The following is a 56,818-nucleotide window of genomic DNA, read 5'->3' as shown; positions in this document are numbered from 1 at the left end:
CCTCGCAGGGCATCGACATCGTCGAGCGCGTACCGATCCCGCTGGAGCTGATCCCGGCCGATGCCCATGTCGAGATCGCCGCGAAGAAGGCCGCCGGTTACTACTCGACCGACATCGCGCCGGAGCAGGACGTGAACGGCGTGGTCGGGCGTTCGCTGGAAAAATACTGATCGCGCGATGGCGGACGCATTGGAACTACAGGCACGCTCGCTGCTCACCGCAAAGGCGGTGCGCGCGCGGGCGGGGCAGATGCTCGATCTCGGCCTTGCCGGCAAGCTCTCACATTTCACGATCGATCTCGACCGCATGGATGGGGTCGCGGAGGCGGTGCTTGCGGTCACGCGCAAGGCCTATCCGACGCTGGATGTCCCCTTCCACGCGCGGTGGCGGCATTTTGTGCTTGGCGGCGTCGACCGTTGGGAGCGGCTTGCCGATGCTGCGTCCTGGCCGGATCGCGCCGCGCGGGCGCGCGCGGAATTCGACCTCGCCATCGTCAGCGTGCTGCTCGATGCCGGCGCGGGCGCTGCGTGGCGATACCGCGACGCAGCGACGGGCGAAGCCATCGGCCGCTCCGAAGGGCTTGCGATCGCGAGTCTCGACATGTTCGCGAGCGGCCTCTTCTCGCGCGATGCGCGTGCGTCATTCAGGGCCGATGCGGATGTGCTCGCAATGCTGCCGCCCGCCGCACTCACATCCGCCTTTCAGGCGAGCGACGCCAATCCGCTGCTCGGCCTCGAAGGGCGCACCGATCTGCTGCGACGACTGGGCAAGCTGGTGACAGAGCGTGCGGACGTGTTCGGCTTGCACGACACGCCGCGGCCGGGCGGCCTGTTCGATCACATCGCGGCGCAGGCGGATGGCGGTGCCATCGCCGCGCCCGCAATCCTGTCGGCGGTGCTGAACCAGCTCGGACCGATCTGGCCGTCACGGCTCGAACTCGCCGGCATTCCGCTCGGCGATTGCTGGCGTCATCCCGCCATCACGGCGGACGACGCAACTGCGGGCCTCGTCCCCTTGCACAAGCTGTCGCAATGGCTGAGCTATTCGCTGATCGAGCCGCTCCAGCGCGCCGGCTTCGCGGTCACCGACATCGACGGCCTGACCGGGCTGGCCGAATATCGCAATGGCGGACTGTTCGTCGATCACGAGGTGCTGCGCCTGCGCGACGTCGCCGACGCCGAGCTTGCGCATGCGGTGGATTCGCTGCTCGTCGTGGAGTGGCGCGCGCTGACGGTCGCGCTGCTGGATCGGCTGGCCGACCTGGTTCGCGCCAAGCTTGGCCGCTCGCCGGAGACATTGCCGCTCGCCAGCGTCCTGGAAGGCGGCACCTGGGCCGCAGGCCGCACGATTGCCTTTTCGCGCCGTCCCGATGGTTCGCCGCCGCTCAAGGTGATCAGCGACGGTACCGTGTTCTAACCCTCTCCCCTTGTGGGAGAGGGTGGCTTCGCGAAAGCGAAGCCGGGTGAGGGGTTGTCTCCGCGGGCATATCTCTCGCTTGAGTTCGTGGAAGCAGACCCCTCATCCGGCGCTTCGCGCCACCTTCTCCCACAAGGGGAGAAGGGAAGAAGAGAGCATCCCATCATGGAAGGCGTCACGATCGTCGATCATCCGCTGGTGCAGCACAAGCTGACGCTGGTGCGGGACAAATCCATCTCGACCAAATCGTTTCGGGAGCTGATCAAGGAGATCGGCATGCTCCTGTGCTACGAGGTGACGCGCGACCTGCCGCTCGCCGACACCGTCATCGAGACGCCGCTGGCGACGATGCACTCGGCCAAGATCGCCGGCAAGAAGCTCGTGTTCGTGCCGATGCTGCGCGCCGGCACCACCTTCGTCGACGGCATGATGGATCTGGTGCCGACCGCGCGTGTCGCGCATATCGGGCTCTACCGCGAGCCGCACAGCTTTGCCGCGGTGGAGTACTTCTTCAAATCGCCGTCCGATCTCAGCGAGCGCCTGGCGATCGTGGTGACGCCGGTGGTCGCCACCGCCAACACCGCCGTCGCCGCCATCGACCGGCTGAAGGAGCGCGGCGCCAGGGACATCCGCCTCGCCTGCCTGATCGCCGCGCCGGAAGGCCTCGAACGGCTGCGTGGACTGCATCCGGACGTGCCGATCTGGACAGCGGCGGTGGACGAAGGTCTGGACGAGAACGGGTTCATCCTGCCGGGCCTCGGCGATGCCGGCGACCGCGCTTACGGGACGCGGTAAGCGCTGCACGCACCTATATTGTTCGAGCATGATCTTTCGGAAAGCCGCTGCACACTTTTCCGGGGCATGCCTTAGGAACAGCTTCCATCGCGCGATGTTCTCCTGCATTGCGATGGAGAACACGATGACCTATCAGGATGACGACCGCAGGGCCGACAGAGCACGCCGCAACAGCCCGGTTGGCTGGGCGGTCGGCGCGATCTTCGTGATCGCCGTGGTCGCGGCCGTCTTCTTCTACAATGGGCGCCAGGTGGGGCCACAGACCACGACCTCCGATCCGAATACGGCGCCGAACGTCACCACCGGATCGAATCCACCTGCTGCACCTGCGAAGTGATGCGCTGAGCGCGGGCCGTCACACCTTCCCGCTGCCGCAAATGCCCTTCAGCGCCTGCCACTCCCTGTCGGTCAGTAGCGGCGGGCCGCTGGCGGGACGATCCTCCTTCGTCATGCGCGCGAGGCGGTCCTCGGTCAGCGGGTGGCTGGCGAGGATCGTGGTGAGACCGGAACCGCCCTCCTTGCCGGTGATGCGGAACATCAATTCGGCCGCGGGTTTTGGCGAGCGGCCGAGCTTGTGCATGATCTCGATCGCGAAAGTGTCGGCGCCGGTCTCGGCTTCGCGCGAATAGGAGGCCTCGACCAGGCTGCGCGAAGCGAAGATCACGGCCGAGGAGCCGGTGACGTCGCCGAACAACAGGCCGATCAGGAACGAGGTGCCGCCATTGTAGATCAGGCCGCGCATGTTGTCGTGATGCTTGAGATGGCCGAGCTCGTGGGCGAGGATGCCGGCGAGCTCGTCGGGACTCTCGGCCTTGTCGAGCAGGCCCTTCAGCACGAACACCTTGCCGCCGGGCAGCGCGAAGGCATTCGGCACCGAGGTCGGCAGCACGCCCGCCGTCATGGTGTCGTCGAGGCCGGCCGCATCGCGCAAGCGGTTGACGAGCTTGGTGAAGGCGGCCTTGCCCGCGGGGTCTTCGCAGACGCTGCGGCCGAAGATGGTCTTCATCTGCACTTCGGCGGCATCGCCGATGCGCCGTTCGACCGGCTTCGGCACCAGCGGTGCGAGACGATCGGCGGCGAGCGGCACGCCGAACAAGACGACGCAGACGATGGAGACGGCGGCGGCCACCGACCAGCCCACGATCTTTGCTGTGCCGCGGCGCGTGGCCTGGTGCTCGTCGAGGTGCAGGCAGCGTGCGGTCACATCTGCCGCCACTGCCGCGTCGCGGATCTCGAGCCGCGCCAGGGGCGGAGCCGAAGTGCAGGCCAGACGCAAAACGCCGGCCGGGCCGTCGGCGCGGCGGATATCGGCATAGGCCCAGCGAACGGGCGCTTCGCCGTCCTCAGCGATTTCGAGCGCATCACCGAGCGTCAGCATCACCTGACGCCTGCGGCTCGAGACGCCGTCGAAGAAGATGGTCGGCTTTGAGGACCCGGCCGGGACCCCGGTGGACACGTCACTCACGGTTCAGAATCCTGCAACATCCAGTCCATCGGCAAACCCTTCGCCGAGCGCGCCGGCGAGTTCGCCGCGCCCCTGCACATTCGCCGCGACCGCGATGTCGTGCACCTCGACGGTCTCCAGCACCTTCGCCCAGAGATCGCGCTGGAGATAGACGCGCATGACGATGTTGATGGCCAGCGCTACGGCGAAATAGCCGATGATCATCATTGCCACCACCGGGATGCTGTTCGCGCCGTCGCCAGGCTCGAATACCTGGTCGACCGGCACGCCGGTGAGCTGGACGACGAGCAAGGTACCGCCGACCATGTAAGCACCGAACGCGGCCGAGAGCAGCGTCCACCAGCCGACCACTTTCCAGTAAAGGCCGTAGAAGGCGTCATGAGGCAGGTTCGAGGACAGGCTGACGCCGCCGATGCGAATGCCGTCGAGCCACCAGCGCCACTCGCGGGCCTTGAACTCGGCGTAGAAGAACGGCGCCAGCGGAAAGATCACGAGCGCGACCGGGCTGAGCAGCCACAGCCACCAGCCGCGCTTGAAGAAGGTCCAGCCGTCGCCTTCGAAGTCGCCGGAGAGCTCGCCATAATGGGTGTGCTGCATCTTGTAGCGCTCGAGCGCAGCTGCGCGCCACGGCAGCGCCAGGCCGAGCGTCAGGAACACGAGCAAGCCCCACAGCATGGCGCGGAGCGAATAGGCCCAGCCCGAGCCGTCCATCCAGAACCTCACGCCGCGCCAGACCGTGCGCGTCAGGCGGTAGCGCCGCGCGCGAAAGATCGCGAACTGGCCGAAAGCGTAGAAGCCGATGAACAGCGGCAAAGAGGCGAAGCCCTGCCAGCGTTCGAACTCGATACCGATCAGAAAATACGCGAGGTAGATCGGCACCAGGATCGCGAGCGCGACCAGGAAGCCGATCAGAAGCTCCTTGCCCCGCCCGGTATATTCGGCTGCATCGCCGTCGATCGCAGTGTTGGCCCAAAGATGGCGGCGAATGTCGGTGACCAGCCAGAACCGGTAGAAACCGAAGGTGACGAGCTCCAGCATGGCACCCCTGGTGACCATTCTACGGAACTCGGAGCGGTCGCCGGAGAAATCGACCCGCGTCGGCGGCAGCGGCGGCGGCAAGGGTTCGGAGCCAATGGGGCTCCATTGCATATCGTTCACGTCAGCAACCTCGGGGTGCGGATCTGTTGCGGTCAACTATAGATCAGAGGTTAGTCGATCCCCAAGCTGGGCGGGTTCGATTACCTCGATTCCCATAGGCTTCTTGCACGATTCTCCACCGCGCGGCGTGCGGGAGGTCACGTTCGCGTGGCGACGTGACGGCCGTCCGACGCTCTCGTGAAGGTTGGATGTGGCAAAACTCTCCCTTGCCCCGACGCAGACAACCGGCTGTAATTGCAAATCAAATACCGCAGCGCAGAATTCAACGAGAACGCGCGGTTCAGGTCAGGGAGAACGGTCATGCACGGGACCATCGAGAGCGCGACCAAGCTCGACGCACTTCGCGCGCGCGCCACGTCACTGCCGCTGGAGCAGTTCGATCCGGGCGACCCGGAGTTGTTCAGGACGGATACGTTCTGGCCCTATTTCGACCGGCTGCGCCGGGAAGATCCCGTGCATTACTGCAAGGACTCGATGTTCGGGCCGTATTGGTCGGTGACGCGCTACAACGACATCATGGAGATCGAGACCAACCATGCGGTGTTCTCCTCCGCCTCCGCGCTCGGCGGCATCACCATCCGCGACATCGATCCGGATTTGCGCCGCGAGAGCTTCATCTCGATGGACCCGCCGCGCCATGCGGCCCAGCGCAAGACCGTGGCGCCGATGTTCACGCCGACGCACCTCGACAATCTCGCGATCAACATCCGCAAGCGCTCGGCCGAGTGCCTGGACAACCTGCCCCGCGGCGAGGTGTTCGACTGGGTCGACCGCGTCTCGATCGAGCTGACGACGCAGATGCTGGCGGTGCTGTTCGACTTCCCCTGGGAGGACCGCCGCAAGCTGACGCGCTGGTCGGACATCGCCACCACCATTCCCGGCCCCGACGGCCTCGTCGCCACCGAGGACGAGCGGATGGCCGAGCTGACGGAATGCGCGGCCTATTTCTCCCGCCTCTGGAAGGAGTGCATCGAACAGCCGCCGAAGAGCGACCTCTTGTCGATGATGGCGCACAGTGCCGCCACGCGCGACATGGACGCCAGGAACTTCCTCGGCAATCTCATCCTTTTGATCGTCGGCGGCAACGACACCACCCGCAACACCATGTCGGGCTCGATCTATGCGCTGAGCCAGCATCCGGAGCAGTATCGCAAGCTGCGCGAGAACCCTGATCTGCTCGACAGCTTCGTGCCCGAGGTGATCCGCTGGCAGACGCCGCTCGCGCATATGCGGCGCACGGCGCTCTCCGACTTCGAATTCCGCGGCAAGCAGATCAAGAAGGGTGACAAGGTCGTGATGTGGTACGTCTCGGGCAACCGCGACGAGGAGGTGATCGATAAGCCCTATGATTTCATCATCGACCGCGCCCGCCCGCGCACGCATCTCTCCTTCGGCTTCGGCATCCACCGCTGCGTGGGCCTCAGGCTCGCTGAACTCCAGCTCAAGATTATTTGGGAAGAAATTCTCAAGCGGTTCGACCATATTGATGTGGTCGGCGAGCCCAGGCGGGTCTATTCGAGCTTCGTGAAGGGGCTCGAGACATTGCCGGTGAAGATTGCGGCGTAAATTCGCAGTAAGATGAACTTGAACTAGATCCACACGGAAGCTGCGCCCCGTCCCCCGCTTGCGGGGGAGGGTCGGGGAGAGGATGCCTCAACAACGAAGGCTCCCCAGGAAGAAAGAGCCCTCACCCGGCGCTATGCGCCGACCTCTCCCAGCGGGAGAGGTTAGAAACCAACACTGGAGCTAACACCATGAACATCCAAGCGCCGGTTAAAGTGGACAAGGCCGAACGCATGCGCAGGGCGCGCGAGGAGGCCTATGCGACGCCGCTTTCGCAATTCCACCCCGGCGCGCCCAGGCTGTTCCAGGACGACACGCTGTGGCCGTGGTTCGAGCGGCTGCGCAAGGAAGAGCCGGTGCACTACTGCACTAACGCGCCGATCGAGCCCTACTGGTCGGTGGTGAAGTACAACGACATCATGCATGTCGACACCAATCACGGCATCTTCTCTTCGGATTCGAAGCTCGGCGGCATCTCGATCCGCGACGTGCCGGAAGGCTACGACTATCCAAGCTTCATCGCGATGGACCAGCCCCGGCATTCGGCGCAGCGCAAGACGGTGTCGCCGATGTTCACCCCTCAGCATCTGGACGAGCTGGCGAGATTGATCCGCCAGCGCTCGCAGACCGTGCTGGACAATCTTCCGCGCAACGAGACCTTCAACTTCGTCGAGCGCGTCTCGATCGAGCTGACGACGCAGATGCTGGCGACGCTGTTCGACTTCCCCTGGGAAGAGCGGCGCAAGCTGACGCGCTGGTCGGACGTCTCGACCGCGCTGCCCAAAAGCGGCATCGTCGCATCGGCAGAGGAGCGCCGCCGCGAGATGGACGAATGCTATGCCTACATGTCGAAGCTGTGGAACGAGCGCGTCAACTCCGCGCCGCGCAACGACCTGCTGTCGCTGATGGCGCACAACGAGGCCACGCGCCACATGGACCCCGACAACCTCATGGGCAACATCATCCTGCTCATCGTCGGCGGCAACGACACCACGCGCAACACCATGACCGGCTCGGTGCTGGCACTGAACGAGAACCCGGAGCAGTACGACAAGCTCCGCGCCAATCCGGAGCTGATCGACTCCATGGTGCCGGAAGTGATCCGCTGGCAGACGCCGCTGGCGCATATGCGGCGCACCGCATTGCAGGACACCGAGATCGGCGGCAAGCACATCAGGAAGGGCGACCGCGTCGTGATGTGGTACGTCTCCGGCAATCGCGACGAGGAGATGTTCGAGAAGCCGAACGAGTTCATCATTGACCGCCCGCGCCCGCGCACCCACCTCTCCTTCGGCTTCGGCATCCACCGCTGCGTCGGCATGCGGCTTGCCGAATTGCAGCTGCGGATCGTCTGGGAGGAGATGCTGAAGCGGTTCGACCGCATCGAGGTGGTCGGCGAGCCGAAGCGGATCTATTCCAGCTTCATCAAGGGATACGAGTCGCTGCCGGTGAGGATTCCGGGGTAGGTGGAGTGCCTTGAGCCAAAGCGCCTCTCCAAACTCCGCTGTCATGCCCCGCGAAGGCGGGGCATCCAGTACGCCGCGGCTTCTCGGCTCTAGCCGTGCGGCCTCTGGAATACTGGATTGCCCGCCTTTGCGGGCAATGACACCGAGGGTGGGGCTGGGAGCACACCGCCCCTAACGCTCCGCTATCACACCTCAGTCCGGCTATAAAATTCCGGCATGACAGGTCGCGCCAGATGCGAAGGCAAGACGGCGCCTGACTGTTCTACGACACCAGCGCATCTAACTCAATTTGATGTCCCACACGCCTTCCTTGCGGCAGGCGGCGACTTCCTCGCGCAGGAGTGCGGTGATGGCGAGCGAGGCCGTCGAGGCCGGGCGATCGATCGGAGAGGCAAAGATGAGCTCGCGCGTCATCGGCCTGGATACGGGCGCGGTTTCGAGCCGCCCGTCCGCGACCTCGCCGTGGACCGACGAGGGCGGCAGCAGCGCGAAGCCGAGGCCCTCCTCGACCAGGCTGGTCAGCACGCGGAAGGAATCCGCCTCGAGCTGGACGTTGAGCTTGATCTTGCGCTGGGCCGCCGCATGCTCGATCAGCGCGCGGAGACCGTGGGAATGAGAGGGCAGCACCAGGCGCTGGCGCAGCAGCCAGCCGATGTCGACGCTCTTCTTGCGCGCCAGCCCGCAGCCGCGTGGGCCGACCGCGACGATATTGTCGCGCCCCAGGCTCTGCACATTGAGATGCAGATCGGCCGAGCGGCCGTAGAGGATGGCGAGATCCATCTCGCCGCGATGCAGCCATTCGACGAGATGGCCGCTGTAGCTCTCGACGATGCGCAGCGAGATGCCGGGAAACTTTTCGACGCAGCGCCGCGCGAAGCGCGCCGACAGAACGTAGCTCACGGTCGGAACCAGGCCGAGCACGACCTGGCCCGAGGGCGGCCCCTTGGCCGACTGGATGTCGTCGCGGATCTGGTCGATCTGCCGCACGATGCCGGAGGTGCGCGCGAGCAGAAGCCGGCCGGCCTCGGTCAGCACCATGCCGCGGCCGTTGCGGGTGAACAGATCGGTGCGCAGCTCGTGTTCCAGGAGCTTGATCTGCCGGCTGAGCGCCGGCTGCGCCACGCGCAGCGTGTCGGAAGCCTTGGAGAGGCTGCCGAGCTCCGCCACGCAACTGAAGGTCCTGAGCTGCCGGAAATCCATGCTTGCCAATCCTGGAAGGCTACTTCATACGCTATAGCAAATGAGCATAGGGGGCTGGCGTTGTTTTCACAACGCCAGGGGATTGGCCGGCGTTATCTTAACTGCCGCTAAGAATTGGAAACGCCATGAGTCAAGAACATCACACCGAAGATTACGCCGACATCCGCGAGGCCGTCGCCAAGCTGTGCGCGCAGTTTCCCGGCGAATACTGGCGCAAGCTCGATCGCGAGATGGCCTATCCCAAGGCGTTCGTCGATGCGCTGACCGAGGCCGGCTATCTCTCGGTGCTGATCCCCGAGGAATATGGCGGCGCGGGCCTGAAGCTTTCTGCGGCCGCCGCGATCCTCGAGGAGATCCAGCGCGCGGGCTGCAACGGCGGCGGCTGCCACGCCCAGATGTACACGATGGGCACGGTGCTGCGGCACGGCAATGCCGAGCAGAAGGCGAAGTACCTGCCGAAGATCGCGAGCGGCGAACTGCGCCTGCAGGCCTTCGGCGTGACCGAGCCGACCAGCGGCACCGACACCTCCTCGCTGAAGACCTTCGCACGCAAGGACGGCAACGACAGCTATGTCGTCAACGGCCAGAAGATCTGGACCAGCCGCGCCGAGCATTCCGATCTGATGATCCTGCTGGCACGCACCACGCCGAAGGATCAGGTCAAGAAGCGCACAGACGGCTTGTCGGTGTTCATCGTCGACATGCGCGAGGCCAAGAACAACGGCCTCGAGATTCGCCCGATCCGCACCATGATGAACCACGCCACTACCGAAGTGTTCTTCACCGACATGAAGGTGCCGGCCGAGAACCTGATCGGCGAGGAAGGCAAGGGCTTTCGCTACATCCTCTCCGGCATGAATGCCGAGCGCATCCTGATCGCGGCCGAATGCGTCGGCGACGCCAAATGGTTCATCGCCAAGGCCACGAACTACGCCAAGGAGCGCAGCGTTTTCGGCCGGCCGATCGGTCAGAACCAGGGCATCCAGTTCCCGATCGCCAAGGCCTACGCCTCGATGCGGGCGGCCGAGCTGATGGTGAAGGAAGCGACGCGCAAATACGAGGCCGGCCTCGACTGCGGCGCCGAGGCCAACATGGCCAAGATGCTGGCGGCCGATGCGTCGTGGGAAGCGGCCAATGCCTGCATCCAGACCCATGGCGGCTTCGGCTTCGCCGAGGAATACGACGTCGAGCGCAAGTTCCGCGAGACCCGGCTTTACCAGGTGGCGCCGATCTCGACCAACCTCGTGCTGTCCTTCGTCGCCGAGCATGTGCTCGGCATGCCCCGCTCGTACTGAGGCGGCCAGCATGGGAGCACTTGACGGGATCAGGGTGATTGCGGTCGAGCAGGCGGTCGCGGCGCCGTTCTGCTCCTCGCGCCTGGCCGATGCCGGCGCCGAGGTGATCAAGATCGAGCGGCCCGAGGGCGATTTCGCGCGGGGCTATGACGCGGCGGCCAAGGGCCAGAGCAGCTATTTCGTCTGGCTCAACCGCGGCAAGCAATCCGCGGTGGTTGATCTCACGACCAAGGAAGGCCGCGCCGAGCTGGAGAAGCTGATCGCCAGTGCCGACGTGCTGATCCAGAACCTCAAGCCCGGCTCGATGGACAAGCTCGGCTTCTCGCGCGAGCGCTTGCTCAGAGACTATCCGAAGCTGATCTCGTGCACCATCACCGGCTACGGCGACGAGGGCCCCTATGCGCATCGCAAGGCCTATGAACTCCTGATCCAGGCCGAGAGCGGGCTTGCCTCGATCACCGGCTATCCCGACGGCGCCTCGCGCGTCGGCATGTCGATCGTGGACGTGGCGACCGGCGCCACCGCCCATGCGGCGATCCTGGAAGCACTGATCGCGCGCGGGCGCACCGGCAACGGGGCCGATATCCGCATCTCCATGTTCGACGTGATGGCGGACTGGTGCACCGTGCCGCTGCTCAACTCCGAAGCCGGCAATCCGCCCAAGCGCATGGGCCTGCGCCATCCCTCGATCGCTCCGTACGGCGTGTTCACCTCCAAGGACGGCAAGGACATCCTGATCTCGATCCAGAGCGAGCGCGAGTGGAAGACGCTGTGCGCGAAGGTGCTGGACCAGCCCGATCTGCCCGCCGATCCGCGCGTTGCCAACATGGTCGAGCGCGTGCGCAACCGCGACTTCACCGACCAGACGGTCGCGGACATCTTCGGCAAGATGACGCGCGATGAGCTGCTGAAGCGGCTGTCGGATGCCGACATTGCCTTTGCCGAGGTCAACACCATGGCCGACCTCACCAACCATCCACATCTGCGCCGGATCGAGGTCGACACGCCGAACGGCCGCGTCAGCTATCCCGCGCCGGCGCCGATCATCGTCGGCGAGACGCGGAGCTACGGCGCCGTGCCCGCGATCGGCGAAAATCCAAAGTCCAAGAAGTAAGAGAGCGAGGCGTCATGACCGAGAAGCTCGACATCGATCATTTGCGGCAATGGATCGGCCGCAGCCAGGAGGCCACCGATACCGTCACCGCGCACCTCGTCATGGGTTTGCGCGCGACGCTGTTCCAGGATGTCGGCGAGCCCAAGACAGGTGACGCCGCGCCGTTCACGGTGCACTGGTGCCTGGCGCAGCCGGTGTTTCCGATGTCGATGCTCGGGCCCGACGGTCACCCGACCCGCGGCGGCTTCCTGCCGCCGGTGCCGCTGCCGCGCCGGATGTGGGCCGGCGGCGAGATCGAATTCCTGCAGCCGCTTCGCGTCGGCGACGAATCGACGCGAACCTCGCGCATTGCCGACGTGCAGGTGAAATCGGGCTCGACCGGCACGCTGTGCTTCGTCTCGGTCGAGCACAGCATTTCCTCGCCGCGCGGCACAGCCATCCGCGAGCGGCAGGACATCGTCTACCGCGAGATGACGAGCAGCGCGTCCGCTGGCGGCAAGGCCCCGCCTCCGCCGCCGAAGGCGCAGCACCGCGAGACCCATGTGTCGGATCCCGTGCTGCTGTTCCGCTACTCCGCGCTCACTTTCAACGGCCACCGCATCCATTACGATCGCGACTACGTCACCAAGGTCGAGGGTTATCCGGGCCTGATCTTCCACGGACCGCTGCAGGCGGCGCTCATCATCGAAATGGCCGCCAAGATTCGCGGCGGCAAGGCGCCGAAGAAGTTCACCTATCGCGGCCTGCAGCCGCTGTTCGAAGGCACGGAGTTCTCCATCAACGCCAATGAGACCGCTGATGGCATGGAGCTATGGACCGCGAACGCGGAGGGACAGCCGACGATGAAGGGCACGGCGGTGTGGTGACGCTGTCTCCTCGCATTGCGAGTGCCGCGGCGATGTGGGAAGTTCGACCCTCACCCTGAGGAGCGCGCCCCTTCGCGCGCGTCTCGAAGGGCGAGGCCACCAGCCGGGCCTTCATCCTTCGAGACGCGCGAAGACGCGCTCCTCAGGATGAGGAACTAAGAAGGGGACGGAAACCGATGGCCAAGAACGGCAAGACCGGCAGCAAGTCCGTCACCGTCAAGCAGGCGACGCTCGACCTCTTGCGCTCGTTCGGCATCGACCGGGTGTTCGGCAATCCCGGCTCGACCGAGCTGCCGTTCCTCAGCGACTGGCCCGACGACATCGACTACGTGCTGGCGCTGCAGGAGGCCTCCGCGGTCGGCATGGCCGACGGCTATGCGCAGGCGACACGCAATGCCGGCTTCGTCAATCTGCATTCGGCGGCCGGCGTCGGCAATGCGCTCGGCAATATCTACACCGCGCACCGCAACCAGACGCCGCTCGTGATCACTGCGGGCCAGCAGGCGCGCTCGATCCTGCCGCTGCAGGCGTTCCTTTATGCCGAGCGCGCGTCGGAGTTCCCGCGGCCTTACGTCAAATACAGCGTCGAGCCGGCGCGGCCCGAGGACGTGCCGGCCGCGATCGCGCGGGCCTATTACACCGCGATGCAGCCGCCATGCGGGCCGACCTTCGTGTCGATCCCGATCGACGACTGGGCACATGCGGCCGCTCCCGTCGAGGCGCGCAAGGTCAGCCGCGAGATTGGCCCCCAGCCTGACGCGATGCAGGCGCTGGCGAAGGCGCTCGGCTCCGCAAAACACCCGGCCCTCGTCGTCGGCCCCGGCGTCGATCGCGCCGGCGCGGTGGACCTGATGGTGCGCGTCGCCGAGAAGGCCAAGGCGAGCGTCTGGGTCAGCCCGTTCTCGGCGCGCTGCTCGTTCCCCGAGCGGCATCCGCAATTTGCGGGCTTCCTGCATGCATCGCCGGCACAGCTCTCCGATGCGCTGCGCGGGTACGATCTCGTCGTCGTCATCGGCGCGCCGGTATTCACCTTCCATGTCGAGGGCCATGCCGCGATCTTCGATGGCGGGGCGACCATTTTTCAGATCACCGATGATCCGGATGCCGCCGCGGTGACGCCGGTCGGCACCAGCATCGTCGCGACGATGAAGCCGGCGCTGACCATGCTGCTCGAGTTGCTGCCGGAGAGCAAGCGCGCAGCGCCGAAGGGCCGCACGCTGCCGCCGGCGCCGCAAGCCGCCGATCCTCTGCCGGTCGAATTCCTGCTGCACTCGCTGTCGCAAGCGATGCCGGACGGGGCGTCACTCGTCGAGGAAGTGCCCTCGCACCGGCCGGCGATGCAGAAGTTCATGCCGATGCGCGGCCAGGACAGTTTCTACACGATGTCGAGCGGCGGTCTCGGCTACTCCCTGCCCGCCGCCGTCGGCATGGCGCTCGGCAAGCCGAGCAGCCGCACCGTCTGCCTGATTGGCGACGGCTCGGCGATGTATTCAATCCAGGCGCTGTGGACCGCCGCACAGCGAAAACTGCCGCTGACCGTCGTCGTCATCAACAATTCCGGTTACGGCGCGATGCGTTCGTTCAGCCAGGTGATGCAGGTGCGCAACGTGCCCGGGCTGGAGCTGCCGGGGATCGATTTCGTGCGACTTGCGGAGGGCATGGGCTGCCACGCGGTGAGGGTGACGAAGGCTGCGGAGCTGGGCGAGGCGCTCAAGCGCGGCATGGCGTATGCGGGCACGAGCCTCGTCGAGGTCGTCGTGGATTCAGCGGTGCCGGTGTTGTACGGGCAGAAGCATTGAGGTGCCGTAGCCCGCAGTTACGACGCCAGAAATCCGCCGTCCGCCGCCAGCACATGTCCGACGATATAGGATGACGCGTCGGACGACAGCCACACCACGGCTTCCGCCACCTCCTCCGGGCTTCCCATCCGCCGCAGCGGCAGGCCGGCGCTGACGGTTGCGACGTCGCCTACGCCGGCACGCAGCATCATGTCCGTGACGACGCGGCCGGGGGCGATGGCGTTGATGCGGATGCCGCGCGGAGCGTTCTCCATCGCCGCCGACCGCGTCAGCGAGATCGCGGCGGCCTTCGACGCCGAGTAGAGGGAGAAGCCGGGATTGGGATTGCGCACGCCGCTGACGGAGGCGTTGACGACGATGCTGCCGCGGCCCTGCGCCAGCATTGCCGGCAGTTGGTGGCGCAGGCACAGGAACAGCGCGCGGACATTGGTATTGAACACGCTGTCGTAGATCTCCGTGCCCTGCTCCTCCAGCGGCGCGCGGCGCTCCTGGAATCCGGCATTGTTGAAGGCGACGTCGAGCCGGCCGCAGCGCTCGACCACCGCGCGCACCAGCCGTGCGACGTCGCCCTCCTCCGTGATATCGGTCTTGACCGGGACGGCCTCCGCACCGAGCTCGCGGCACGCCGAGGCGGCGGCGTCGATCTCGGCTTCGCGCCGGCCGGCGACGAAAATCGCTTCGGCTCCCTCGGCCGCCATTCTCAGCGCCGTGGCGCGGCCGATGCCGCTGCCGCCGCCCGTGACGAGGCAGACCTTGCCCCTCATCCGCATCCCGGTTGGCAAAGTTCCGCTCATCGTCCACTCCAAAACGCTTGCGCGCGGCGTTGCGCCCATTTAGTTGTATGGTACAACTATATGCCGGGAGTCAAGATGGCCGAGCTTTCGCTGATCGACGATATCCGCGCCGCGTCGCGCCTGATGGTGCGCGAGCTCGGCTTCATGGACGCGACGGTGGCGGCATCGGACTATCCGCCCTCGGCGGTCCACACCATCCTGGAGATCGGCATCCGCGGCCCGATGACGTCAGGGGAACTCGGTGATTTCCTGCGTCTGGAGAAATCGAGCGTCAGCCGCATGGTGCGCAAGCTGATCGACTGCGGCGAACTGCGGGAGACGCCGGACGAGCTTGATGCACGCAGCAAGCTCTTGTCGCTGACGGCGAAGGGCCGCCGCACGCTGGAAGCCCTGCACGCGTTCGGGCGGCAGCAGGTGCGTGGTGCGCTGGCGGCGTTGACGCCGGCCGAGCAGCGCATCGTGCGCGAGGGCATGATGCTCTATGCGCGGGCGCTGCGGCAGAGCCGGGAGGAGGACGAGGTGGAGTCAGCTGCTTGACCACCGCTGTCGTCCCCGCGAAGGCGGGGACCCATACCGCGTGATCTATCGGCTAGACACCGGTATCAGTACCGAACAACTGCCAATCTTCGCCAAACGTCTCCCTGTGGTTATGGGGTCCCCGCCTTCGCGGGGACGACAGCGAGTGTTTGGCGCAAATGTGCTTCAATCGCCCCGGGATGACCTAACGGTCACTTCCCGAACCCTTCCCGCATCTTCGCCTGGATCTTGGCCATGCCGCCGATCCAGCGGTCGTAGTTCTCGGTCTTCTTGCGCATATAGCCGAGCACCTGGGGGTGCGGCAGGATCAGGAACGTTTCCTGCTCGAGGCCGGCAAGCACGTCTTTCGCCACTTGCTCCGGCGTCAGGTCGCCGTCGCCGGATTGCGGACCCTTGGGGATCGAGCGCAGCATGTTGGTGTCGACGCCCTGCGGGCAGAGGATCGAGACCTTGATGTTGTGGGCCTTGTGCGAGATCGCGAGATTTTCGGCAAAGCCGACCGCGGCGTGCTTGGTCGTCGAATAAGCGGGGCTGCCGACCTGCGACAGCAGACCCGCGGCCGAGATGGTGTTGAGGAAATAGCCGCCGCCGCGCGCCCTCATGCGCGGGACGAGATGCCGCGCCGCGTAGACGTGCGCCATGACGTGGATCGCCCAGCTGCGCTGCCAGGGTTCATCCGAGGCGCCGCCGGCATTTTCCGACATCGGATCGAAACCGCCGCCGATGCCGGCATTGGAGCAGAACAGCTCGATCGGCCCGAACTGACGTTCGGTCTCCTCGATGACGTGAGCGATGTCCTTTTCCTGAGCGACATCGCATTTGAAGGCGGCGCCATCAACCATGGCCGCGACCGCCCGCGCATTGGCAGCATCCATGTCCGCGACCACGACCTTGGCTGCACCCGCATTGTGAAAGGCTTCGCACAGCGCCTTGCCGATGCCGTTTGCGCCGCCCGTGACGACCACGACCTTGCCGGTCACCTGCATGCGACGTCTCCTCTTGTCTTATACCGCTTCGCGGAAACTTGTTCAGCTCAACACGAGGTCGAGCACCGCGGTATAATGGCATGCCGCACCGGCCAAGACAAAGCCGTGCCAGATCGCATTCTGGAATCGCAGACGCCGCCAGGCGTGGAAGATCACGCCGAAGCTGTAGAGCAGGCCGCCCGCAACGATGAAGCCCAGCACCAGCGCGGGCAATGCCCTGACCACGGCGTCGTAGAGCATCATGCCGCTCCAGCCCATCGCGAGATAGATGCCGACCGAGACGCGGTCGAACCGGCCGGGATAGAGAAGCTTCAACACGATGCCGAGGATTGCCACGCACCAGACCCCGGCGAGCAGCACCAGCGCGAACACGCTGTCCTTCACCTCCAGGATGAACGGCGTGTAAGTCGCGGCGATCAGCAGATAGATCGCGGAATGATCGAACCGGCGCAGCAGCCATTTGGCCGGCGAGACCGGCCAGAGATTATAGGTCGCCGACAGCACCAGCATCGAGAGCAGGCCGGCGACGTAGATCGAGACGCCGACGATGTCGGTCGCATCGGCATAGATCGCCGTCAGCACCACCAGCACGGTCGCGGCGACGATACCGGCGAAGACGCCGATCGCGTGGATGACACCATCGGCGATCAGCTCGGCGCGGTCGTAATGCCAGCCGACCATGTCGGCTGCGGCGTGGACGGAGCTGGATGCGAACTCTTTCAATTGGAAGACGGTCATGGGCAATCCGCTAACGTGAGGCAATCGTCCTCTTGTATGGGTGTTTCGGGATCGGCGCGGCGTTCAAACGGCTGACTGGCCGACAAAGGCGGTGGAAGTATGGAGCTTGATTTTCCTTACGCAATTGCCACTTTTGTGAACGGCCGCACATTCCTCCCGCCCCGGATCCTCTAACGTTCATATGGCATTCAGTTTCCAGGATATGGTCGAAGAGGCGCGGCTGTCGGCAAGGGCGCTGATCGACTATGGCGAGCACTTCTTCAACCCGACGGTGCGGCTCGGCGTCACCGGGCTGTCACGGGCGGGTAAGACCGTATTCATCACCGCCCTGATCCACGGCCTGACGCGCGGCGGCCGGTTTCCGGTGTTCGAAGCCTATGCCTCCGGCCGGATCGCGCGGGCGCATCTGGCGCCACAGCCGGACGACGCCGTGCCGCGCTTTGCCTATGAGAACCACCTGCGCGCGCTGGTCGAGGAACGGCGCTGGCCGAACTCCACCGTCGACATCAGCGAGCTCAGGCTCGTCATCGAGTACCAGCGCCCGAACGGTGCGGACCGCAATTTGACGCTCGACATCGTCGACTATCCCGGCGAATGGCTGCTCGACCTGCCGCTGCTGCAGAAAAGCTATGAGCAATGGTCGGCGGAAAGCCTGGCGCTGTCGCGCGAGGCACCGCGGGCACATCTCGCGGCGGACTGGCACGCGCATCTCGCAACGCTCAAGCCCGAAGCGCGCGAGGACGAGCAGGCGACGCTGACGGCAGCAAAGCTCTTCACCGATTATCTGCGCGCGTGCCGCGAGGAGCGGTTCGCGATGAGCCTGTTGCCGCCAGGCCGCTTCCTGATGCCCGGCAATCTCGCAGGCTCCCCCGCGCTGACCTTTGCGCCGCTCGATCTGCCCGCTGGCGGACAGGCGCCCGACGGCTCGCTCTGGGCGATGATGGTGCGCCGCTTCGAGGCCTACAAGGACGTCGTGGTGCGGCCGTTCTTCCACGATCATTTTGCGCGGCTCGATCGCCAGATCGTGCTGGCGGACGCGCTCGCCGCATTCAACTCCGGTCCCGAGGCGCTGCACGATCTCGAAGCCGCGCTTGCCGGCATTCTCGGCTGCTTCAACATCGGCCGCAGCACCTTGCTCTCCAGCCTGTTTCGGCCGCGCATCGACCGCATCCTGTTTGCGGCGACCAAGGCGGACCATCTGCATCATTCCAGCCACGACCGGCTCGAGGCCGTGCTGCGCCGCGCCGTTGCGGGCGCCGTCGCGCGCGCGGAAAATACCGGTGCGGCGATCGACGTCGTTGCACTCGCCGCCGTCCGCGCCACGCGCGAGGCGCAGGTGTCCCGTGGCCGCGACAAATTGCCGTCGATCCTGGGAACTCCGGCCGCGGGCGAAAGCGCCGGCGGCGAGTTCTTCGACGGCAACACCGAGGTTGCGACCTTTCCGGGGGATCTGCCCGTCGATCCCGAGCCGCTGTTCAACGACACGGATGCATTCCGCGGGCTCTCGACGGAGGCGGCCGAGACAAGCGACTTCCGCTTCCTGCGCTTCCGCCCGCCCAAGCTCGAACGCGAGGGCAACGGCGAGCCGGCACTGCCACACATCCGCCTCGACCGTGCCCTGCAGTTCCTGATCGGAGACAAGCTGTCATGACCGAGCGATCCCAGCAGCGGCGGCCGGCGACGTTCCGGCTCGACGATCCCGGCGTCGTCGTCACCGAGGCCGACGAGACGGGACGGCTCGGTCGCGGCACCATTCAGATCACACCGGAGAGCGATCCATCGACGCTGCCGGTGCCGATTCAGGCCACACTGCCCGCGCGGCGCCGCTTTCCCTGGGGCGCGCTGTTCTGGCCCGGGCTCGCCGGGTTGACGCTGCTCGGGGTCGGGCTCGGCGTCGTCCATCTGATCGAGGATTTGTTCGCGCGCAGCGAGAGCTTCGGCTTCATCGGGCTTGCCTTCGCGCTCGTCACGGCGCTGGCGCTTGCCGTCGTGATCGGACGCGAGGCGTTTGGACTGGCGCGCCTCGCAACAATCGAGAAGCTGCATCAACGCGCCGCCGACGTGCTCGCCAGTGACGATCGCGCCGAGAGCCGCGTCATCGTGCAGGACCTGCTGAAGATCGCGCACCAGAACCCGCAGCTCGCGCGTGCCCGCGCCACGCTGGAGAGCCATGCCGGCGAGATCATCGACGGCGCCGACATGATCCGGCTCGCCGAGCGCGAACTGATGTCCCCGCTGGATGCGGAAGCGCGGCGGCTGGTGTCGTCAGCCGCGCAAAAGGTTTCGATCGTCACAGCGGTCTCGCCCCGCGCGGCGATCGACGTGCTGTTCGTGTTCGTCGCCGCACTGCGCCTGATCCGCCAGCTTGCCTATCTCTATGGCGGCCGCCCTGGCGCGCTCGGCATGATCCGCCTGCTCCGCCACGTCATCGCTCATCTCGCGATCACCGGCGGCATGGCCGCGAGCGACAGCCTGGTGCAGCAGATGCTCGGCCATGGCATCGCGGCGAAGCTGTCGCAGCGATTGGGCGAGGGCGTGCTCAATGGATTGCTGACGGCGCGACTGGGGCTAGCTGCGATCGACGTCACGCGGCCGCTGCCGTTCGCGGCACTGCCGCCGCCGAAACTGTCGGATCTGGCGACGGATCTGCTGCGGAAGAAGGATGAGGAGGAGTAGCGGCTCTTGCTTACCCTCCCCTGGAGGGGGAGGGTCGGCTCATATTGAGCGCAGCGAAATATGAGACGGGGTGGGGTGACAGTCTCTCCGCCTCGAACAGTGCCCGAGCGGAGAGATCACCCCACCCCGCTCGCGCTTCGCGCGATCGACCCTCCCCCTCCAGGGGAGGGTAAGAGAAGGCGCTAGGCGCGCTCCCGCTTTTCGAATTCCCCGGCCAACACCTTCCACTGGAACAGCGGCGAGTCCTTCGGCGGTGACAGCTCCGGGGTCCAGCCGGTGAGCTTTTCAAGCACATAGGTGTCCATCACGAGGCCGCGCCAGCGGCGCTCGACCTCGCCGAGCTGCTCGCGCCTGGCCGGGATGTTCTGCCACAGCGACGAACGATCGTCCGGCGCGCGCCCGACATAGATGCCCGCGTGTCCCCTGATCCTGTCCATGCCGGGATCGCGAAAATCCTGGAAGCGGCCGCGCTCGTTGATCTCGATCACGGGCACGCGGCCCCTGAACAGCCAGCGCATCATGGCGTAGGTGCGGTAGTCCGTCGTCGCGATCCAGGTCGCGCCGGTCTCGTCGAGCGCGGCCTGCGCGCGCGCGGCGACCTGCTCGTAACCGGCCTCGGCGCCGATCGGATCGCTCTTGCCGAGGAAATTCCAGGGCGCGGCGACGTAATAGAGAAACACGATGACGACGAAGGCGACGCCCGAGACGATTGCAGTCCTGGCCCAGAACAGTGACGATTTGAGCATTCGGGCCGACCATCCCTCTTTCGTCATCGTTGCGAGGTTCACCGCGGTGGCCGCGAAGCCGACCGGCCACATGAACATCGGCCAGGTGTCGCCGACCCGGAGCGTCATCGACTTCGCAAGGAAATAAAGAAACGGCACCAGCACGGCGGTCGACAGCAGGATTGCGACCGGCTCGCGCGTGCGATAGCCGCGCCACGCCGTCAGCACCAGGCCCGTCAGGACCACCGGCAGCATGACGAAGCCGACCAGGCCGAATTGCAGGCCGATGTAATCGCCGATCGTCCGCAGCGAGATGCCGTAATTGGCGGTGGCGCGCACGCCCTGGAAACGGAACGAGGCCCAGTCGTGCTGCGCATTCCAGATCAGCACCGGCGAGAACGCGGCGATCGCGACCAGAACGGCGAGGTAAGGGTAAGGGCTCCGCAGCCAGCGCCAGCGCCAATCCGGCACCAGCAGAAAGGCGGCAACCGCCGGCGCGAACATGATCGCGGTGAATTTCGACAGCATCGAAAGGCCTGCGAACAGGCCCGCCGCGAGCCACCAGCGGCCGTCGCCGCCCTGTGCGAGCCGCACCAGCGACCACATCATCGCGACCGCAAACGGGATCATCGCGACATCGGGCGCGACCTTGGCCATCAGCAGGCCGTAATAGAGCGCGGCCTCGGGCATCAGCACCGCGAACATGATCGCGCGCGCATCATGGGTGAGGCGGCGGACGATGTCGGCCAGCAGCAGCTGTGTCACCAGCATGGCGACGATGCCGCCGAAGCGGACGCCGAGCGCGGTGTCGCCGAGGATCGCGGTACTGAGGCGGATCATCCAGGCGATGCCGGGGGGATGATCGAGAAAGCTGAGCGCCGTTTCCTTCGACCAGGTCCAGTAATAGGCCTCGTCCGTGCGCAGTTCGATGGCGGAGGCGTAAACGATGCGCAGCACGGTCATCGCGGCGATGATCGCTGCGGCCATCACGAGCGGCCGGCGCGCGGCGCCGCGGAGGGGCACGGAGATGTCAGGGGCTGTCGTCACGGCCGCGCTTTTCGCCAACCTGAGAGGGGGTGTCAATGCGGGGGCCCCCATTCTCACTGTCGTCCCGGACAAGCGGGCGCCGACCCAAGACCATGGCCCCAGGGAGGTGTTTGGCGGAAACCCGTGGTTACCGGCTCGCGCCCAATCCGATCCTTTCGTTAGAGATCCCGGATCTGCACGCGCCTACGGGCGCGCTTGTCCGGGACGACGGCGGTGTGTGTGGCTCCTTGCCGCGCAAGTGATCCCGCAGCCTGTCCACGTCAGGAATTAAACGCTACGCTGGCTGTTCTCCTTGGTGAACTGATACAAACGAATCATGGCCACCGCTCCCGTACACATGCCCGAACTCGTCCGTGCCACCGGCGTGCGGCAGCTGCGGCTCATCTGCGGCATCATCCTGTTCGCCTATGTGGTCAGCCATTTCCTCAACCATGCGCTCGGCAACATCTCGGTGGATGCCATGGAGGTCGGGGTCTACTATCATACCCTGTTCTGGCAGTTCCTCCCCGTCGCGATCGTGTTCTACACGGCTGCACTCACCCATATGGGCCTCGGCATCTACGCCCTGTATCAGCGCCGGCAGTTCCGCTGGCGGACGATCGAGCCGCTCCAGCTGGTGCTGGGCCTGAGCATCCCCGTTCTGGTCATGGGGCACGTGGTCGGGGTGCGGCTCGGTTACACGCTGTACGATCATCAGAAGCTCTATCCGCAGGAGCTCTATCTGTTCTTCGTCGCAGCGCCGGGCCGGCTTTGGCAGATGACGATCCTGCTCCTCATTGCATGGGTGCACGGCTGCATCGGCATTTTCTTCTGGCTTCGCCTGAAGCCGTTCTTCACGCGCGCGGCGCCCTATCTGCTCGCGGCCGCCGTGCTGGTCCCGACGCTGTCGCTGCTCGGCATCTATCAGGGCGGCCGCAGCGTAGCCGTCGAGAGCGAAGATGGAGAGTGGCGTAGCCAGAACCTTACCCGCGGTCAGGTCGGCACGGTCGCTGAAGGCAATAGACTGGACCGCATCGCAGGCGGCCTCACCATCGGCTATTTCGGATTGCTCGCCTTGGCGCTGGCGGCACGCGGCGCGCGGGCCTTGCGCGAGCGGCGCGGTGGCATGATCGCGCTGTCCTACGGCAACGGCAAGACGGTGCGCGTGCCAAAAGGCCTCTCCGTGCTGGAAGCGAGCTTGCGCCACAACGTGCCGCATGCCAGCGTCTGCGGCGGCCGCGCCCGCTGCTCGACCTGCCGCATCCGCATCATCGGCGATCACGGCGCCCTGCCTGAGCCATCGCCGCGCGAGGCCTTCGTGCTGACCCGTGTCGGCACCACCGATCCGTCGATCCGGCTTGCGTGCCAGCTGCGTCCGGACTCCGATCTCTCCTTCTTCCAGCTCTTCACACCGCACACACTCTCCGCGAATGCGCAGGCTTCGACGCCCGCCAGCATCGGCCAGGAGCGCTATCTCGTCAGCCTGTTCGTGGACATGCGCGGCTCGACGCAGCTTGCCGAGAAGCGGCTGCCGTTCGACACGGTCTTCATCGTCAACCGCTTCCTCGGTGCAGTCTCGCAGGCCGTCATCGAGAATGGCGGCCTGCCGAACCAGTTCGTCGGCGACGGCATGCTGGCGCTGTTCGGGCTGTCGGCCGAGCCGCGAACCGCGTGCCGGCAGGCGCTGAAGGCTGCCGCCGGAATCGCCACGCATATCGACGAGCTCAACGAGCTCCTGAGCCACGATCTTCGCCAGCCGATCCGCTTCGGCATCGGCATCCACGGCGGCGAGGTCATCATTGGCGACATCGGCTATCGCGACCACATCGTCTTCACGGCGCTGGGCGATGCCGTCAACGTCGCCGCCCGCCTGCAGGACATGACCAAGACCCTGGCCTGCGAGGCGATCGTCTCGGAGGAAATCCTCCGCACCGCGGACCTCGCCGACGACGCCCTGCCGCAGCAGGAGGCCGCAATCCGCGGCCGCGACGAGCCGATGGCGGTGCGGGTGATTGCAGATGCGCGGGAGCTGGCAGCGCTGGTGGATCGAACCGAGCGCGTTGCAGCGTAAGGCAGCCACGGCGGCAGTGCGCTCCCTCTCCCGCTCGCGGGAGAGGGTTGGGGAGAGGGTATCTCCACAACGGGACAATCCCCTAGAGCATGATGTATTTACACGGAACCATAGCCTGAGTTTTTGAAGTAGTTGGTGCACTCCTCCTGGGAGAAGAGATCGAGGAGTTCACCAACCTTCCGCCAGGTTGCCTCCACGTCACGAGGTTCTGCGGATCGCATGAGGTGTTTGAGTTTGGCGAAGACCTGCTCGATCGGGTTGAGGTCAGGGCTGTAGGGCGGCAAGAAGATAAGGTGGGCTCCTCTGGCGCGGATAGCTTGGCGAGCCGCTTTGCCCTTGTGGCTGCCAAGATTGTCGAGAACGACGATCTCGCCCGGTGCGAGGGTGGGTGCCAACACCTTCTCGACGTACAGCGTGAAGAGTTCACCATTGATGGGACCATCAATCACCCAAGGCGCACTGATCCGATCATGACGCAGCGCCGCGATGAAGGTCATGGTCTTCCAATGGCCGAAAGGTGCAGATGCTTGGAGGCGCTGCCCACAAGGCCCCCAGCCGCGTAGCGGCGCCATATTGGTCTTGATCCACGTCTCGTCGATGAAAACCAACCGCGTGACGTCAATCCTGCCTTGATGCGCTTTCCATCGGGTCCGCTTACGGGCGACGTCTGGGCGATCCTGCTCGGCTGGTAGAAGCGTTTTTTTTGAAGCTGAGCCCCTCGGCGTGAACAAAAGTCCACACCGCCAGAGCTGGCCCCGCAAATTCGGACAGTAGCTTGAGTGGATTTTCTGCCTGACAGCGGCGAGGATTCTTGCTGCGAATCAGGAGCGAAGATGACGAAGAAGAGCCGCCGGACGCATTCTCCGGCATTCAAGGCGAAGGTTGCTTTGGCTGCGGTCAAAGGCGACAAGACACTGGCGGAGCTGGCGCAACTGTTTGATGTTCATCCGAACCAGATCACGATCTGGAAAAACCAGCTCCTGGAAGGCGCCGCCGGCGTGTTTGGGCATGACAAGACATCGGCCGAGACGCCGGTCGATTTGAAGGCGTTACATGCCAAGATCGGCGAGCTGGCGTTGGAAAACGATTTTTTGTCCGGCGCGCTCACCAAGGCGGGCCTGCTGAGCGCAAAGCGATGATCGACCGCGGTCATGATCTTTCTATCGTGCGCCAGGCGAAGGTCCTGAAGCTGGCTCGCAGCACGGTCTACTATGAACCTCGGCCAGTTTCGGCCGAGGACCTTGCCTTGATGCGTCGGCTCGATGAGCTGCATCTCGATTATCCCTTCGCGGGAGCGCGTATGCTGCGATCGTTGCTGCGGGCGGGAGGGCGTATACGCCGGTCGCCGCCACATCGCGACGCTGATGAAGCGCATGGGGATCGAGGCGGTCTATCGTCGCCCGAACACGAGCAAGCCGGCTCCGGGTCACAAGATCTACCCGTACCTGTTGCGCGGATTGAAGATCGAGCGGCCCGACCATGCGTGGGCAATGGACATCACCTAAATTCCGATGCGGCGTGGCTTCGTCTATCTCGCGGCGGTCGTCGATGTGTTCAGCCGACGGGTCCTGGCCCATCGCGTCTCGATCACAATGGAGGCGGCCTTCTGCGTCGAAGCGGTCCAGGAGGCGTTGGCGAAGCACGGCAGGCCCGAGATTTTCAACACGGATCAGGGCAGCCAGTTCACCAGCCTCGAGTTCACCGATGTGCTGCTGGACGCGAAGATCGCCATCAGCATGGACGGCAAGGGCGCCTGGCGCGACAACGTGTTTGTCGAGCGGCTCTGGCGCACGGTCAAATACGAAGAAGTATATCTCCGCGCCTACGACAGCGTGTCCGAGGCGCGAGCGTCAATTGCCAAGTATCTGGCCTTCTACAATCAGGGACGCCCTCACTCGAGCCTTGACGGGCGCACGCCCGACGAGGCTTACTTCGGCACGCAAGCTATGGTGATGGCCGCATGACCGTCGCCGACGGTTTTGTCGTCGCTCTGGTCGGGCTACGCCCTCCCGACGCAACGACAAAACCGTAAAGCCCCGCGTTCAGCATAACCCGGCAGGAATCCACTTAAATCCAGCGGGGCGCTGTCCAAACAACCGGGGCCAGCTCTGCCCGCACGTCTGTCTTGATCCCCCGTGCAGCCAGCTCCTGCGTCAGCTTGCGCAAGGTGAATGGCCCCGAGCGAATGCGTTTGCGCAGCCAGTCGGCGTTGGCATCCGACAGAACCCGCTTCTTGTGGCCGCCGATCTGGCCGGGCGCCAGGCCTCCGGTATCACGCCTTAGGTTCTTCCACTTCGTCACGCACGAGGGGCTGATCTGTAGCGCCTCTGCGATCGAACGAACCGTCTCGCCCGCGTCAGCGCGAGCCAAGGCGCGTTCACGGATGTCTTCCGAATAGGGGCGCGTCATCCATGCTGGCCTCCGCACTCCAGCATGGAGCTTGAATCAGAAATCGCCCGCTCTGGGAACCCCGATTCCAGTCAAAAACATCACGCTCTAGCCCGTCCTATTCGTGAGAGTGCGGCTTTTGGGCCCGATTGATGCGGCCGCACATCTTGTCTGACGAGGCGCACAGGATTGCCTTCGGCTTTTCGCCGCCTGACGACCGGTACTTTGCAACGCGCTTGAGGGATGGGTTGGGCGAACGGGGGCGGACGCCCCGCCGGTCAAGGACCGAGCGGCAGCAGCGCGCCGGGCAAGCCGCAGATCAGGTCGGCTTCGGGACATGCCGCGGCAAACGCAAGGCGAATGCGGCTCGTGGTCTCGACGACACGGGCGGCGATTTTCAAGAGCCGAAGACGCAGCGTCGCGAACTCGGCAGCGGCCAATTCCCGGGCTTTGGGAATGGCGTCGCGCACGGTCAGCATCAGCCAATAAGCGGCCGTATGGAGCACGAGACGGACCTGGTTGGCGAGCGCCGAACGGCAGCTGGTGCGATCGGAGGCGAGCTGCGTCTTATGCAGCTTGATCAGATTCTCGGCTTGGCCGCGCGCGCAATACAGGCTGTCGTAGATCCACTCGGCCGAGCCGACATCGAGGCTGGTGACGACGAAGCGGATGTCGAGGCCGAGCATCGTCGCCTCAATACGGGCGACAGTGCGCCGTTCGCGATCCCAGGACTTTGCCTTGTGGCGCGTCTCGGTATAGCCACGCAGAACCGGCAGGTTCTCGATGGCGCGTCGCGTGCGGATGTCGTCGGCGACCTCGTCGACTTTTCTGGCGAGAGGCTTGGTGCCGGACAGACCGAAGATGTAGTCGATGCCGTTGGTCTCGCACCACGCCATTGCCTCCGGCCGGGCATAGTGCCCGTCGCCACGGAACGTAATTTGCGTGTTGTGCCATCGCGTCCGGATATGCCGTACCAGGCGGCGCAGATGGGCACGCACCTCGACGCCGCCCGGCGTCTTGCCGGGCCGCAGCACGACGGCCACGGGCCGGCTCTTCTCCGTGTCGTAGACGTGGATCGGCAGGAAGCAGCGTTCGTCATAATGAGCGTTGAACAGCGAGAGCTGCTGATGGCCGTGGACGACGTCGCAGGTATCATCGATGTCGAGCGTGACGGATGCCGGCTCGCGCGGGTAGCTATCCATCCATGCGTCGACCAAAGTGTAGGTCAGCCGGATCACGTCGCGCAGGCGCGGAGCATTCTCCAGCCGCGACAGCGTCGGCTGGGAACACAAATCCCGGCCCGTGTCCGGTAGGCGACCGCAGGCCAGTTTGAATGCCGGATCGGACCTCAGATGATCGAGGTCGTCGGCGTCCTCGTAGCCGCAGCAGATCGCGAACATGCGAGCGCGGAACATATCGACCAGGCTGTGCACGACCCGCGTCGGATCGCGCCGATCCGGGAACACCCGGGCCAGATTGTTGGCCAAACCGAGACGCCGCTCGGCCATCGCCAGAAGCATCACGCCCCCGTTCGAGGTTAGGCGCCCACCATCGAAGGCAGCTGTGACTTTCTTGGCGTGAACGGCTGGAAACGAGAAGGGCGGAATCGTATCGTCGGTCATGGCGGGCGTGGCGTTCGCGGTTGGAGGTGATGGGGTTGGCTTCGCAACCGAATCCTACGCCGCATCAGCGCTTTACCCCTCAGGCGCACTCTTACGAATAAGACGGGTTAAGTTGAAGAAAGATTGAGTGACTCCCGATCATTTCTGTGCCGAAACGTGGAGTCGCGGTCGTGCCGCGTCCAAAGAAACCGGCGCGAGCGGCCTATTAGACGCGGTAGGTGCTCAGCCTCCGAAACGAGACTATCAAGCATGAAGAGATCGAGCGCGAGGCAGAGGTTTTATTTGTGTTGAATTCTTGCTTCTCGATAGTGGTCTGAAATCGTATCATCGGTCATGGCGGGCGTGGCGTTCGCGGTTGAAGGTGATGGGGTGGCTTCGCAACCGAATCCTACGCCGCATCAGCGCTTTACACCACGCTCGCCAGCCTCTCAGGCGCCCTCTCGCGAATAAGACGGGCTAGAGGAGAAAGCCCTCACCCGCGCCTTCGGCGCGACCTCTCCCGCAAGCGGGAGAGGTGCACCGAGACTGCGGTTACAGCCCGGCTCAATTTCACCACGGACGTAACACCGGCCTGCTGCAACGCAGCGGCATGGGCTTGCTGCGAAGGCACCAATTGACATCATCCAAATCGTTGCGACAGATGAGCGCAGGACCGCGGTGATGACCGCGATCCAACGAAAAGCTCCGGGAGGAGACCAGAATGTTCGATCGACGCGACCTGCTCAAAGGAGCGGGCCTTGCCGCCGTCGCGGCTACACTGAACTCCACCAAGGCGCTGGCGCTCGACACCGTCACCCTACCCTTCGCCAATGGCGAACGACCGCTGGTGAAATATCCGCAGAAGCGGCCGATGATCGGCCTGACCAGCCGGCCGCCGCAGCTCGAGACGCCGTTTGCGGTGTTCAACGACGGCCCGATCACGCCGAACAATGCGTTCTTCGTGCGCTATCACCTCTCCGACCTGCCTTACAATCTCGATCCCGACAAGTTCACGCTCGAGGTCAAGGGCAAGGTCGACAAGCCGCTGAAATTGTCGCTGAAGGACATCAGGAAGATGAAGGCGACGGAGATCGTCGCCGTCAACCAGTGCTCCGGCAACAGCCGCGGTTTCTTCGAGCCGCGCGTCGCCGGCGGCCAGCTCGCCAACGGTGCGATGGGCTGCGCGCGCTGGCGCGGCGTGCCGCTGAAGGGCGTGCTGGAGATGGCCGGCGTTCAGAGTGGCGCCAAGCAGGTGACGTTTGGCGGCATGGACGGACCGGTCAGCGAGAAGACGCCCGATTTCGTCAAGGCGCTTGATCTCGATCACGCCACCGACGGCGAGGTGATGCTGGCCTATGGCATGAACGGCGAGGACCTGCCGTTCCTCAACGGCTTCCCGCTGCGCCTGATCGTGCCCGGCTATTTCGGCACCTACTGGGTGAAGCACCTCAACGAGATCACCGTCATCGACAACGTCTATGACGGCTTCTGGATGAAGTCGGCTTATCGCATTCCCGATACGCCCAACAACGCGGTCGAGCCGGGCACCGCGCCGAAGGCGACCATCCCGATCAACCGCTTCACCATCCGCTCCTTCATCACCAGCGTGCCCGACGGCGCGAAGCTGAAGGCAGGAGCGACGACCCTGCGCGGAATCGCCTTCGACGGCGGCAAGGGCATCAAGGATGTCCAGGTCTCAACCGACGGCGGCAAGATCTGGACCAACGCCAAGCTCGGCAAGGACCTTGGCAAATACGCCTTCCGCGAATGGAAGCTGCCGGTGAAGCTCGCGGCCGGCAGCCATGAGCTCAAGGTGCGCGCCACCGGCAATGGCGGCGAGACGCAGCCGGACACGCCGCGCTGGAACCCGGCGGGCTATCTGCGCAACGTCGTCGAAATCGTCCGCGTGACGGTCGCCTGAAGGAGAATGATCATGCAGCGCACCGTTCTCCTCGCCGTGATGCTCGCCCTCGCCGCCGTGGTGGGTTCGGCCCTTGCCGCGCCGGTCAATTACAAGACTCCCGACGAGGTCGCCGCCTTCAAGCCCGGTCCCAATCTCGAGGTCGTGCAGGGCAATTGCAGCGCCTGCCACTCGTCCGACTACATCGCCACGCAGCCGCCGATGAAGGACAAGAAGGGCTTCTGGCAGGCCGAGGTGACCAAGATGATCAAGGTCTATGGCGCGCCGATCGACGATGCCGATGTCGGCAAGATCGTCGACTATCTGGCTGCAACGTATTGACGGGTGAGGAAACCGCGTACGGACATTTGACCGCGAAACGGGCAAAACCGGCAAAAACGCCGCGAAGTTGAGCGGAATTCAGCGAAATGCCGATGTGGTTTGAGCTACCAAGCCTGCCACATTCCGCGTATCCTGTAGGATCGAACCGGCCGGTTTGGCGGGGACTGGCGGTTCGCGATCTCGGAGGAAGACCCGCGGAGAAGTCGTGATGGCTAAAGGTACGGTCAAGTGGTTCAACCCGACGAAGGGTTATGGATTTATCCAGCCTGCGTCGGGGGGCAAGGATGTGTTCGTGCATATCTCGGCAGTGCAGAAAGCCGGTCTGTCCACCCTCAACGAGGGACAGACGGTGGAATACGAAGAGATCGCAAACCGGGGCAAGACCTCCGCAGAAAACCTCAAAGTATAAGCCCGCCAGCTATTGCTGCCTCCTGGACCAATCCAGGAGCTGGGTTAAGAAAATTTAGAAGACGGCCAGTGCAGTCGACGACAGGCGTTGCGATTGCACGGGGATGGTTATTTTCCTTGGAAGACCGCTTGTCCACGCCACAGCAATGACAATCGCGACGGCATGTCGTCAGCCCACCGGCAACGGTGCGTCGCGCTTGATCTCCTCCATCACCGCATAGGTCCGCGTCTCGCGCACGCCCGGCATCGACAACAGAGTCTCGCCGAGAAAGCGTCGATAGGCGGCCATGTCCGCGAGCCGTGCCTTCACAAGATAGTCGAAGCCGCCGGCAACCATGTGACACTCCAGCACCTCGGGCGCGAGCTTCACCGCGCGCGCAAAGCGCTCGAAATTGTCGGGCGTGGTCTTGTCGAGCAGCACCTCGACGAACACCAACAGGCCAAGACCGAGCCGGTGCGGGTTGAGCCGCGCACCATAGCCTTCGACAAAGCCCTCGCGCTGCAAGCGCTTCAGCCGTTCCCCGATCGACGTCGGCGACAGCCCAATACGCTCGGCGAGCTCGACATTGGCGATGCGCCCATCCTCCTGCAAGATCGAGAGGATTCTGCGGTCGATTCGATCAAGTTCCATATTATATCCATCAAAAGCGATGGTGATCTTCATTTTCTAAGGCACTTCGACTAATTTGTCTATCGAACTACGGTAAGGTGGGCCTTATCCTGTAACTCAGCCACAGGACACGCCATGCCGAGCACCCCGCCTCCCTTCTCCGCTCCTTACGCACCCGACGACACCGAGATCGCCGCGCGCCTGTTGCCGGCGTCGCAGCTGTCCCCGCCGCAGGACGCGCGGATCGACCGCACCGCGACGCGGCTGATCGAGGCGATCCGCAAGCGTGACGACCGGCTCGGCGGGGTCGAGGACATGCTGCGGGAGTTCGCGCTCTCGACCAAAGAGGGGCTCGCGCTGATGGTGCTGGCCGAGGCGCTGCTGCGCGTGCCGGACGCGCGCACCGCCGACCAGTTCATCGAGGACAAGCTCGGCGAAGGCGACTTCATCCATCACGAGACGAAGTCCACCGCGTTCCTGGTCAACGCCTCGGCCTGGGCGCTCGGCCTCTCCGCGCGGGTGATCCAGCCCGGCGAGACGCCCGACGGCACCATCGGCCGGCTCGTGAAGCGGCTCGGCGCACCGGCCGTGCGTACCGCAACGCGCCAGGCGATGCGGCTGATGGGCAATCATTTCGTGCTGGGCGAGACCATCGAGCAGGCGCTGGAGCGGGGCCGGCCGCGCTCCGGCCAGAAGACGCGTTATTCCTTCGACATGCTCGGCGAAGGCGCGCGCACGGCGGCGGATGCGAAGCGCTACTTCGACGCCTATGCCAGTGCCATTGAAACGATCGGCAAGGCGGCAGGCAACCATCCCCTGCCCGACCGGCCCGGCATCTCCGTCAAGCTCTCGGCGCTGCATCCGCGCTTCGAGGCGATCAGCCGCGGCCGCGTGATGACTGAACTGGTGCCGCTGCTGCTGGACCTCGCCCAGCGCGCCAAGGCCCATGACCTCAACTTCACCGTCGACGCGGAAGAGGCCGACCGTCTGGAGCTGTCGCTCGACGTGATCGCAGCGACGCTCGCCGACCCCTCGCTCGGAGGCTGGGACGGATTTGGCCTGGCGATTCAGGCCTATCAGAAGCGCGCCGGCGCGGTGATCAATTATGTCGATGCGCTTGCCCGCGCACATGGTCGCAAGCTGATGGTGCGGCTGGTCAAAGGGGCCTATTGGGACACGGAGATCAAGCGCGCGCAGGAGCGCGGGCTCGGCGGCTATCCCGTGTTCACGCGCAAGGCGATGACGGATCTGAACTACGTCGCCTGCGCGACGAAGCTGCTGGCCTTGCGGCCCCGCATCTTCCCGCAATTCGCCACCCACAACGCGCTGACGGTCGCGACCGTGCTGGAGCTTGCCGCCGGCAGCGGCGGCTTCGAATTCCAGCGCCTGCATGGCATGGGCGAAGCGCTGTACGAGCAGCTGGCAAAAGATCACCCGGACATCGCCTACCGCACCTACGCGCCGGTCGGCAGCCATCGCGACCTGCTCGCCTATCTCGTGCGGCGGCTGCTCGAGAACGGCGCCAACTCCTCCTTCGTGGCGCAGGCCGCCGACTATCGCGTGCCGGTGCCTGCGCTGTTGCAGCGTCCGGCAGATGCCATCGTCCGGCCGCAGGCGGCGGCCCATCCAAAAATCCCATTGCCCTGCGATCTCTTCGCGCCGGACCGGCGCAATTCGCGCGGCATCGAATTCGGCGAACGTGCCGCGCTCGATCGGTTGCTGACCGACGTCAGGGCCGAGACGGCCCGCCTCGAGGCGATCGCCGATGCCTCGCCGGATCAGGCCAATGCGGCGGTCGCCGCGGCACGCGCCGGCTTTGCCGCCTGGAGCCGCACGCCGGCAGGGGCGCGCGCGGCGGCGTTGGAGCAGGCCGCGCATCTGCTGGAGAGCCGCGGCGCTCACTTCATCGCGCTGCTGCAAGCCGAGGGCGGCAAGACGCTCGACGACGCGCTGTCGGAGCTGCGCGAGGCCGCCGACTTCTGCCGCTACTATGCCGCGCAGGGCCGCAAGCTGTTCGGGGTCGAGGCTGCCATGCCGGGCCCGACCGGCGAGAGCAACGCGCTCACCCTGCGCGGCCGCGGCGTGTTCGTCGCGATCTCGCCCTGGAATTTTCCGCTGGCGATTTTCCTGGGACAGGTCACGGCAGCGCTGATGGCGGGCAACAGCGTCGTCGCAAAGCCCGCCGAGCAGACGCCGCGCATCGCGCGTGAGGCCGTGGCCCTGCTGCACGAGGCGGGCATCCCCAAGAGCGCGCTGCACCTCGTCACCGGCGATGGCCGCATCGGGGCCGTGCTGACCGCGCACGCTGACATAGCAGGCGTGGTCTTCACCGGCTCGACCGAGGTGGCACGCTTGATCAACCGGACTCTCGCCGCCAAGGACGGGCCGATCGTGCCGCTGATCGCGGAGACCGGCGGCATCAACGCGATGATCGCGGATGCCACCGCGCTGCCCGAGCAGGTCGCCGACGACGTCGTGACCTCGGCCTTCCGTTCAGCCGGCCAACGCTGCTCGGCGCTCCGGCTGCTGTTCGTGCAGGAGGACGTCGCCGACCGCATGATCGAGATGATCGCGGGCGCCGCGCGCGAGCTGAAGATCGGCGATCCCTCCGACGTTGCGACCCTTGTCGGGCCGGTGATCGACGAGGAGGCCAAGCAGCGCCTCGACGCGCACATCGCGCGGATGAAGCGCGAGGCGCGGCTGCACCTTGCAGGCCACGCGCCGGACGGCTGCTTCGTCGCGCCGCACATCTTCGAGCTCAGGGAGCCCGGTCAGCTCACCGAGGAGGTGTTTGGCCCGATCCTCCATGTCGTACGCTATCGCGCCGAGAACCTCGAACACGTCCTGCAGGCGATCGAGCGCACCGGCTACGGGCTCACCCTCGGCGTCCATTCCCGCATCGACGACACCATCGAGGCGATCATCGACCGCACCCAGGTCGGCAACATCTACGTCAACCGCAACATGATCGGCGCCGTGGTCGGTGTGCAGCCCTTCGGCGGCAACGGCCTGTCCGGAACCGGCCCGAAGGCCGGCGGTCCGCACTACCTCGCGCGCTTTGCCACGGAGCAGACGGTGACCATCAACACCGCAGCAGCCGGCGGCAATGCTGCCCTGCTTGCGGGGGAGGAGTGAGGCCCTGCGCCCGGCGCCGTTGCATCCCGCGGAAACATCGGTCTAGGGTCTGTACCTAAATAGCGCCACGTGATTCTCTTGCCTACGTGTTGATTCGGAGGCGAGAGAATGCGCGCTGGTTTGTTTTGGCTGAACGACAGGCAATGGGCGCGTATCGAACCGCATCTGCCGAGGGGACTGACGGGGCCGGATCGGGACGACGACCGACGCATCGTCAGCGGCATCATTCACATGCTGCAATCGGGTGCACGATGGCGTGATTGTCCACGTGAATACGGCCCTTACACGACGATCTACAATCGCTTCAATCGCTGGGCCAAGCGAGGACGATGGTGCGCAATCTTCGAAGCGCTGGCCAAGCCTGGCGAAGACGGCGTCGTACTGTCGCTCGACTCGACCTCGATTAAAGCTCACCGGTGTGCCTCCGGCGGAAAAGGGGGGAGCACAATCAAGCAATCGGCCGCTCGCGCGGAGGCCGCACGACAAAAATCCATGCGCTGAGCGATCCGCTCTGCCGGCCGGTCGTCCTGCATCTGACTCCAGGCCAGGATGCCGATATCGCTGCGGCTCCCGATGTCCTGGCGCTCGCGCCACCCATGAGCGTGCTCCTCGCCGACAAAGGGTATGATGGCGACAAGCTTCGCGGCGAAATCATTCGTCGTGGCGCCAAGCCCGTAATCCCCAATAAATCTAACCGTGTCGTCATCCATCGCTTCAACAAACGCGCCTACAAAGGACGAAATGTCATCGAACGCTGCTTTTGCAGGCTCAAGGACTTCCGGCGCATCGCCACGCGATATGACAAGCTCGCCCGTAATTTTTTGGCCGCTGTTCATCTCGCCGCTCTCGTCGCATATTGGCTCAATTGAGTCTGGACCCTAATGCTCCCATTACTGGCCCGCGCCAATTCCAGCGCGCGGGAAACGACAAGAGCGAGGGAGCAACGCCGCGATGGACAAGGGCATTTTTGCGGGGCTGAAGGTTTTGGACTGCGCGAGCTTCATCGCAGCGCCCGCAGCCGCCACCGTGCTGTCGGATTTCGGCGCCGACGTCATCAAGATCGAGCCGCCGGGCGCTGGGGACCCCTACCGCAATCTGCCGAACCTGCCGGGCTATCCGACCGGCGAGCACAATTTCGCCTGGCTGCTGGAAGCCCGCAACAAGAAGAGCATCGCACTCGACCTATCCAAGCCCGAAGCGCAGGCCGTGCTGTACAAGCTGGTGGAAGAGGCCGACGTCTTCATCACCAACATGCCGCCGCCCGTGCGCGCCAAGCTCGGCATCACCTACGACCATCTCGCCCATCTGAACGACCGGCTGATCTACGCCTCCTTTACCGGCTATGGCGAGAAGGGCGAGGAAGCCAACAAGCCCGGTTTCGACAGCAACGCCTATTGGGCCCGCTCCGGCCTGATGGACCTCGTGCGCGCCGACACCGACACCACGCCGGCGCGCTCGGTCGCCGGCATGGGCGACCATCCCTGCGCCATGGCGTTCTACGGCGCCATCGTCACTGCGCTCTACCAGCGCGAGAAGATCGGCAAGGGCTCGCACGTCGCCTCCAATTTGATGGCGAACGGGGTGTGGGCGGCGAGCGTGCTGGCACAGGCAAAGCTCTGCGGCGCCAAGTTCGGCGAGCGGCGGCCGCGCGAGCGCGCGCTGAACGCGGTCGCCAACCATTATCAGTGCAAGGACGGCCGCTGGCTGATCCTGTCGCTGCTCAACGAGGAGAAGCAGTTTCCGACGCTGGCCCGCTGCCTCGGACGCGAGGATTTGATCAACGATCCCCGCTTCGCCACCAAGGCCGACCGTCACGCCCGCTCGGTCGAGCTGATCAAGATTCTGGACGACACTTTCGCGACCAGGAATCTCGCCGAATGGCGGGAGATCCTCGACGGCAACGGCCTCGTATTCGGCGTCGTTGCCATTCTGGATGACATCCCGAACGACAAGCAGATGCTCGACAACGAGGTGCTCGTACCGTTCGAGAACGACACCATGCTCACGATCAACAGCCCGATCTGGATCGACGGCGCGAAGAAGGTGCAGCCGCGCAAGCCGCCCGCCGTCGGCGAGCACAGTGACGAAATTTTACGCGGCGCGGGATACCACGAGGCGGCGATCAAGCAGCTGCGGTCGAACGGGGCGGTGGGATAGGCCGGCGCGCCGGCGCTACTTCCGCGCGATCAAGCCGCTCACCAGCTCCAACAGCTCCGCCTTCGCCTCACGGCGGAAGCCGGCTCGGGGCGTGGCGAGCTGGCGAAAGAGCAAGCCAATCAGCGCCGAGACGAACAACTCGGCGTGGCGGCGTGGGTTTCGCGACTTCGCGGCTTTCAGCGCAAGCTCCGCACTCTGCCGCCACGTGTCAAACCATTCGGCGACCACGGGCCGATAGTGCTCTTGCCGCGCGGCGGCCAGGAAGGCCTCATAGCAGGCGACATGCGTCTCGGCTTCTGTGCTGAGCTCGCGGACGTAGAAATCGACCAGCGCGTCGATCCAGGCCTCCACCTCGAACGCCTTGTCCTGAAGGCTGAGAGCCAACGCACGCAGCCTGCCGACTTCGCGCGCCAGAGCGAACTGCAGGGCCGCCTCAACCAGCGCATCACGGGTTCCGAAATGATGCGTGACCGCACCGAGCGAAACCCTGGCCTCGGCCGCGACCGCCCGGTGAGTCACGCCGTCAAGTCCATGTCGCCCGATGATGCGCAGCGTTGCCTGCATCAGGGGCCGCTCGCGCTCGCCCGACTCTGTTTTTGAATCCCTGCTCATCCGGCCCAGCATCCAGCTCTTGACCCACGACAGAACAAATGTTCTGTTGCGCGGATCATATGTAATATGATTGCCCAGGCCCCCGAAGGCAAGGAGCGTTCAATGCCCAGCTACCGCCTCTACTATTTCCCCGAGTCAGGCAACAGCTACAAGCTCGCGCTGATGCTGACGCTCTGCGGCGAGACGTTCGAGCCGGTCTGGACCGATTTTGCCGGCGGCATCACACGCACGGCGGAGTGGCGCAAAGCCGTGAACGAAATGGGCGAGATTCCCGTGCTCGAGATCGACGGCGTGAAGATGACGCAGACCGCGCCACTCCTGCTGCAGCTTGCGGAGCGGTATGGCCGCTTCGGCGCCGAGAGCGCCGACGAAAAGTTCGAGCTCTTGCGCTGGCTGTTCTGGGACAACCACAAGCTCACCGGCTACATGGCGACCTACCGCTTCATGCGCGCCTTCACCGAGAAGAACGATCCGCAGGTGCTGAAGTATTTTCGCCGGCGGCTCGAGGACTTCCTCGGCATCCTCGACGGGCATCTCCAGCACAATGACTTCGCGATCGGGGCGAGGCCGACGGTCGCCGACATCTCGATGATGGCCTATCTGCACTATCCGAGCGACGAGCACGGCTTCGATTTCGCGGTGAGCCATCCCGCCATCCACGCCTGGCTCGGCCGCATGGCCGCGCTGCCCGGCTGGAAGCCGGCCTATGAGCTGCTGCCGGGCAAGCGGATGACGAATTACGCGAAGTGAGAGCGCTAGCGCCAAAGCCTTAGCGCCGTCATGGCCGGGCTTGTCCCGGCCATCCACGATCTTGAGCGTGGATACGAGAACGTGGATGCCCGGGACAAGCCCGGGCATGACGAAAGAGAGCGAAGCTACCGCAGCGACAGCCAGCCGAATGTGAACAGGATCCCGCCGATGATGACGGCCGCCGCGACCGCCCAGGTGCTGACGCGGACGCTGCCGGTGACCTGCTTGGCTTCCTCATTGCGCGCGATCTCGCGATTGCGCTCCTTATTCGCCTCGCTGGTATTCGTCATGAATCATCCAAATCGCTTGTTGGTTTAACGCGTCTTGATGAAGCACATGCCGATGCGGCGCGAGGCCGCAGCAGCCTGACAGGTGAGACCGTTAGCACAGCTCCATGACGTAAAACTCCTGTCGGGCGTTCCCGATCCCGCATCTTGCAAGGAACAATGCGCGCCCCAGCCGTCCTGATATTCGGTCCCGGCGAGTTCCTTACCTCCGCGGGTCTGCGGCCGGCTGGCAAATCCGCGTGAGAAATCAGGCCGCTTGCCGGAGGCGAACGCGGTCAGAATGTCGCGGCGGCGGAGCTGGTCGCCGAAGAAATGTGGCGAGGCCGGCACGATGGCGGAATTGGACGGGTTGTCGGCGAGCCAATCGACGCCAGGGAAATGAAAGCCGCCGATGCCGCGGGTCTGGTGGCAGCCGGCGCAGGTGACGTCGTTGAGACGACGCTGGAAACCGGCGACCGAGCGGACGTTCTGCATGTCGATGCCACGTGCCGCCGCCTGCTTCAGCGCGCTGACCACGTCATTGTCGGTGAAGACGGGATCGCCTTTGCCTTCCGCTTGTCCCTCTCCTTGCATCATGCCGAACTCGGGCTGCAGCGCAGAGGCATCGAGGCCGGCGGGAGTCGGCACCACCGCGGCCCTGGCCAGGAATTTCTCCGGGATCAGCACGGTGCCGCGATCGAACTCGCGCAGATGATCGGGCGCGAGCAGCCAGGCCTTGAAGTCGCGCCGGAGCGCATCGTCGGCGAGGATCCTGTCGCGGTCGATCTGGTTCTCCAGCGCCGATTCCTCGAACGTCTTGGTGGCAGCGTCGTACTTGAACACCTTGAGCAGATAGTCGGAGCGGAAATTGTGCAGCGCCGATTTCGGCGCCACCGAGACCTGGATGTTGGTCTCGATGCGGTCGAGCATGGCGTCGTAAGGGGGGATACGACTGCCGATCAACCCTTGCCAGTCGCCATTGTCGAGCCAGCGCCGGGCAACCTCGGCGCAGGTGACCGGCTTGCCGTTTCCGTCCGTCTGACGCGGATCGCGCGCCTTCATCACCAGGTTGAGCGTCATCGGCAGGCGCGTTGCGGTCTTGCCGCCATCGGGCCTGCTGTCGAAACGCGCAAGACGGTAGATCAGCCGGATCTCGCCGCAGGACTCTTCCGACACATAGGCGCGGTCCATGCGGTTGACGATCCCGGCCAGCACGAAACGCGTGTCACGCGATTTCAGATTGGCGCGGTCGAACAATTGCACGTCGAAACCCTCACCGACGCCGATGGTTTCGGTCGGATATGCCGCCTTGTACCGAGCGATGTAGCGGTCGAATTCCGCATCAATCGCCGGCGGAATCTCTTTCAGCTGCGGTAGCGACGCGAACATCAGGTCGGTCGTGAGGGGGACGTCCGCGTTCCGCTCCGGCGAGATCAGACGCGAGATCGTCAGCGTATTGTTCTGGTCGAGCTTGCGCAGGAGATCGGGATCGGTGATCGCAGTGCCGCGCGTCAGCCCAGTATTCTCCGCCGCGAATAGCGAAGCGACGCCGCCCAACAATGCGGCGGCAGCAATGAGAATTCGCAACGCGCGGCTCATGCCTCAGGTAACACCGCGCAGGGACGCCTATTCAAGTAAAAAGGCGCCTCACATGGTGGTGAAGCGCCTTTTTGAAAGTCGATAGCGAACGCTCAGCGCGACACGATCAGGCCCCTGCTGGTGACGACCACCCAGCGGCCGTCCTGACGACGGATCGCATCGACGCGACCGACGCCGGGGATGGGATCGCCGGGGTAGACCTCATAGAGCCCGTCGCGGCCCTCGATCAGCGCGCCGCCATTGCCGGCATTGCGCAGCCTCCAGCCTTCGATCGTCGGCAGACGCCCGACCTCGGTCTTGGGCGCGGCAGGCGCCGGTGCTGCTGCGGCGGTCGCAACCTGGGTCGGCGCGATCGAGCCGGTGGTCTCCCTGGCGGGAACTGCTGCAGCCTGCGCGGACGCTGCGGGCGATGTGGCGCGGAGCTTATCGACGGTCTCGGACAGTTTTGCGATCTTGGCCAGCGGCTCGGCCTGCGCCTTCTCGAGCTTGTCGAGGCGGTCGTTGGTCCGGTTGAACTGGCTGACGCCGGTTTTCGAGCTCTGCTCGACAGTGGCCCTTCAGCGCGACAAGGTCGGCATCGATCCGGGCGACCGAAGCATCCAGCGCGCTGGTGTCGGCGACCTGCACCGGCGCCTGGGCCGGGGCGGCGAAACGCATCATGCCGGCGGTCGCAAGCGCCCCGCTGATCGCGCCGACGCAGGCGGCGATCGCCACCACCGCGGCCATCGCAGACAAGCGGCGCTTGCCGCCGGTCTCGCGCGGCTCGTCCGCCTTCACATGGGGGGCGAAGTCCTCGCGGTCCCAGGACCGGTCCGAGGGCGCCATGACGATCAGCTTGCCCGGCTTTGGCTCGGGTTCGGCTTTCGCTTCGAGTTTCGGCACGTCGATCCGCGGCGGCTCGACTTTTGGAGCATCCGCCTTGACCGGATCCGGCTTGGGCGGCGCCTCGTGGTCGGGGGCGATCGAGGGGGCGTCGATACCGGCGGCAGCCGCGAGGGCCTGCGGCGCGGCGTCAGCAGCACCGGAATCCTGGGCAGCCTGGTCGGGCATTGGTTCGCTCACGGCTCAAATACTCCAGTCTGGATTGACCTTTTGGTAACTTTCATTGCTTGCGAAATCCTTACCTTCGGACCCGCTTACCGAAACTTTAGGAATTGATCCGGGGCCGAATTGGGCCGGGAAAATGGAACCGGCGTGGCGGGTGTGAAACAATTTGTAACCGGGGGAAGATGAACGGAGGCGCAACGCCCGGGCCGTTGCCCTTCGAGCTTCGTCGCGCTCGAACCTCAGGGTAACCGCGATGGAGCGAATGCCCGCTGCCTCCACGTCGTCACTACGACCGAGGGGCCGCCACCTGCAGCCCCAGATCACAGCCCGTCACATCACCACCGGCGCATCCGGCAGCTCGTTCGATTGCGGGCCCTGCGGCGGGAAATGCCGCGCCAGCTCGCGCGACACCGCCTCGATGCCGCCGATCACGCCGCGCTCGAAGCGGCCCGACCTGAACTCGGCCTCCATTGCGCGGCAGATGCTCTCCCACCCTTCGGCACCAACCTTCGCATCGATGCCGCGATCGGCGACGATCTCGACGTCGCGGTCGGCGAGCAGCAGATAGATCAGGACGCCGTTGTTGTGCGCGGTGTCCCAGATACGCAAGAGCGAAAACACGTCGAGTGCGCGCTCGCGCGCTGGCTGGTTACGGAACAGCGGCGCGCCGTCAAGCGCGCCTTCGACGACGAAGCGGACCTGACCGGAATGGGTCGCCTCGCCGCGCTTGATCGCCTGCTCGATGCGGTCGAGCACGGCTTGCGGGAAGATCTGCTTCGCCCGCCAATGATGCTGCACGAGATGCCTGGCAATGCGCTTGATGCTCATGATCGCTACCAGCTCCCCGAGGCGCCGCCGCCGCCGAAACTGCCCCCGCCGCCGCTGAAGCCGCCGCTACTCGACGATCCGCTGCTCCATCCGCCCGAAGAGCCGCTCGACCACGAGCTGCCGCGCGAGCGGCCCGTGCCCGGCGTCATCGCCGAAAACAGATCGGCGACAAATCCGATGATGAAACCGAGGGCTCCGAGGGCCGCGGCGAGCGCGGCGGAGCCGAGAATGAGCCAGGTCAGCGCGGCAATGATGCCCCCGGTCACCAATGATCCGAGCAACCGCCCCAGCGCGGCCCGGAAGAACCCACCGACCCCGATCGAGGCGAACAGCGTCACGATGAAGAGCGGCGCAAGGTCGTCCAGATTGCCGAAATGGACGGTCGGCGAGGGAACCGGCAGCGGCTCGCCGTCAACCACCCGGATCATCCGATCGACGCCGTCGGAGATGCCGCCGGCAAAATCGCCTGTCTTGAATTTCGGTGTGATGACCTCGTCGATGATGCGCCTTGACGTGACGTCGGTCAGCGCACCTTCGAGGCCATAGCCGACCTCGATACGCAAATGCCGGTCGTTCTTGGCGACGACGAGGATCGCGCCGTCGTCGATCTTCTTGCGGCCGATCTTCCAGGCCTCCGCGACCCGGATCGAGAATTGCTCAATCGTCTCCGGCTGCGTGGTCGGCACGATCAGGACCGCGATCTGACTGCCCTTGCGGTTCTCGAACTCAAGCAGCTTCTGCGACAGCGCGGCGATGTCGCTGCTGGAGAGCGTGCCGGTCCGATCGACGACGCGGCCGGTGAGTTGGGGCACGGCGACGTCGGCGAAGGCGGGGAACGCAAGGGCAAGGAAGAGCGCGATGACCGCTATCGCCCGCAACAAACTCGCTGTCATCGCCCGCGAAAGCGGGCGATCCAGTATTCCAGAGGTCGCCCTGCTTGAACCGTGAAGCCGCGGCGTACTGGATTCCCCGCTTTCGCGGGGAATGACGGCGGTGATTGAGGCTTGTCGCATTCGCAAAACAGCGCGCGCTTACTTCGATGGCGCCGGGGCCGGGTTGAAGTCCACCTTCGGCGCGGTCGAGATCGCGTTCTCGTTCTCGACCGAGAAGTTCGGCTTCTCCTTGTAGCCGAACGCCATCGCAGTGAGGTTGCTCGGGAAGGAGCGGATGGTGACGTTATACTCCTGCACCGACTTGATGTAGCGGTTGCGCGCCACCGTGATGCGGTTCTCGGTGCCCTCCAACTGCGACATCAGATCCTTGAACAGCGCATCGGATTTCAACTGCGGATAGTTCTCGGTGACGACCAGAAGCCGCGACAGCGCGCTGGAGAGTTCGCCCTGGGCTGCCTGGAATTTCTGGAAGGCGGCGGGATCGTTCAGCACCTCGGGGGTCGCCTGGATGCTGCCGACCTTGGCCCGGGCGTTGGTGACGCCGAGCAGCACGTCCTTTTCCTGCTGGGCAAAACCCTTCACCGAGTTGACGAGGTTGGGCACGAGATCGGCGCGGCGCTGATACTGGTTCACGACCTCGGACCAGGCAGCCTTGATCTGCTCGTCCTCACTCTGGATCGCGTTGTAGCCGCAATTGGTCAGGCTCAGCGAGGCCAGCGCCGCCAGCACGGTCAGGATCTTGCGCATCAAATTTCTCCCGGTGGAATCTGACGCAAACTACCAGATCGAGCACGCGAGACGCCAGAGCGCTCGAAAGCAGCCGGCTGACGCAAGCCTCTTGCCTATCGCAGGCCGACATAGTCAACTCCGGCAAAACAAAAGCGGAAACGCCGGAGGAGACGCCATGTCCTCGTTCGAGACCATCTTCGTGGAGAGGCCGGATCCGGCGATCACCCGGGTCGTGATGAACCGGCCCGAGGCGCGCAATGCGCAGAACCTGCAAATGACCTACGACCTCAATGCCGCTTTCGACGCGGCGGTGCAGGACGATGCGGTCAAGGTGATCATCCTCGCCGGCAATGGGCCGCACTTCTCGTCCGGCCATGACCTGCGCGCGGGCGGCAAGAATGCCGCAGGCGTCGATTTTCCGCCGATCGGACATTGGGGCGGTTTCGCCGAAGCCGGCGCCCATGGCCGCTTCGCCCGCGAGCAGGAAATATATCTCCAGATCACGCGGCGCTGGCGCAACCTTGCCAAGCCTGTGATCGCCGAGGTGCATGGCAAGTGCATCGCCGGCGGACTGATGCTGGCCTGGGCCTGCGACCTCATCGTCGCCAGCGACGATGCGCAGTTCTGCGACCCCGTCGTCACCATGGGCGTCTGCGGCGTCGAATGGTTCGTGCACCCCTGGGAACTCGGCCCGCGCAAGGCCAAGGAATTCCTGTTCACGGCCGACAGCTGGAGCGCGCAGGAGGCGCACCAGCTTGGCATGGTCAACCAGGTGGTGCCGCGCGCGGAATTGTCTTCGCGCGTGCTCGAGCTGGCGCGCCGGATCGCGGCAAAACCGTCCTTCGCGCTGAAGCTGACCAAGGAAGCGGTGAATCGTTCGGTCGACGTGATGGGCCAGCCGGCAGCGATCGACCAGGCTTTCGCACTGCACCAGCTCTGCCACGCCCATAATCTCCAGGAGTTCGGCATGATCGTCGATCCCTCCGGACTGCATCCCTCCGTGCGCAAGCCGCCGGCGGCCGCGGAGTAAACACGATGGACCTCAATCTGAGTGACGAGCAAAGATTGCTGCGCGAAAGCGCGGACCGCTTCGTGGCCGAGAGCTACGATGCCGATCACCGCCGCAAGATGGCGAACGACCCGCTCGGCTTCAGCCCTTTGGTGTGGAAACAATTCGCCGAGCTCGGCTGGCTGGCGCTGCCGCTTCCCGAGGAGTTCGGCGGGCTCGGCGGCGGCGCGGTCGAAATCGGCATCTTGATGGAGGCCTTCGGCCGCGGGCTGGTGTCGGAGCCCTATGTCGCAACCGCGGTGCTAGGCGCAGCGCTGATCGCGAGATGCGGCACCATCGAGCAGAGGCAGGCGAGCCTGCCCAAGGTGGCGGATGGATCACTGAAGCTTGCCTTTGCGCATTCCGAGCGCGCGGCCCGGTTCGATCTTGCCCAGGTCACGACCAGCGCCAACAAGACGGCGCAAGGCTGGCGCCTCGCCGGCAGCAAGGTCGCCGTGCTCGACGGACACGCCGCCGACCAGATCATCGTCTCCGCGCATATCCATGACCACCGAGGGCCGTCGGGGCGGATCGGCCTGTTCCTCGTGCAGGCGACGACGCCGGGCCTCGTCATCAGCGATTATCCGCGTCTTGGCGGCGGACGTGCCTGCAACATCGAGCTGTTCGACGTGCATCTGCCGGAAGACGTGCTGCTCGGTGACGGCAGCGATGCTCTGCCGGCGATCGAATGGGCCGTCGACCGCGCCATGGCAGCATTGGGTGCGGAAGCCGTCGGCATCATGCAGACGCTGCTGGACACGACGCTGGAATACACCAAGATCCGCAAGCAATTCGGCCGGCCGCTCTCCGCCAACCAGGTGATCCGCCACCGCCTCGCCGACATGGCGATGCAGGTCGACGAGGCCCGCTCGATGGCGCTGCGGGCCGCCCTGAAGGTGGATGCTGCGCCGATCGAGCGTGCCCGGGCTGCATCGGGCGCGAAAGCGAAGATCGGCAGATGCGCGCGCTTCGTCGGCGAGCAGTCGATCCAGCTCCATGGCGGCATGGGCGTCACCGAGGAGCTCGAGGTCGGCGCCTATTTCAAACGGCTCGTCGCCTTCGACACGCTGTTCGGCGGCAGCGCCCATCACTACGGCCGCCACGCCCAGCTGAGCCGCAGGACCGTCTCGGCCTGACACAGGAGCGCATCATGGACCTCTCGTTCAATGCCGAGGAGCGTGCCTTCCAGGACGAGGTGCGCGGCTTCATTGCCAAGAACCTCACCGAGGAGATGAAGCGCGCGACCGCGCTGACGCCGTCGGTGTTCTCCGACCCTGACATCGGCATGGCCTGGCAACGCGCGCTGCACCGCCAGGGCTGGGGTGCGCCCGGCTGGCCGGTCGAATATGGCGGGCCGGCCTGGACGCCGGCACAGCGCTGGATCTTCGAGACCGAATGCGCCCGCGCGGGCGTGCCCAATGTCAACGTGATGGGCGTGAAGATGGTCGGGCCCGTCATCATCGGCTTCGGCTCACCGGAGCAGAAGAACTTCTACCTGCCGCGGATTCTCTCCGGCGAGGATTACTGGTGCCAGGGTTATTCCGAGCCGGGCTCCGGCTCCGACCTGTCGTCGCTGAAGACGCGCGCGGTGCGCGACGGCGACGACTACATCATCAACGGCACCAAGATCTGGACCACGCATGCCCACCACGCCAACCGCATGTTCGCGCTGGTGCGCACCAGCGACGGCCCGCGGCAGCAGGACGGCATCAGCTTCATCCTGATCGACATGAAGACGCCGGGCATCACCACGCGCCCGATCCTGACCATCGGCGGCGACCACGAGGTCAACCAGGTGTTCTTCGACGACGTGCGCGTGCCGGTCACCAACCGCGTCGGCGAGGAAGGCAAGGGCTGGACCTACGGCAAATATCTGCTCGAGTTCGAACGCGGCGCGGGCATCGCCTCGGCCAAGCTGCGCGAGGGATTGAAGGCGATCGCGGATCTCGCCGAGTCCGATCTCACGGGCCGCGCCATCGACAGCCCCGACATCGCAACGCGCATCTCCGAGGTCGAGGTCGACATCGACGCGCTGGAGATGACGGAGCTGCGCGTGCTCTCGGCGCTGCAGACCGGGCAGAATCCCGGCGCGGTCTCGTCGATCCTGAAGCTGCGCAACAGCGAGATCCGCCAGGCCGTGACGCGGCTGGGCGCCGACGTGATCGGCCACGACGCGCTCGCCGTCGAGCCGATGCGCCCGCTCTACAAGCTCAACCACGAGCCGGCGACGCCCGAGGAGATGCTGACGGTGATGCCGGAATATCTCAACGGCCGCGCCTACACCATCTTCGGCGGCACGTCGGAGATCCAGCGCGACATCATCGCGAAGATGATGCTGGGGATTTAGGCCTCGTAGCCCGGACGGAGCGCAGCGCAATCCGGATAAGGGGAGCAGCCGTGCCCCGATATCCGCTGTCGTCCCCGCGAAGGCGGGGACCCATAACCCCAGGGAGAGGTTATGGGGTGAGCTGGTCACTCGGAGTCTTCGCCAAACTCCGCCCTGTGGTTATGGGTCCCGGGCTCGCGCTTTGCGCGCCCCGGGACGACGAGCTGAGTTTGGCGCAATAGCCTGCGCAACAGCTAGCGTACTTACCCCGCCGCCTTCGCGTCCCGGATCGCCTGCCAGATCTTCTGCGGGGTCAGCGGCGTGTTGAGCTGGGTGATGCCGAGCTCGGCGAGCGCGTCCATGACGCCGTTGGTGACGCAGGGCGGGCCGCCGATGGCACCGGATTCGCCGCAGCCCTTGGCGCCGAGCGGGTTGGTGCGGCAGGGCGCGGAATCGTCCAGCGTCACCTCGATCGGCGGGACGTCGTCAGCGCGCGGGATGCAGTAGTCCTGATAGCTGGCGGTGAGGAGCTGGCCGTCGGCATCGTAGGACACGCCTTCGTACAGCGCCTGGCCGATGCCCTGCGCCACGCCGCCGTGGATCTGCCCTGTCACCAGCATCGGGTTCACGGCGACGCCGACATCGTCGACCGTGGTGTAGCGCACCACCTTGGACACACCGGTCTCGGGGTCGATCTCGACCTCGCAGATATGCGTGCCGTTCGGCCAGCTCGGACCATCGACCTCGCCTTCGGAATCGACGCTGAGCCTGGCGCCGTTCTCCTTCTCGGCGAGATCGAACAGGCTGATGCGACGGTCGGTGCCGACCACAGTGAGCATGCCGCCCTGGTACTCGATGTCCTCGACCGAGGTCTCCAGCACGTTGGCCGCCTTCTCGCGCGCCTTCTGGATCAGATCATTGGAGGAGACCGCGACCGCCGTGCCGCCGACGAACAGCGAACGCGAGCCGACGCTGCCGAAGCCCATGGCGAGATCGGTGTCGCCCTGAACCACGTCGATCTTGTCCATGGGAATGCCGAGCGTGTCGGAGATCATCTGGGTGTAGGTGGTCTGCAAGCCCTGCCCCATCGCCATCGTGCCGGAATGCAGCACGACGCGCCCTTGCGAGGTCGCGTGCAGGCTGACCTTCTCGGTGTGCGCGCGGCCGCCGGTCCACTCGATGTAAGAGGTGAGTCCACGACCGTAGAGCAGGCCCTTCTTCTTCGCCGCCTTCTTGCGCGCGGCAAAGCCGTCCCAGTCGGCGAGCTTCACGGCCCGATCGAGCATGTGCGCGAAGGCGCCGGAGTCGTAGACTTGGCCCGCCGCGTTGGTGTAGGGCAGCTGCGCCGGCTTGATGTAATTGGCCTTGCGGATCGCGCGCGGATCCATGCCGATCTTTCGCGCGGCCGCGTCGAACAGACGCTCAACGATGAAGACGGCCTCGGGACGGCCCGCGCCACGATAGGCGCCGACCGGCGCGGTGTGGGTCATCACCGACTTCACCTCGAAATGCACCAGCGGCAGATCGTAGACGCCGGTCTGCACGAAGGGCCCGAGCACCAGCGGGATGATGTTGGCCGCACCCGAGGAGTACGCGCCGGTGCAGCCGATCGACTTGACGCGATAGGCCAGCACCTTGCCCTTCTCGTCCAGTGCGAAGGACGCCGTGGAGGTGAGATCGCGGCCGTGGGTGCCGCCGACGAATTCGTCGGTGCGGTCGCCGCGCCAGCGGATCTTCTTGTTCAGCTTGGTCGCGGCGTAGGCGACGATGCCGTCCTCCGGATAGAGGTTGGTCTTCTGGCCAAAGCCGCCGCCGATGTCGCCGACCAGCACGCGCACGCTGTCCTTCGGACGCTTCAGCACGGCTTCCGCCAGCACATCGCGGGTCGACGCCGGCGTCTGCGACTGCACATGCAGCAGGAGACGGCCGGACTTCTTGTCGATCTCGGCAATGGTCGAGCGCGGCTCCATCGCGGAAGGCACCAGGCGCTGGCTCACGAGATCGAGTTCAACGGTGTGCGCGGCCTTGGCAAAAGCCTCGTCCACCTTGGCCGCATCGCCATAGCTCATGGCGCCGACGATGTTGTCGGGCGCCTCCGGCCACACCACGGGCGCGCCGGGCTTCACGGCCTCGATGGGATCGACCACCGCAGGTTGAACGTCGTACTCGACCACGATCGCCTCGGCCGCGCTCTGCGCCTCGACCCGCGAAGAGGCCACCACCGCGGCCACGGCCTCGCCGGCATGGCGCACGACCTCGTGGGCCAGCAGCCGGCGCGGCGGCACCGTCATCGGCTTGCCGTCGGGGCGCTTGAAGATGTTCAGCGTCGGGATGGTGCCAACGTCGTCCTTGACGAGATCGGCCCCGGTGTAGATCGCGGCAACGCCGGGCATTCCGGCCGCGGCGCTGGCGTCGATCGAGACGATCTTCGCGTGGGCGTGCGGCGAACGCAGCACGTGCAGCCACAGCGCGCCGTCCTCCGGCTTGTCGTCGATGAACTGTCCCTTCCCGGTGAGCAGCCTCTGGTCTTCCAAACGCTTGACGGGCTGGCCCGCTCCGAAACGCAAATTGCCGGGAAGAATGTTCATTCCGTTATGTCCTCGAAATCCGGAAAACGACCGCGGCGGTTTTAACCGATTTTGCGGGCCAGACAACCGAGCCCTGGCACATCTGTAATGCGCGTCAGAGCCCCTTTGCTGGCGCGGATCGGCCGGCTAGGACCTGTCGATGTCGATGATGCCTATATTCACATCACGGCTGTCCGAGCCCCGCTTGACAGTGAGGCGAACGGTCTTCCCGGCGCCGGCCTGCTCGAGCGCATCGGTCAGGTCGGAGAGGCGCCGCACCGGCTTGCCCTCGACCGCGGTGATGATGTCTCCGACCGCTCCAGTCGAAAAATTGACACCGCGGATTCCCGCCCGCTCGGCAGGGCTGCCGGGGGCCGTCCGCACCACGATCACCCCTTCGACGCCAAGCCGGGTCGAAACATCCTCGCCTGCGGCCACGATGCCGATGCCGGGTGTCGGCACGCGACCGTTGCGAATGAGCTCGGGCACAATCCGGTTCACGACGTCGACCGGGACCGCAAAGCCGATGCCGGCGTTCGAACCGGACGGCGAAATGATCGCAGTCGTGACGCCGATCAGCCGGCCGGCAGAGTCGAGCAACGGTCCGCCCGAATTGCCGGGGTTGATCGCGGCATCGGTCTGAATGACGTTGGCAATCTCCCGACCGCCATGGGTCGGAAGCCTGCGCTTGAGCGCGCTGATAATGCCGCTCGTCATCGATTGATCCAGTCCGAACGGATTGCCGATCGCGAAGGCGGATTGCCCGACCTTCAGGTCGCTCGAACTGCCGAGAGCCACCGGCGGCGGAAGCTCGCGCACGCTGCGGATCCGCAGCACCGCAAGATCGTAATTGGGAGCCGTGCCGACGAGGTCGACCTGGGCCACCTCTCCCGAGGCAAAGCGCACGGCGATCTCGCCGCCACTGGCGACGACGTGATTGTTCGTCACGAGATGCCCGTCGCGATCCCACACGAATCCCGTGCCGGAAGAGCCGCCCTGGCCTTCCTCACCCATGAGAGGATTGGCCGCGGATTTCACCGCCACCTGGACGACCGAAGGAGACACGCGCTCGAAGATTTCGATGGTCGCCTTTTCGCCATCGGACAGCGGACCGCGCTGCTCGACCGCGCGTGCGGAGGGCGCCGCCCATGGGACAGGGACATGCAGGATCTTCGCGGCAGTGACGGCAAGCAGCAGGGCGGCGAAGGCTGCCGCGGCAATCGCGTAGCGACGATTCATCGGTGACCACCGTCTCCAGTGCGGAATGCGGCCTTGGGATGCATATGCATGGGGTGACAAATCCGGCTTACGCAGCAACGTCGCAAACGAACGGAAGTTTCCCCGGTTGGGCAGGTAAGGGCTTTCCTGGCTCATGCACGGGTGCCGGGGCATATTGCCGCGTGGTAAACAGCTAGGTCAGCTCGCGCAGCGCCATTTCCACGACCTTCCTTGCCTCGGCCGTGAGCGGCGCCTGCGGCGGGACGGGATCGCCGACGTCGTAGCCCCGGATCGAAAGCCCCGCCTTGATGCAAGCGGCGAGGTTGAAGCGGGCGAAAGCTTCGTTGATGCGCCACAGCCGGCGCTGCAGCGCCATGGCCTCGTCCCACCGTCCGGCCTTGCAGAACTCGTAGAGTGCGACGCTCTGGCGCGGAATGATGCAGGCCGGTCCCGCCATCCAGCCGCGGCCGCCGATCAGCATCACTGCGGCGGGGATATGGGCCGAGGCGGAGAAGACCCGCAAGGCATCGCCGCAGCGGTTCATGATCGAGAGCAGCCGGCCGGTGTTGGTCGAGGCATCCTTGATGTAGCCGATGCGCGGATGTTCGGCGAGGCGCGCAATGACGTCGAGGGTGAGATCGGAACGCTGAAATTGCGGATTGGTGTAGATGACAACGGGATGTCCACGGCATCGGCGATGGCGCGGAAGTAGGATTCGACCTGGGCGTCGGCGAGTGGGAAATAGGCTTCCAGGATTGCCAGGATGCCAGGATGCCAGCGGCGCCGAGCCTCTGGCAGGCCCTTGCCTGCGCCACCGCATCCGCCGTCGAGGTGGAGGCGACGCCGGCAACGACGGGCACGCGGCCCTGCGCGGCCTCGATCGTGGTCTGCACGATCGCCGTGCGTTGCTCGGCGTTGAGATAGGCGAATTCTCCGGTCGAGCCCAGCGGCGTCAGGCCGTGCACGCCGGCGCCGATCAGGTCGTCGCAGAGCTTTGCGAGCACGTTGGTCCGCACCGTGCCGTCGGCATCGATGGGCGAGACGAGATAGGGAAAGACACCGTGGAATTCGGACATGTCAGGTGCATTCGGGACATCAGGCCGCCATGGCGCGCCTCAATCGCTGCTAACACGGGGCAAAATCGCCAGCAAGCCTGTGCATTGACGACTTCTTAAGGACGTTGCGCAGCAACGATCATCTCGTGTCCCTTCCCTACCGCTTATTAGGAACAAGCAGAGATGGTGCCGGCCATGACTCTGACAATGTTGTCCAGATTCCTGCATCCCGATCCGCGCATCCGGCGCGAGCTCGTGGATCTCCTGTACACGTCGCTTCCGCAGGTGTCCGCCATTGGCGTCACGTCGGTGACGGGCGCAGCCGCGCTGACGCTCATGAGCGGCGATACCGGCTATGCCGTGATCTCGGTCTTCATCTTCATCACGGCCGCAGCCCGCATCGCTTCCCTGTTCCGGTACAAGTCGCGCTCTGCGCAGTTCTCCGATGCCGACGTGATCCGCTGGGAAGGGCTCTACGGCGCCGGCGCGTCCGCCTTCGGCCTTGCGCTGGGCATGTTGTCTTATCGCGCGCTCGAGCTCGACGACGGACCCGGCGCCTGGATCGCGTTCGGGCTTTCGATGTCCTTCTGCGTCGGCATGGTCTCGCGCGCGGCGATCCGCCCCTGGATCATCCTGACCACCGCCGCGGTGCTGTTGATGCCGACCATCCTGGCCGGCCTGCTCCGTCCCGAGTTCGCCTACAAGCTCGGCGCGATCATGCTGGTGTTCTTCTGGCTCACATTGCGCGAGGCGTCGAAACATCTCAGCGCCGCCTTCGTCGAGCGGCTCGAAGCAAAGCACCGGCTGGCGCGCCAGGCGACCCACGATTTCCTGACGGGACTGCCCAACCGCGCCGCGTTCTTCCAGGCGCTGGCGGAGACGCGCGGAAACTTCGCGATCATCGCCATCGACCTCGACGGCTTCAAGCCGGTCAACGATCGCCACGGCCATCACGTCGGCGACGATCTGTTGCGCCAGGTGGCGGAGCGGCTGTCGGTCTGCATCGGCGGGACCGGACTTGCCGCGCGCTTCGGCGGCGACGAGTTCATGATACTCAAGCCGGTTGCCGCCGGCGAAGCCGGCCGCGAGGAAGCGCTCGCCCTGGCGCGCCGGGCCATTCTCGATCTTTCGATCCCGTTCCTGCTGACCGACATTCCGGTCCGCATCGGCGCGAGCGCAGGAATTCTCGTCAGCGCCGGCGCTGCAACCGCCGGTGCGACGGCGCAGCTTCTCGAGCAGGTCGACGGCGCCCTCTACGCGGCGAAACGTGCTGGAGGCAGCCGCTGCGCGTGGGCGGATGAGGACATCCGCCTCGAACGCGCAGCAGGCTGAAGCTGCCGCCTTCGATCACGCCTTGAGCAGCCGCACCCGCGTGCCCCATGGATCGATCGCCTCCACGCCATTCGCAAGCGTGATGAGTTGCGCACCGCCCTTGCGCAGGCGTTCCTCCTGTGCGGCGAGAATGTCCTGCTTCGCCGTCACCAGCGAGAACCATGCAAGGCCCGTGGTGGCATCGTCGCGCCGGCCCGCGCCCTGGCTCTGCCAGACATTCATGCCGAGGTGATGGTGATAACGGCCCGACGACAGGAACGCGGCGCCGCTGCGCTTGCGCGTCGGATCAAGGCCGATCGTGCCGTGATAGAAGCTCTCGGCCTGCGCGAGATCGCCGACGCGCAGATGCATGTGGCCGACGCGCAAGCCGTCCGGCGCCCTGGCATAGTCGGCGACGCGTGTATTGGTCAGCGACAGCAGGTCAGGGATGTTGAGCTCGTCGGTCGCCATCTTGACGCTGCCTTCGCTCCATTGCCATTGCGAGGGATCGCGGTCGGCATAGACCTCGATGCCGTTACCCTCGGGGTCGTCGAGATAGACGGACTCGCTGACGAGGTGATCGGCAAAACCCGACAGCGGCACGCGATGCGAGGCGGCATGCACCAGCCAGCGTGCGAGGTCTTTTCGCGTCGGCATCAGGAAGGCGGTGTGGTAGAGGCCGGCGGCATTGCGCGGCTCGATTTCCGCATCGGGACGGGCCTCCAGCACCAGCAGCGCTATGCCGGCCGTGCCGAGCTTCGCGGCGGTCGCCGAACGCTCCATCACGGCAAGCCCGATCACGTCGCGGTAGTAGTCCGCAACCTTGTCGAGATTCTTCACCCGCAGCGTCACCATGCCGACCCGCATCGGCGTGCGGCTGGCAAAGGTCGGCCCGCCGCCTTGAGGAACGCCCTCGGCGCGCGCCGCGGCTGCGGCCGCCATCGCGAGCGAGGTTGCACCGGCGAGTTGCAGCAGGGTGCGGCGGGTGAGATCGATGGTCATCGGTCAGGGCTCGTTCAAAATGGTTGAGGCCATGCGGCGCAATGTCGGCCGATTGCTACACGTTCCCGTGAGCGGGTCCCAATCACATGTTCGTCGGCCGCGCGGAGGGAAGTCCTGGCCACCCGGCCAGTTTCGCACGCGCCCGCGATATCCCAGATTGAGGACAGCTTACAGGAGCCTGCCATGACCGCCCCTACCCCCCTGTCTTCCCTGTCGTCCGCCCTCGCGGACATGGTGGCGCGCACGGCGCCCTCCGTCGTCTCCGTACATTCGCACCGCTCCCGCGCCACCGGCTTCGCCTGGAAACCCGGCCTGATCGTCACTGCCGACGAGGCACTGGCGGACGAGGGCGCGGTCGAGATCGGCCTTGCCGACGGAAGCACCGCAGCCGCCACGATCGCCGGCCGCGACCATACGACTGACATCGCGCTGCTGCGCGTCGATGCCGCCGTCGCGCCGGTCAAGCTCGCCGCGACGGTCCCGCCGCTCGGCGCTTTGTCGGTGGTGGTCGCCACCAATCGCGAGACGCCGAGCGCCGCGCTCGGGATGGTATCGGCATCCGGCAAGGGTTGGCGCTCCTTACGCGGCGGCGACATCGACGCCCGGATCGAGCTCGACGTCCGCCTGCGCGGCAGCCAGCAGGGCGGCCTCGCGCTCGATGCATCGGGCGAAGCCTTCGGCATGGCCGTGCTCGGACCGCGGCGCGTCCTGGTGATCCCGGCGGCGACGATCGAGCGCGTCGCGGCGCAATTGGAGGCGCGCGGCCGCATCGCGCGGGGATATCTCGGCCTCGGGCTCCAGCCGGTACGGCTCGACGACGGCATCGGCGCCATGGTGATGAATGTCGACAAGGCCGGCCCCTCGGCCGCGGCCGGCATCCGTCAGGGCGACGTGATCGTCGCGGTCAACGACCAGAAGCTGTCCGGCGTGCGGGCGCTGGCGCAAACGCTCGGACCTTCGAGCGTCGGCTCGGTGGTCGATGTCGCGGTGCTCCGCGGCGGCGAGCCGGCCAGCTTCAGGGTCACGGTCGCCGAGAGGCCGGAGGCGTGAGCGAGGACAAGACGGCCGAGATCGTGCTCGCGCTGGAGATCGACAACCCCGCCCTCGCCGATCGCCTGACGGCGCTGCTCGGCAATATCCCCGGGCTTCGTCTCGCCGCGCTCGGCGAGCAGGCCGCCGCGGCGATCGTCGCGCGCGATCCGCGCATCATGCCCGAGGACATCACGCTGACGCAGCGCGAGCTTGACGTGCTGGCGCTGATGGCGGAAGGTGCCTCGAACAAGATGATCGCGCGTCAGCTCGGCATCTCCGTGCACACCGTGAAGTTCCATGTCGGCTCGCTGCTGGACAAGCTGGACGCGACCGGCCGCACCGATGCAGTCGCGCATGCGGCACGGCGCGGCGTGATCGAGCTTTGACGCCGCCCAGCCTCACGGCGCTGACGCCGCCGGGAAGCTGAGCTCGACCGTCAGGCCCGGCGCATTGTCATGCAGCGCGATCTCGGCGCCATGAAGGTGCGCGACCGCGGCGACGAGGCTGAGGCCGAGGCCATTGCCCGGCGTGTAGCGGCTCCGTTCGAGCCGGTAGAAGCGCTTGAAGACGTGATCGCGCTGCCCGGCGGGAATGCCCGGACCGTCGTCGGCAATCGTGATCACCGCAGCGCCATCGGTTCTGCGGCAAGTCACGGTCACCTGCCCGCCCTTGCAGCCGTGCTTGATCGCGTTGTCGACGAGATTGGCAATGGCGTCGAACAGCAGGTCGCGGTCGCCCGTGATCGCCACGTCGCGTTCTCCGGCAAGGCTGAGATTTGTAGCGACCTGCTCGGCGGCGGCATCGTAGAGCTCGACCACCTCGCCGGCGATCTCGGCGAGATCAAGCGCGCGGAAGGCGCCGGTGCGGGCGCGGGTCTCGATCTCGGAGATCCGGGTAATGGAAGTGAACATGCCGAGCACGGCATCGAGATCGGCGATGGTGTCCCCAATCAGCGCGGCGTCGGTCTCGCTGTTGCGTGGGGCGTGATAGGCCTTTTCCAGCCGGCCGCGCATGCGCGTCAGCGGCGTCCGCAGATCGTGCGCGACGTTGTCGCTGACCTGCTTGACCTCGCCCATCAGCGTCTCGATGCGGTCGAGCATCTGGTTGAGGTTCTCGGCGACGCGGTCCCACTCGTCGTTGCTGCCGCGCAAGGGGATACGCTGGTCGAGGCCGGAGAGCATGATGGCGCGGCTGGTGGCGTTGATCTGTTCGATCCGTCCGACCGTGCGCCGCGTGACCAGCACGGCCGCGAGCCCGGCGAGCACCAGCAGCAGCATGGCGACCGCGACCATCGCGAGCTCGATCATGCCGGTGAAGCCGTCATGATCGACGGCCCCGCCGAGCCGGCGCTCTACATAAGCGAGCGTCCCGAAATAGACATAGGCCATGATGGCCGCGACGATCAACCCGAACGCCGCGATCGCGATCAGGGCGAGGCGAAAGGTCGAGGAGCGAAGGGTCTTAGCCAGGAGCACGGAGGCAATATCCGATGCCGCGGATGGTGTGGATCAGCGGATAGTCCTGGGCATCGTCGACCTTGCGACGAACACGCCCCACATAGACGTCGATGATATTGGTCGACGGATCGAAATGCAGGTCCCAGACGTGCTGAAGCAGCATCGCGCGAGATACGACGCGGCCCTCGTTGCGGACGAGATATTCGAGCAGCTGGAATTCGCGCGGCAGCAGCGGAATCTTGCGGCCGCGGCGGGAGGCAGCCCGTGCGATCAGGTCGATCGCGAGATCGCCGACGCGCAGCAGCGTCTCCTTGGCGATGGTCTCGCTGCGGCGGCCGAGTGCTTCGAGCCGCGCCAGCAATTCGGTGAAGGAGAACGGCTTGACGAGATAATCGTCGCCGCCGGCGCGCAGTCCGCGCACGCGGTCGTCGACTTCGCCGAGCGCGGAGATGATCAGGAACGGCGCGGCGACGCCATCGTCGCGCAACTGGCGCATCACGCTGATGCCGTCGATATCGGGCAGCATGCGGTCGATGGTGATCACGGCATAGTCACGCGCGGCGCCGTGGCTCAGGGCTTCGCGGCCATTGGCTGCGAGGTCGACGTCGTAGCCCGAAACGGTCAGCTCCTCGACGAGCTGACCTGCGGTTTCCGGATCGTCCTCGACGACCAGGATGCGACGGTGACCTCCGCTCATGACAAGCTCCGCGCGACGATCGCCACCAGACTATCCCGTTCCGGGGCTGAGCGGAACCGCCCGGTGGCGATCGCGACAATGGTGCGGTACGGCGATGCGACTACCAGTAGTCTCCGCACACATTGACCCATTGCCACCCATAGGGCGTCC

General features: G+C 65.4%; 49 protein-coding genes and 4 pseudogenes (2 of these 53 cut by a window edge). 28 read left to right on the top strand and 25 right to left on the bottom strand.

The genetic code is table 11. The features are described from left to right. The 4 genes from ABIF91_RS23590 to ABIF91_RS23575 all read left to right on the top strand — a co-directional run. Positions 1-170, top strand: partial view of a GTP cyclohydrolase II gene (locus ABIF91_RS23590; protein ID WP_271527709.1) — the end only. The gene continues 1,087 nt to the left of window position 1, outside the view; only the last 170 of its 1,257 coding nucleotides appear in the window; its start codon lies off the left edge, out of view; the stop codon is at positions 168-170. Between the two features lie 7 nt (positions 171-177). Beyond that, the gene (locus ABIF91_RS23585) at positions 178-1,416 is read left to right on the top strand and encodes a URC4/urg3 family protein (RefSeq protein ID WP_028179166.1); all 1,239 of its coding nucleotides are present in this window, start codon (positions 178-180) and stop codon (positions 1,414-1,416) included. 165 nt (positions 1,417-1,581) lie between these two features. Beyond that, a complete protein-coding gene (upp, locus tag ABIF91_RS23580; RefSeq protein WP_028179165.1) occupies positions 1,582-2,211 on the top strand; it encodes a uracil phosphoribosyltransferase in 630 nt (209 codons plus the stop codon). 124 nt (positions 2,212-2,335) lie between these two features. Beyond that, a complete protein-coding gene (locus ABIF91_RS23575; RefSeq protein WP_028179164.1) occupies positions 2,336-2,548 on the top strand; it encodes a hypothetical protein in 213 nt (70 codons plus the stop codon). An 18-nt stretch (positions 2,549-2,566) separates the two neighbouring features. Here the strand turns inward: ABIF91_RS23575 and ABIF91_RS23570 are convergent, their stop codons facing one another. Continuing rightward, positions 2,567-3,676 (bottom strand): M48 family metallopeptidase, encoded by a 1,110-nt coding sequence (locus ABIF91_RS23570; protein WP_028179163.1) that lies wholly within the window; start codon positions 3,674-3,676, stop codon positions 2,567-2,569. A gap of 3 nt (positions 3,677-3,679) precedes the next feature. Then, on the bottom strand, positions 3,680-4,825 hold the full coding sequence (locus tag ABIF91_RS23565) for a YjgN family protein (protein WP_424579813.1): 1,146 nt from the start codon (positions 4,823-4,825) through the stop codon (positions 3,680-3,682). Positions 4,826-5,134: 309 nt separating this feature from the next. Here ABIF91_RS23565 and ABIF91_RS23560 point away from each other — a divergent pair, with 309 nt between their 5' ends. Then, the gene (locus ABIF91_RS23560) at positions 5,135-6,400 is read left to right on the top strand and encodes a cytochrome P450 (protein ID WP_035672256.1); all 1,266 of its coding nucleotides are present in this window, start codon (positions 5,135-5,137) and stop codon (positions 6,398-6,400) included. 188 nt (positions 6,401-6,588) lie between these two features. Then, entirely contained in the window at positions 6,589-7,863 is a 1,275-nt protein-coding gene (locus tag ABIF91_RS23555) for a cytochrome P450 (RefSeq protein ID WP_028179160.1), read from the top strand. A gap of 279 nt (positions 7,864-8,142) precedes the next feature. Here the strand turns inward: ABIF91_RS23555 and ABIF91_RS23550 are convergent, their stop codons facing one another. Continuing rightward, entirely contained in the window at positions 8,143-9,063 is a 921-nt protein-coding gene (locus ABIF91_RS23550; protein WP_424579425.1) for a LysR substrate-binding domain-containing protein, read from the bottom strand. 125 nt (positions 9,064-9,188) lie between these two features. Here ABIF91_RS23550 and ABIF91_RS23545 point away from each other — a divergent pair, with 125 nt between their 5' ends. The 4 genes from ABIF91_RS23545 (at position 9,189) to mdlC (ending at position 14,137) form a co-directional block, all read left to right on the top strand. Then, entirely contained in the window at positions 9,189-10,358 is a 1,170-nt protein-coding gene (locus ABIF91_RS23545; RefSeq protein ID WP_028179158.1) for an acyl-CoA dehydrogenase family protein, read from the top strand. Positions 10,359-10,368: 10 nt separating this feature from the next. Continuing rightward, entirely contained in the window at positions 10,369-11,472 is a 1,104-nt protein-coding gene (locus tag ABIF91_RS23540; RefSeq protein ID WP_028179157.1) for a CaiB/BaiF CoA transferase family protein, read from the top strand. 14 nt (positions 11,473-11,486) lie between these two features. After that, entirely contained in the window at positions 11,487-12,338 is an 852-nt protein-coding gene (locus ABIF91_RS23535; RefSeq protein ID WP_028179156.1) for an FAS1-like dehydratase domain-containing protein, read from the top strand. Positions 12,339-12,514: 176 nt separating this feature from the next. Next, positions 12,515-14,137, top strand: coding sequence for a benzoylformate decarboxylase (gene mdlC / locus ABIF91_RS23530; protein WP_028179155.1), 1,623 nt, complete (start codon positions 12,515-12,517; stop codon positions 14,135-14,137). 17 nt (positions 14,138-14,154) lie between these two features. Here the strand turns inward: mdlC and ABIF91_RS23525 are convergent, their stop codons facing one another. Then, a complete protein-coding gene (locus ABIF91_RS23525) occupies positions 14,155-14,931 on the bottom strand; it encodes an SDR family NAD(P)-dependent oxidoreductase (protein WP_028179154.1) in 777 nt (258 codons plus the stop codon). A 75-nt stretch (positions 14,932-15,006) separates the two neighbouring features. Between ABIF91_RS23525 and ABIF91_RS23520 the strand changes: the two genes are divergently transcribed. After that, positions 15,007-15,468 carry a MarR family winged helix-turn-helix transcriptional regulator gene (locus tag ABIF91_RS23520; RefSeq protein ID WP_035672243.1) on the top strand — a complete coding sequence of 154 codons (462 nt, stop codon included), beginning with the start codon at positions 15,007-15,009 and terminating at the stop codon, positions 15,466-15,468. 191 nt (positions 15,469-15,659) lie between these two features. Here the strand turns inward: ABIF91_RS23520 and ABIF91_RS23515 are convergent, their stop codons facing one another. Next, the gene (locus tag ABIF91_RS23515; protein WP_028179153.1) at positions 15,660-16,454 is read right to left on the bottom strand and encodes an SDR family oxidoreductase; all 795 of its coding nucleotides are present in this window, start codon (positions 16,452-16,454) and stop codon (positions 15,660-15,662) included. 42 nt (positions 16,455-16,496) lie between these two features. Next, complete coding sequence (gene trhA, locus ABIF91_RS23510; RefSeq protein WP_028179152.1) at positions 16,497-17,192, bottom strand: PAQR family membrane homeostasis protein TrhA; 696 nt, start codon at positions 17,190-17,192, stop codon at positions 16,497-16,499. A 181-nt stretch (positions 17,193-17,373) separates the two neighbouring features. Here trhA and ABIF91_RS23505 point away from each other — a divergent pair, with 181 nt between their 5' ends. Together ABIF91_RS23505 and ABIF91_RS23500 are read left to right on the top strand one after the other, a co-directional pair. Next, positions 17,374-18,843, top strand: a complete 1,470-nt coding sequence (locus ABIF91_RS23505) for a YcjX family protein (RefSeq protein ID WP_028179151.1) — start codon at positions 17,374-17,376, stop codon at positions 18,841-18,843. Next, entirely contained in the window at positions 18,840-19,868 is a 1,029-nt protein-coding gene (locus ABIF91_RS23500; RefSeq protein WP_424579424.1) for a YcjF family protein, read from the top strand. Before ABIF91_RS23505 ends, ABIF91_RS23500 begins: the two co-directional genes overlap by 4 nt. Before the next feature lie 182 nt (positions 19,869-20,050). Here ABIF91_RS23500 and ABIF91_RS23495 read toward each other — a convergent pair whose 3' ends face one another. Continuing rightward, positions 20,051-21,580 (bottom strand): glycosyltransferase family 39 protein, encoded by a 1,530-nt coding sequence (locus tag ABIF91_RS23495; RefSeq protein WP_035717982.1) that lies wholly within the window; start codon positions 21,578-21,580, stop codon positions 20,051-20,053. Between the two features lie 376 nt (positions 21,581-21,956). On the opposite strand from ABIF91_RS23495, the gene ABIF91_RS23490 reads away from it, so the two are divergent. Next, entirely contained in the window at positions 21,957-23,690 is a 1,734-nt protein-coding gene (locus ABIF91_RS23490; RefSeq protein ID WP_028179148.1) for an adenylate/guanylate cyclase domain-containing protein, read from the top strand. A gap of 98 nt (positions 23,691-23,788) precedes the next feature. Here the strand turns inward: ABIF91_RS23490 and ABIF91_RS23485 are convergent. Then, positions 23,789-24,434: pseudogene (locus ABIF91_RS23485) on the bottom strand (IS630 family transposase); the annotation flags it as partial. An 89-nt stretch (positions 24,435-24,523) separates the two neighbouring features. On the opposite strand from ABIF91_RS23485, the pseudogene ABIF91_RS23480 reads away from it, so the two are divergent. Continuing rightward, positions 24,524-25,654 (top strand): annotated as a pseudogene (locus tag ABIF91_RS23480) (IS3-like element ISRj2 family transposase). A gap of 103 nt (positions 25,655-25,757) precedes the next feature. Here the strand turns inward: ABIF91_RS23480 and ABIF91_RS23475 are convergent. Together ABIF91_RS23475 and ABIF91_RS23470 are read right to left on the bottom strand one after the other, a co-directional pair. After that, positions 25,758-26,099, bottom strand: a complete 342-nt coding sequence (locus tag ABIF91_RS23475; RefSeq protein ID WP_424579423.1) for a helix-turn-helix domain-containing protein — start codon at positions 26,097-26,099, stop codon at positions 25,758-25,760. Between the two features lie 257 nt (positions 26,100-26,356). Beyond that, a complete protein-coding gene (locus ABIF91_RS23470) occupies positions 26,357-27,700 on the bottom strand; it encodes an IS1380-like element ISBdi2 family transposase (RefSeq protein ID WP_208086440.1) in 1,344 nt (447 codons plus the stop codon). 700 nt (positions 27,701-28,400) lie between these two features. On the opposite strand from ABIF91_RS23470, the gene ABIF91_RS23465 reads away from it, so the two are divergent. The 3 genes from ABIF91_RS23465 to ABIF91_RS23455 all read left to right on the top strand — a co-directional run bounded on the left by ABIF91_RS23465 (position 28,401) and on the right by ABIF91_RS23455 (position 30,330). Further along, a complete protein-coding gene (locus tag ABIF91_RS23465; RefSeq protein WP_424579422.1) occupies positions 28,401-29,600 on the top strand; it encodes a molybdopterin-dependent oxidoreductase in 1,200 nt (399 codons plus the stop codon). Positions 29,601-29,612: 12 nt separating this feature from the next. Further along, complete coding sequence (locus ABIF91_RS23460) at positions 29,613-29,921, top strand: sulfite:cytochrome C oxidoreductase subunit B (RefSeq protein ID WP_028182008.1); 309 nt, start codon at positions 29,613-29,615, stop codon at positions 29,919-29,921. Positions 29,922-30,129: 208 nt separating this feature from the next. Next, positions 30,130-30,330 carry a cold-shock protein gene (locus ABIF91_RS23455; protein WP_008563500.1) on the top strand — a complete coding sequence of 67 codons (201 nt, stop codon included), beginning with the start codon at positions 30,130-30,132 and terminating at the stop codon, positions 30,328-30,330. A 168-nt stretch (positions 30,331-30,498) separates the two neighbouring features. On the opposite strand, the gene ABIF91_RS23450 is transcribed toward ABIF91_RS23455, so the two are convergent. Further along, a complete protein-coding gene (locus ABIF91_RS23450) occupies positions 30,499-30,960 on the bottom strand; it encodes an Lrp/AsnC ligand binding domain-containing protein (RefSeq protein WP_028182007.1) in 462 nt (153 codons plus the stop codon). A 114-nt stretch (positions 30,961-31,074) separates the two neighbouring features. On the opposite strand from ABIF91_RS23450, the gene putA reads away from it, so the two are divergent. The 3 genes from putA (at position 31,075) to ABIF91_RS23435 (ending at position 36,231) form a co-directional block, all read left to right on the top strand. Further along, on the top strand, positions 31,075-34,074 hold the full coding sequence (gene putA, locus ABIF91_RS23445; RefSeq protein WP_028182006.1) for a bifunctional proline dehydrogenase/L-glutamate gamma-semialdehyde dehydrogenase PutA: 3,000 nt from the start codon (positions 31,075-31,077) through the stop codon (positions 34,072-34,074). Between the two features lie 108 nt (positions 34,075-34,182). Continuing rightward, a protein-coding gene (locus ABIF91_RS23440) for an IS5 family transposase (protein WP_110115998.1) occupies positions 34,183-34,943 on the top strand; the annotation gives its coding sequence in 2 pieces (ribosomal slippage) (positions 34,183-34,522 and positions 34,522-34,943; 762 coding nt in all). 82 nt (positions 34,944-35,025) lie between these two features. Continuing rightward, the gene (locus ABIF91_RS23435) at positions 35,026-36,231 is read left to right on the top strand and encodes a CaiB/BaiF CoA transferase family protein (protein ID WP_424579421.1); all 1,206 of its coding nucleotides are present in this window, start codon (positions 35,026-35,028) and stop codon (positions 36,229-36,231) included. A gap of 15 nt (positions 36,232-36,246) precedes the next feature. On the opposite strand, the gene ABIF91_RS23430 is transcribed toward ABIF91_RS23435, so the two are convergent. Further along, positions 36,247-36,843: a TetR/AcrR family transcriptional regulator gene (locus tag ABIF91_RS23430; protein ID WP_028179352.1), complete on the bottom strand. Its 597-nt coding sequence runs from the start codon at positions 36,841-36,843 to the stop codon at positions 36,247-36,249. Between the two features lie 102 nt (positions 36,844-36,945). On the opposite strand from ABIF91_RS23430, the gene ABIF91_RS23425 reads away from it, so the two are divergent. After that, positions 36,946-37,593, top strand: coding sequence for a glutathione S-transferase family protein (locus tag ABIF91_RS23425; RefSeq protein WP_028179351.1), 648 nt, complete (start codon positions 36,946-36,948; stop codon positions 37,591-37,593). Between the two features lie 125 nt (positions 37,594-37,718). On the opposite strand, the gene ABIF91_RS23420 is transcribed toward ABIF91_RS23425, so the two are convergent. The 6 genes and pseudogenes from ABIF91_RS23420 to ABIF91_RS23395 all read right to left on the bottom strand — a co-directional run bounded on the left by ABIF91_RS23420 (position 37,719) and on the right by ABIF91_RS23395 (position 42,973). After that, positions 37,719-37,883 (bottom strand): hypothetical protein, encoded by a 165-nt coding sequence (locus ABIF91_RS23420; protein ID WP_162832032.1) that lies wholly within the window; start codon positions 37,881-37,883, stop codon positions 37,719-37,721. 24 nt (positions 37,884-37,907) lie between these two features. Continuing rightward, entirely contained in the window at positions 37,908-39,458 is a 1,551-nt protein-coding gene (locus ABIF91_RS23415) for a hypothetical protein (RefSeq protein WP_028179350.1), read from the bottom strand. Between the two features lie 92 nt (positions 39,459-39,550). Further along, positions 39,551-40,508: pseudogene (locus tag ABIF91_RS23410) on the bottom strand (hypothetical protein). A 327-nt stretch (positions 40,509-40,835) separates the two neighbouring features. After that, a complete protein-coding gene (locus ABIF91_RS23405) occupies positions 40,836-41,333 on the bottom strand; it encodes a TPM domain-containing protein (protein WP_028179348.1) in 498 nt (165 codons plus the stop codon). Positions 41,334-41,338: 5 nt separating this feature from the next. After that, on the bottom strand, positions 41,339-42,226 hold the full coding sequence (locus ABIF91_RS23400; RefSeq protein ID WP_035718006.1) for a TPM domain-containing protein: 888 nt from the start codon (positions 42,224-42,226) through the stop codon (positions 41,339-41,341). A 138-nt stretch (positions 42,227-42,364) separates the two neighbouring features. Next, positions 42,365-42,973 (bottom strand): LemA family protein, encoded by a 609-nt coding sequence (locus ABIF91_RS23395; protein WP_028179346.1) that lies wholly within the window; start codon positions 42,971-42,973, stop codon positions 42,365-42,367. Positions 42,974-43,130: 157 nt separating this feature from the next. Between ABIF91_RS23395 and ABIF91_RS23390 the strand changes: the two genes are divergently transcribed. From ABIF91_RS23390 to ABIF91_RS23380, 3 genes are read left to right on the top strand one after another with little or no spacing between them, the layout of a single operon-like run. After that, complete coding sequence (locus ABIF91_RS23390; protein ID WP_028179345.1) at positions 43,131-43,985, top strand: enoyl-CoA hydratase; 855 nt, start codon at positions 43,131-43,133, stop codon at positions 43,983-43,985. A gap of 5 nt (positions 43,986-43,990) precedes the next feature. Beyond that, positions 43,991-45,139, top strand: coding sequence for an acyl-CoA dehydrogenase family protein (locus ABIF91_RS23385; RefSeq protein WP_028179344.1), 1,149 nt, complete (start codon positions 43,991-43,993; stop codon positions 45,137-45,139). Between the two features lie 14 nt (positions 45,140-45,153). Then, positions 45,154-46,350 (top strand): acyl-CoA dehydrogenase family protein, encoded by a 1,197-nt coding sequence (locus ABIF91_RS23380; RefSeq protein WP_028179343.1) that lies wholly within the window; start codon positions 45,154-45,156, stop codon positions 46,348-46,350. A 242-nt stretch (positions 46,351-46,592) separates the two neighbouring features. On the opposite strand, the gene ABIF91_RS23375 is transcribed toward ABIF91_RS23380, so the two are convergent. From ABIF91_RS23375 to ABIF91_RS23365, 3 genes and pseudogenes are all read right to left on the bottom strand, one after another. Beyond that, on the bottom strand, positions 46,593-48,917 hold the full coding sequence (locus ABIF91_RS23375; protein ID WP_035674782.1) for a xanthine dehydrogenase family protein molybdopterin-binding subunit: 2,325 nt from the start codon (positions 48,915-48,917) through the stop codon (positions 46,593-46,595). 126 nt (positions 48,918-49,043) lie between these two features. Then, on the bottom strand, positions 49,044-50,135 hold the full coding sequence (locus tag ABIF91_RS23370) for a S1C family serine protease (RefSeq protein ID WP_028179341.1): 1,092 nt from the start codon (positions 50,133-50,135) through the stop codon (positions 49,044-49,046). A 172-nt stretch (positions 50,136-50,307) separates the two neighbouring features. Beyond that, positions 50,308-51,190 (bottom strand): annotated as a pseudogene (locus ABIF91_RS23365) (dihydrodipicolinate synthase family protein). 174 nt (positions 51,191-51,364) lie between these two features. Here ABIF91_RS23365 and ABIF91_RS23360 point away from each other — a divergent pair. Continuing rightward, positions 51,365-52,501: a GGDEF domain-containing protein gene (locus ABIF91_RS23360; RefSeq protein WP_035695607.1), complete on the top strand. Its 1,137-nt coding sequence runs from the start codon at positions 51,365-51,367 to the stop codon at positions 52,499-52,501. Between the two features lie 15 nt (positions 52,502-52,516). Here ABIF91_RS23360 and ABIF91_RS23355 read toward each other — a convergent pair whose 3' ends face one another. Next, complete coding sequence (locus ABIF91_RS23355) at positions 52,517-53,482, bottom strand: VOC family protein (RefSeq protein WP_028179338.1); 966 nt, start codon at positions 53,480-53,482, stop codon at positions 52,517-52,519. Positions 53,483-53,665: 183 nt separating this feature from the next. Here ABIF91_RS23355 and ABIF91_RS23350 point away from each other — a divergent pair, with 183 nt between their 5' ends. Together ABIF91_RS23350 and ABIF91_RS23345 are read left to right on the top strand one after the other, a co-directional pair. Beyond that, on the top strand, positions 53,666-54,532 hold the full coding sequence (locus tag ABIF91_RS23350; RefSeq protein ID WP_028179337.1) for a S1C family serine protease: 867 nt from the start codon (positions 53,666-53,668) through the stop codon (positions 54,530-54,532). Continuing rightward, positions 54,529-54,900 (top strand): response regulator transcription factor, encoded by a 372-nt coding sequence (locus ABIF91_RS23345; protein WP_424579420.1) that lies wholly within the window; start codon positions 54,529-54,531, stop codon positions 54,898-54,900. Before ABIF91_RS23350 ends, ABIF91_RS23345 begins: the two co-directional genes overlap by 4 nt. Before the next feature lie 12 nt (positions 54,901-54,912). Here the strand turns inward: ABIF91_RS23345 and ABIF91_RS23340 are convergent, their stop codons facing one another. The 3 genes from ABIF91_RS23340 to ABIF91_RS23330 form a co-directional block, all read right to left on the bottom strand. Next, entirely contained in the window at positions 54,913-55,989 is a 1,077-nt protein-coding gene (locus tag ABIF91_RS23340; RefSeq protein WP_028179335.1) for a sensor histidine kinase, read from the bottom strand. Further along, the gene (locus ABIF91_RS23335; protein WP_028179334.1) at positions 55,976-56,668 is read right to left on the bottom strand and encodes a response regulator transcription factor; all 693 of its coding nucleotides are present in this window, start codon (positions 56,666-56,668) and stop codon (positions 55,976-55,978) included. The genes ABIF91_RS23340 and ABIF91_RS23335 overlap by 14 nt, the downstream gene beginning before the upstream one ends. A gap of 100 nt (positions 56,669-56,768) precedes the next feature. Then, on the bottom strand, positions 56,769-56,818 hold the 3' end of the coding sequence (locus ABIF91_RS23330) for a hypothetical protein (RefSeq protein WP_028179333.1). Its footprint extends 382 nt past the window's final position; 50 of the gene's 432 nt are visible here — the last part of the coding sequence; the start codon falls outside the window, past its right edge — the gene reads right to left on this strand; it ends in the stop codon at positions 56,769-56,771.

Source organism: Bradyrhizobium sp. USDA 241, assembly GCF_049739505.1.
Lineage (GTDB): Bacteria > Pseudomonadota > Alphaproteobacteria > Rhizobiales > Xanthobacteraceae > Bradyrhizobium > Bradyrhizobium liaoningense.
Note: the sequence above shows the minus strand (reverse complement) of the source record. Positions and strands in the feature narration are given on the sequence as shown.

Excerpts from the sequence above, each read along its gene's own strand:
- ABIF91_RS23465 (WP_424579422.1), top strand. The coding sequence starts at position 28,401 with ATGTTCGATCGACGCGACCTGCTCAAAGGAGCGGGCCTTGCCGCCGTC.
- ABIF91_RS23360 (WP_035695607.1), top strand. The coding sequence starts at position 51,365 with ATGACTCTGACAATGTTGTCCAGATTCCTGCATCCCGATCCGCGCATC.
- ABIF91_RS23520 (WP_035672243.1), top strand. The coding sequence starts at position 15,007 with ATGGCCGAGCTTTCGCTGATCGACGATATCCGCGCCGCGTCGCGCCTG.
- ABIF91_RS23400 (WP_035718006.1), bottom strand. The coding sequence starts at position 42,226 with ATGACAGCGAGTTTGTTGCGGGCGATAGCGGTCATCGCGCTCTTCCTT.
- ABIF91_RS23430 (WP_028179352.1), bottom strand. The coding sequence starts at position 36,843 with ATGAGCAGGGATTCAAAAACAGAGTCGGGCGAGCGCGAGCGGCCCCTG.
- ABIF91_RS23425 (WP_028179351.1), top strand. The coding sequence starts at position 36,946 with ATGCCCAGCTACCGCCTCTACTATTTCCCCGAGTCAGGCAACAGCTAC.
- ABIF91_RS23335 (WP_028179334.1), bottom strand. The coding sequence starts at position 56,668 with ATGAGCGGAGGTCACCGTCGCATCCTGGTCGTCGAGGACGATCCGGAA.
- ABIF91_RS23375 (WP_035674782.1), bottom strand. The coding sequence starts at position 48,917 with ATGAACATTCTTCCCGGCAATTTGCGTTTCGGAGCGGGCCAGCCCGTC.
- ABIF91_RS23555 (WP_028179160.1), top strand. The coding sequence starts at position 6,589 with ATGAACATCCAAGCGCCGGTTAAAGTGGACAAGGCCGAACGCATGCGC.
- ABIF91_RS23575 (WP_028179164.1), top strand. The coding sequence starts at position 2,336 with ATGACCTATCAGGATGACGACCGCAGGGCCGACAGAGCACGCCGCAAC.
- ABIF91_RS23560 (WP_035672256.1), top strand. The coding sequence starts at position 5,135 with ATGCACGGGACCATCGAGAGCGCGACCAAGCTCGACGCACTTCGCGCG.
- putA (WP_028182006.1), top strand. The coding sequence starts at position 31,075 with ATGCCGAGCACCCCGCCTCCCTTCTCCGCTCCTTACGCACCCGACGAC.
- ABIF91_RS23460 (WP_028182008.1), top strand. The coding sequence starts at position 29,613 with ATGCAGCGCACCGTTCTCCTCGCCGTGATGCTCGCCCTCGCCGCCGTG.
- ABIF91_RS23565 (WP_424579813.1), bottom strand. The coding sequence starts at position 4,825 with ATGCAATGGAGCCCCATTGGCTCCGAACCCTTGCCGCCGCCGCTGCCG.
- ABIF91_RS23490 (WP_028179148.1), top strand. The coding sequence starts at position 21,957 with ATGGCCACCGCTCCCGTACACATGCCCGAACTCGTCCGTGCCACCGGC.
- upp (WP_028179165.1), top strand. The coding sequence starts at position 1,582 with ATGGAAGGCGTCACGATCGTCGATCATCCGCTGGTGCAGCACAAGCTG.
- ABIF91_RS23470 (WP_208086440.1), bottom strand. The coding sequence starts at position 27,700 with ATGACCGACGATACGATTCCGCCCTTCTCGTTTCCAGCCGTTCACGCC.
- ABIF91_RS23370 (WP_028179341.1), bottom strand. The coding sequence starts at position 50,135 with ATGAATCGTCGCTACGCGATTGCCGCGGCAGCCTTCGCCGCCCTGCTG.
- ABIF91_RS23505 (WP_028179151.1), top strand. The coding sequence starts at position 17,374 with ATGGCATTCAGTTTCCAGGATATGGTCGAAGAGGCGCGGCTGTCGGCA.
- ABIF91_RS23415 (WP_028179350.1), bottom strand. The coding sequence starts at position 39,458 with ATGAGCCGCGCGTTGCGAATTCTCATTGCTGCCGCCGCATTGTTGGGC.
- mdlC (WP_028179155.1), top strand. The coding sequence starts at position 12,515 with ATGGCCAAGAACGGCAAGACCGGCAGCAAGTCCGTCACCGTCAAGCAG.
- ABIF91_RS23540 (WP_028179157.1), top strand. The coding sequence starts at position 10,369 with ATGGGAGCACTTGACGGGATCAGGGTGATTGCGGTCGAGCAGGCGGTC.
- ABIF91_RS23475 (WP_424579423.1), bottom strand. The coding sequence starts at position 26,099 with ATGACGCGCCCCTATTCGGAAGACATCCGTGAACGCGCCTTGGCTCGC.
- ABIF91_RS23500 (WP_424579424.1), top strand. The coding sequence starts at position 18,840 with ATGACCGAGCGATCCCAGCAGCGGCGGCCGGCGACGTTCCGGCTCGAC.
- ABIF91_RS23350 (WP_028179337.1), top strand. The coding sequence starts at position 53,666 with ATGACCGCCCCTACCCCCCTGTCTTCCCTGTCGTCCGCCCTCGCGGAC.
- ABIF91_RS23535 (WP_028179156.1), top strand. The coding sequence starts at position 11,487 with ATGACCGAGAAGCTCGACATCGATCATTTGCGGCAATGGATCGGCCGC.
- ABIF91_RS23450 (WP_028182007.1), bottom strand. The coding sequence starts at position 30,960 with ATGGAACTTGATCGAATCGACCGCAGAATCCTCTCGATCTTGCAGGAG.
- ABIF91_RS23550 (WP_424579425.1), bottom strand. The coding sequence starts at position 9,063 with ATGGATTTCCGGCAGCTCAGGACCTTCAGTTGCGTGGCGGAGCTCGGC.
- ABIF91_RS23585 (WP_028179166.1), top strand. The coding sequence starts at position 178 with ATGGCGGACGCATTGGAACTACAGGCACGCTCGCTGCTCACCGCAAAG.
- ABIF91_RS23395 (WP_028179346.1), bottom strand. The coding sequence starts at position 42,973 with ATGCGCAAGATCCTGACCGTGCTGGCGGCGCTGGCCTCGCTGAGCCTG.
- ABIF91_RS23515 (WP_028179153.1), bottom strand. The coding sequence starts at position 16,454 with ATGCAGGTGACCGGCAAGGTCGTGGTCGTCACGGGCGGCGCAAACGGC.
- trhA (WP_028179152.1), bottom strand. The coding sequence starts at position 17,192 with ATGACCGTCTTCCAATTGAAAGAGTTCGCATCCAGCTCCGTCCACGCC.
- ABIF91_RS23435 (WP_424579421.1), top strand. The coding sequence starts at position 35,026 with ATGGACAAGGGCATTTTTGCGGGGCTGAAGGTTTTGGACTGCGCGAGC.
- ABIF91_RS23525 (WP_028179154.1), bottom strand. The coding sequence starts at position 14,931 with ATGAGCGGAACTTTGCCAACCGGGATGCGGATGAGGGGCAAGGTCTGC.
- ABIF91_RS23390 (WP_028179345.1), top strand. The coding sequence starts at position 43,131 with ATGTCCTCGTTCGAGACCATCTTCGTGGAGAGGCCGGATCCGGCGATC.
- ABIF91_RS23545 (WP_028179158.1), top strand. The coding sequence starts at position 9,189 with ATGAGTCAAGAACATCACACCGAAGATTACGCCGACATCCGCGAGGCC.
- ABIF91_RS23355 (WP_028179338.1), bottom strand. The coding sequence starts at position 53,482 with ATGACCATCGATCTCACCCGCCGCACCCTGCTGCAACTCGCCGGTGCA.
- ABIF91_RS23380 (WP_028179343.1), top strand. The coding sequence starts at position 45,154 with ATGGACCTCTCGTTCAATGCCGAGGAGCGTGCCTTCCAGGACGAGGTG.
- ABIF91_RS23405 (WP_028179348.1), bottom strand. The coding sequence starts at position 41,333 with ATGAGCATCAAGCGCATTGCCAGGCATCTCGTGCAGCATCATTGGCGG.
- ABIF91_RS23420 (WP_162832032.1), bottom strand. The coding sequence starts at position 37,883 with ATGACGAATACCAGCGAGGCGAATAAGGAGCGCAATCGCGAGATCGCG.
- ABIF91_RS23455 (WP_008563500.1), top strand. The coding sequence starts at position 30,130 with ATGGCTAAAGGTACGGTCAAGTGGTTCAACCCGACGAAGGGTTATGGA.
- ABIF91_RS23495 (WP_035717982.1), bottom strand. The coding sequence starts at position 21,580 with ATGGCCGCAGCGATCATCGCCGCGATGACCGTGCTGCGCATCGTTTAC.
- ABIF91_RS23385 (WP_028179344.1), top strand. The coding sequence starts at position 43,991 with ATGGACCTCAATCTGAGTGACGAGCAAAGATTGCTGCGCGAAAGCGCG.